52 protein-coding genes and 1 pseudogene are annotated in these 56,699 nt (G+C 68.0%); 17 read left to right on the forward strand and 36 right to left on the reverse strand.

Features of this window, described 5'->3' with window-relative positions; genetic code table 11:
• Positions 1–132 precede the first annotated feature (132 nt).
• Both zapE and ACPEES_RS10115 read right to left on the reverse strand, forming a co-directional pair.
• Positions 133–1,251 carry a cell division protein ZapE gene (zapE, locus tag ACPEES_RS10110; protein ID WP_435103351.1) on the reverse strand — a complete coding sequence of 373 codons (1,119 nt, stop codon included), beginning with the start codon at positions 1,249–1,251 and terminating at the stop codon, positions 133–135.
• Between the two features lie 80 nt (positions 1,252–1,331).
• Complete coding sequence (locus ACPEES_RS10115) at positions 1,332–1,853, reverse strand: putative metalloprotease CJM1_0395 family protein (protein ID WP_435103352.1); 522 nt, start codon at positions 1,851–1,853, stop codon at positions 1,332–1,334.
• 402 nt (positions 1,854–2,255) lie between these two features.
• Here ACPEES_RS10115 and ilvD point away from each other — a divergent pair, with 402 nt between their 5' ends.
• On the forward strand, positions 2,256–3,944 hold the full coding sequence (gene ilvD / locus ACPEES_RS10120) for a dihydroxy-acid dehydratase (protein WP_435103452.1): 1,689 nt from the start codon (positions 2,256–2,258) through the stop codon (positions 3,942–3,944).
• Between the two features lie 209 nt (positions 3,945–4,153).
• Here the strand turns inward: ilvD and ACPEES_RS10125 are convergent, their stop codons facing one another.
• Positions 4,154–4,741, reverse strand: a complete 588-nt coding sequence (locus ACPEES_RS10125; protein WP_435103353.1) for an SCO family protein — start codon at positions 4,739–4,741, stop codon at positions 4,154–4,156.
• A gap of 105 nt (positions 4,742–4,846) precedes the next feature.
• On the reverse strand, positions 4,847–5,662 hold the full coding sequence (locus tag ACPEES_RS10130) for a cytochrome c oxidase assembly protein (protein ID WP_435103354.1): 816 nt from the start codon (positions 5,660–5,662) through the stop codon (positions 4,847–4,849).
• Positions 5,663–5,795: 133 nt separating this feature from the next.
• On the opposite strand from ACPEES_RS10130, the gene ACPEES_RS10135 reads away from it, so the two are divergent.
• Positions 5,796–6,869 carry an AI-2E family transporter gene (locus tag ACPEES_RS10135; protein ID WP_435103355.1) on the forward strand — a complete coding sequence of 358 codons (1,074 nt, stop codon included), beginning with the start codon at positions 5,796–5,798 and terminating at the stop codon, positions 6,867–6,869.
• A 79-nt stretch (positions 6,870–6,948) separates the two neighbouring features.
• Here ACPEES_RS10135 and ACPEES_RS10140 read toward each other — a convergent pair whose 3' ends face one another.
• Both ACPEES_RS10140 and ACPEES_RS10145 read right to left on the reverse strand, forming a co-directional pair.
• On the reverse strand, positions 6,949–7,584 hold the full coding sequence (locus ACPEES_RS10140; RefSeq protein ID WP_435103356.1) for a peroxiredoxin: 636 nt from the start codon (positions 7,582–7,584) through the stop codon (positions 6,949–6,951).
• A 99-nt stretch (positions 7,585–7,683) separates the two neighbouring features.
• Positions 7,684–7,989 (reverse strand): hypothetical protein, encoded by a 306-nt coding sequence (locus ACPEES_RS10145; protein ID WP_435103357.1) that lies wholly within the window; start codon positions 7,987–7,989, stop codon positions 7,684–7,686.
• A 59-nt stretch (positions 7,990–8,048) separates the two neighbouring features.
• Here ACPEES_RS10145 and sohB point away from each other — a divergent pair, with 59 nt between their 5' ends.
• A complete protein-coding gene (sohB, locus tag ACPEES_RS10150; protein WP_435103358.1) occupies positions 8,049–9,050 on the forward strand; it encodes a protease SohB in 1,002 nt (333 codons plus the stop codon).
• Between the two features lie 347 nt (positions 9,051–9,397).
• Here sohB and ACPEES_RS10155 read toward each other — a convergent pair whose 3' ends face one another.
• From ACPEES_RS10155 to phaC, 3 genes are all read right to left on the reverse strand, one after another.
• Entirely contained in the window at positions 9,398–9,619 is a 222-nt protein-coding gene (locus ACPEES_RS10155; protein ID WP_435103359.1) for a DUF2835 domain-containing protein, read from the reverse strand.
• Positions 9,619–10,488, reverse strand: coding sequence for a DMT family transporter (locus tag ACPEES_RS10160; protein WP_435103360.1), 870 nt, complete (start codon positions 10,486–10,488; stop codon positions 9,619–9,621). Before ACPEES_RS10160 ends, ACPEES_RS10155 begins: the two co-directional genes overlap by 1 nt.
• 206 nt (positions 10,489–10,694) lie before the next feature.
• The gene (gene phaC / locus ACPEES_RS10165; RefSeq protein WP_435103361.1) at positions 10,695–12,491 is read right to left on the reverse strand and encodes a class I poly(R)-hydroxyalkanoic acid synthase; all 1,797 of its coding nucleotides are present in this window, start codon (positions 12,489–12,491) and stop codon (positions 10,695–10,697) included.
• An 80-nt stretch (positions 12,492–12,571) separates the two neighbouring features.
• Between phaC and ACPEES_RS10170 the strand changes: the two genes are divergently transcribed.
• On the forward strand, positions 12,572–13,342 hold the full coding sequence (locus ACPEES_RS10170; RefSeq protein ID WP_435103362.1) for a class I SAM-dependent methyltransferase: 771 nt from the start codon (positions 12,572–12,574) through the stop codon (positions 13,340–13,342).
• Between the two features lie 179 nt (positions 13,343–13,521).
• The gene (locus tag ACPEES_RS10175) at positions 13,522–14,658 is read left to right on the forward strand and encodes an RNA ligase (protein ID WP_435103363.1); all 1,137 of its coding nucleotides are present in this window, start codon (positions 13,522–13,524) and stop codon (positions 14,656–14,658) included.
• Positions 14,659–14,696: 38 nt separating this feature from the next.
• Here the strand turns inward: ACPEES_RS10175 and ACPEES_RS10180 are convergent, their stop codons facing one another.
• Together ACPEES_RS10180 and ACPEES_RS10185 are read right to left on the reverse strand one after the other, a co-directional pair.
• The gene (locus tag ACPEES_RS10180) at positions 14,697–15,176 is read right to left on the reverse strand and encodes an OsmC family protein (protein ID WP_435103364.1); all 480 of its coding nucleotides are present in this window, start codon (positions 15,174–15,176) and stop codon (positions 14,697–14,699) included.
• Between the two features lie 8 nt (positions 15,177–15,184).
• Positions 15,185–15,814 carry an RNA ligase partner protein gene (locus tag ACPEES_RS10185; RefSeq protein ID WP_435103365.1) on the reverse strand — a complete coding sequence of 210 codons (630 nt, stop codon included), beginning with the start codon at positions 15,812–15,814 and terminating at the stop codon, positions 15,185–15,187.
• 198 nt (positions 15,815–16,012) lie between these two features.
• Here ACPEES_RS10185 and ACPEES_RS10190 point away from each other — a divergent pair, with 198 nt between their 5' ends.
• Entirely contained in the window at positions 16,013–16,411 is a 399-nt protein-coding gene (locus ACPEES_RS10190; RefSeq protein WP_435103366.1) for a hypothetical protein, read from the forward strand.
• Here the strand turns inward: ACPEES_RS10190 and ACPEES_RS10195 are convergent.
• The 12 genes from ACPEES_RS10195 to ACPEES_RS10250 are packed head-to-tail and all read right to left on the reverse strand — an operon-like array spanning position 16,390 to position 26,626.
• Entirely contained in the window at positions 16,390–17,145 is a 756-nt protein-coding gene (locus tag ACPEES_RS10195) for a glycosyltransferase family 2 protein (protein WP_435103367.1), read from the reverse strand. The two genes, ACPEES_RS10190 and ACPEES_RS10195, sit on opposite strands and share 22 nt — an antisense overlap.
• A 40-nt stretch (positions 17,146–17,185) precedes the next feature.
• Complete coding sequence (gene fabG / locus ACPEES_RS10200) at positions 17,186–17,905, reverse strand: 3-oxoacyl-ACP reductase FabG (protein ID WP_435103368.1); 720 nt, start codon at positions 17,903–17,905, stop codon at positions 17,186–17,188.
• Positions 17,902–18,327, reverse strand: coding sequence for a hypothetical protein (locus ACPEES_RS10205; RefSeq protein ID WP_435103369.1), 426 nt, complete (start codon positions 18,325–18,327; stop codon positions 17,902–17,904). The genes fabG and ACPEES_RS10205 overlap by 4 nt, the downstream gene beginning before the upstream one ends.
• Positions 18,324–19,106, reverse strand: a complete 783-nt coding sequence (locus ACPEES_RS10210) for a beta-ketoacyl synthase chain length factor (RefSeq protein ID WP_435103370.1) — start codon at positions 19,104–19,106, stop codon at positions 18,324–18,326. The genes ACPEES_RS10205 and ACPEES_RS10210 overlap by 4 nt, the downstream gene beginning before the upstream one ends.
• A 2-nt stretch (positions 19,107–19,108) precedes the next feature.
• Complete coding sequence (locus ACPEES_RS10215; protein ID WP_435103453.1) at positions 19,109–20,278, reverse strand: beta-ketoacyl-ACP synthase; 1,170 nt, start codon at positions 20,276–20,278, stop codon at positions 19,109–19,111.
• A gap of 5 nt (positions 20,279–20,283) precedes the next feature.
• Complete coding sequence (locus tag ACPEES_RS10220) at positions 20,284–22,539, reverse strand: MMPL family transporter (protein ID WP_435103371.1); 2,256 nt, start codon at positions 22,537–22,539, stop codon at positions 20,284–20,286.
• A gap of 24 nt (positions 22,540–22,563) precedes the next feature.
• The gene (locus tag ACPEES_RS10225; protein ID WP_435103372.1) at positions 22,564–23,184 is read right to left on the reverse strand and encodes a LolA-related protein; all 621 of its coding nucleotides are present in this window, start codon (positions 23,182–23,184) and stop codon (positions 22,564–22,566) included.
• A complete protein-coding gene (locus ACPEES_RS10230) occupies positions 23,126–24,097 on the reverse strand; it encodes a lipid A biosynthesis acyltransferase (protein WP_435103373.1) in 972 nt (323 codons plus the stop codon). The genes ACPEES_RS10225 and ACPEES_RS10230 overlap by 59 nt, the downstream gene beginning before the upstream one ends.
• Entirely contained in the window at positions 24,088–24,396 is a 309-nt protein-coding gene (locus ACPEES_RS10235) for an ACP dehydratase (RefSeq protein WP_435103374.1), read from the reverse strand. Before ACPEES_RS10235 ends, ACPEES_RS10230 begins: the two co-directional genes overlap by 10 nt.
• Positions 24,393–25,739: an AMP-binding protein gene (locus ACPEES_RS10240; RefSeq protein ID WP_435103375.1), complete on the reverse strand. Its 1,347-nt coding sequence runs from the start codon at positions 25,737–25,739 to the stop codon at positions 24,393–24,395. The genes ACPEES_RS10235 and ACPEES_RS10240 overlap by 4 nt, the downstream gene beginning before the upstream one ends.
• Positions 25,736–26,353, reverse strand: coding sequence for a ketosynthase (locus ACPEES_RS10245; RefSeq protein WP_435103376.1), 618 nt, complete (start codon positions 26,351–26,353; stop codon positions 25,736–25,738). Before ACPEES_RS10245 ends, ACPEES_RS10240 begins: the two co-directional genes overlap by 4 nt.
• Positions 26,354–26,359: 6 nt before the next feature.
• A complete protein-coding gene (locus tag ACPEES_RS10250; RefSeq protein ID WP_435103377.1) occupies positions 26,360–26,626 on the reverse strand; it encodes a phosphopantetheine-binding protein in 267 nt (88 codons plus the stop codon).
• A gap of 193 nt (positions 26,627–26,819) precedes the next feature.
• On the opposite strand from ACPEES_RS10250, the gene ACPEES_RS10255 reads away from it, so the two are divergent.
• Positions 26,820–28,115, forward strand: coding sequence for an NAD(P)/FAD-dependent oxidoreductase (locus tag ACPEES_RS10255; RefSeq protein WP_435103378.1), 1,296 nt, complete (start codon positions 26,820–26,822; stop codon positions 28,113–28,115).
• A 96-nt stretch (positions 28,116–28,211) separates the two neighbouring features.
• Here ACPEES_RS10255 and ACPEES_RS10260 read toward each other — a convergent pair whose 3' ends face one another.
• The 5 genes from ACPEES_RS10260 to ACPEES_RS10280 all read right to left on the reverse strand — a co-directional run bounded on the left by ACPEES_RS10260 (position 28,212) and on the right by ACPEES_RS10280 (position 32,672).
• Positions 28,212–28,481, reverse strand: a complete 270-nt coding sequence (locus ACPEES_RS10260) for an RNA recognition motif domain-containing protein (RefSeq protein WP_435103379.1) — start codon at positions 28,479–28,481, stop codon at positions 28,212–28,214.
• Between the two features lie 424 nt (positions 28,482–28,905).
• Positions 28,906–29,394 (reverse strand): pantetheine-phosphate adenylyltransferase, encoded by a 489-nt coding sequence (coaD, locus tag ACPEES_RS10265; RefSeq protein WP_435103380.1) that lies wholly within the window; start codon positions 29,392–29,394, stop codon positions 28,906–28,908.
• 13 nt (positions 29,395–29,407) lie between these two features.
• On the reverse strand, positions 29,408–29,971 hold the full coding sequence (gene rsmD / locus ACPEES_RS10270; RefSeq protein WP_435103381.1) for a 16S rRNA (guanine(966)-N(2))-methyltransferase RsmD: 564 nt from the start codon (positions 29,969–29,971) through the stop codon (positions 29,408–29,410).
• Positions 29,955–31,295, reverse strand: coding sequence for a M16 family metallopeptidase (locus tag ACPEES_RS10275; RefSeq protein WP_435103382.1), 1,341 nt, complete (start codon positions 31,293–31,295; stop codon positions 29,955–29,957). Before ACPEES_RS10275 ends, rsmD begins: the two co-directional genes overlap by 17 nt.
• Before the next feature lie 3 nt (positions 31,296–31,298).
• Positions 31,299–32,672: a M16 family metallopeptidase gene (locus tag ACPEES_RS10280; RefSeq protein WP_435103383.1), complete on the reverse strand. Its 1,374-nt coding sequence runs from the start codon at positions 32,670–32,672 to the stop codon at positions 31,299–31,301.
• A gap of 77 nt (positions 32,673–32,749) precedes the next feature.
• Here ACPEES_RS10280 and ftsY point away from each other — a divergent pair, with 77 nt between their 5' ends.
• The 4 genes from ftsY to rpoH all read left to right on the forward strand — a co-directional run bounded on the left by ftsY (position 32,750) and on the right by rpoH (position 36,502).
• On the forward strand, positions 32,750–33,859 hold the full coding sequence (gene ftsY, locus ACPEES_RS10285; protein ID WP_435103384.1) for a signal recognition particle-docking protein FtsY: 1,110 nt from the start codon (positions 32,750–32,752) through the stop codon (positions 33,857–33,859).
• Positions 33,856–34,533, forward strand: a complete 678-nt coding sequence (gene ftsE / locus ACPEES_RS10290; protein WP_435103385.1) for a cell division ATP-binding protein FtsE — start codon at positions 33,856–33,858, stop codon at positions 34,531–34,533. Before ftsY ends, ftsE begins: the two co-directional genes overlap by 4 nt.
• Entirely contained in the window at positions 34,533–35,483 is a 951-nt protein-coding gene (ftsX, locus tag ACPEES_RS10295) for a permease-like cell division protein FtsX (RefSeq protein WP_435103386.1), read from the forward strand. Before ftsE ends, ftsX begins: the two co-directional genes overlap by 1 nt.
• Positions 35,484–35,629: 146 nt before the next feature.
• Positions 35,630–36,502, forward strand: coding sequence for an RNA polymerase sigma factor RpoH (gene rpoH, locus ACPEES_RS10300; RefSeq protein ID WP_435103454.1), 873 nt, complete (start codon positions 35,630–35,632; stop codon positions 36,500–36,502).
• A gap of 47 nt (positions 36,503–36,549) precedes the next feature.
• Here rpoH and ACPEES_RS10305 read toward each other — a convergent pair whose 3' ends face one another.
• On the reverse strand, positions 36,550–36,786 hold the full coding sequence (locus ACPEES_RS10305; RefSeq protein WP_435103387.1) for a hypothetical protein: 237 nt from the start codon (positions 36,784–36,786) through the stop codon (positions 36,550–36,552).
• A 441-nt stretch (positions 36,787–37,227) separates the two neighbouring features.
• Complete coding sequence (radC, locus tag ACPEES_RS10310; RefSeq protein ID WP_435103388.1) at positions 37,228–37,902, reverse strand: RadC family protein; 675 nt, start codon at positions 37,900–37,902, stop codon at positions 37,228–37,230.
• Between the two features lie 247 nt (positions 37,903–38,149).
• Between radC and coaBC the strand changes: the two genes are divergently transcribed.
• The 5 genes from coaBC (at position 38,150) to ACPEES_RS10335 (ending at position 43,853) form a co-directional block, all read left to right on the forward strand.
• Positions 38,150–39,358 carry a bifunctional phosphopantothenoylcysteine decarboxylase/phosphopantothenate--cysteine ligase CoaBC gene (gene coaBC, locus ACPEES_RS10315; protein ID WP_435103389.1) on the forward strand — a complete coding sequence of 403 codons (1,209 nt, stop codon included), beginning with the start codon at positions 38,150–38,152 and terminating at the stop codon, positions 39,356–39,358.
• Positions 39,345–39,800: a dUTP diphosphatase gene (gene dut / locus ACPEES_RS10320; protein ID WP_435103390.1), complete on the forward strand. Its 456-nt coding sequence runs from the start codon at positions 39,345–39,347 to the stop codon at positions 39,798–39,800. Before coaBC ends, dut begins: the two co-directional genes overlap by 14 nt.
• A 114-nt stretch (positions 39,801–39,914) precedes the next feature.
• A complete protein-coding gene (locus tag ACPEES_RS10325) occupies positions 39,915–42,380 on the forward strand; it encodes a phosphomannomutase/phosphoglucomutase (protein ID WP_435103391.1) in 2,466 nt (821 codons plus the stop codon).
• 18 nt (positions 42,381–42,398) lie between these two features.
• Positions 42,399–43,304 (forward strand): acetylglutamate kinase, encoded by a 906-nt coding sequence (argB, locus tag ACPEES_RS10330; protein ID WP_435103392.1) that lies wholly within the window; start codon positions 42,399–42,401, stop codon positions 43,302–43,304.
• Positions 43,305–43,307: 3 nt separating this feature from the next.
• The gene (locus ACPEES_RS10335; RefSeq protein ID WP_435103393.1) at positions 43,308–43,853 is read left to right on the forward strand and encodes a C40 family peptidase; all 546 of its coding nucleotides are present in this window, start codon (positions 43,308–43,310) and stop codon (positions 43,851–43,853) included.
• On the opposite strand, the gene ACPEES_RS10340 is transcribed toward ACPEES_RS10335, so the two are convergent.
• The 3 genes from ACPEES_RS10340 to pyrE form a co-directional block, all read right to left on the reverse strand.
• Positions 43,810–45,546, reverse strand: a complete 1,737-nt coding sequence (locus ACPEES_RS10340; RefSeq protein ID WP_435103394.1) for a potassium/proton antiporter — start codon at positions 45,544–45,546, stop codon at positions 43,810–43,812. The two genes, ACPEES_RS10335 and ACPEES_RS10340, sit on opposite strands and share 44 nt — an antisense overlap.
• Before the next feature lie 56 nt (positions 45,547–45,602).
• Positions 45,603–46,238: a DUF4124 domain-containing protein gene (locus ACPEES_RS10345; protein WP_435103395.1), complete on the reverse strand. Its 636-nt coding sequence runs from the start codon at positions 46,236–46,238 to the stop codon at positions 45,603–45,605.
• 246 nt (positions 46,239–46,484) lie between these two features.
• Positions 46,485–47,138, reverse strand: a complete 654-nt coding sequence (gene pyrE / locus ACPEES_RS10350) for an orotate phosphoribosyltransferase (RefSeq protein ID WP_435103396.1) — start codon at positions 47,136–47,138, stop codon at positions 46,485–46,487.
• A gap of 218 nt (positions 47,139–47,356) precedes the next feature.
• Between pyrE and ACPEES_RS10355 the strand changes: the two genes are divergently transcribed.
• Positions 47,357–51,646: a DEAD/DEAH box helicase gene (locus ACPEES_RS10355; protein ID WP_435103397.1), complete on the forward strand. Its 4,290-nt coding sequence runs from the start codon at positions 47,357–47,359 to the stop codon at positions 51,644–51,646.
• A gap of 269 nt (positions 51,647–51,915) precedes the next feature.
• Here ACPEES_RS10355 and ppc read toward each other — a convergent pair whose 3' ends face one another.
• From ppc to icd, 3 genes and pseudogenes are all read right to left on the reverse strand, one after another.
• A complete protein-coding gene (gene ppc, locus ACPEES_RS10360; protein ID WP_435103398.1) occupies positions 51,916–54,555 on the reverse strand; it encodes a phosphoenolpyruvate carboxylase in 2,640 nt (879 codons plus the stop codon).
• A gap of 222 nt (positions 54,556–54,777) precedes the next feature.
• On the reverse strand, positions 54,778–55,302 hold the full coding sequence (locus tag ACPEES_RS10365; RefSeq protein WP_435103455.1) for a CBS domain-containing protein: 525 nt from the start codon (positions 55,300–55,302) through the stop codon (positions 54,778–54,780).
• Positions 55,300–56,538: pseudogene (gene icd / locus ACPEES_RS10370) on the reverse strand (isocitrate dehydrogenase (NADP(+))); the annotation flags it as partial. The pseudogene icd and the gene ACPEES_RS10365, both read right to left, overlap by 3 nt.
• Positions 56,539–56,699: the final 161 nt, after the last annotated feature.

The raw sequence follows: 56,699 nt of genomic DNA on the forward strand, positions 1-56,699 counted from the left end.
GCCGGCGCGAACGCGTCTTGCCCCCGGGCCGCTGTGGTGCTCTGACGTATGACAATACTTCTGAGAAGATTAGTAACGATCCCCCCATCGGTCCCCATACGACTCGTTCTTTGTGCCTGCCCGACTTTCCCCTTACGGCCGATGAGCCAGCGCCAGGTATTCGCGTGACTGCATCTCGGTGAGGCGGCTTGCGGTCCGTTCGAACTCGAACCCGAGCCGGCGGCCCTGGTAGAGCGCATCCGGCTCGGCTTCCGCGGAGAGAATGAGCTTCACGGAGCGGTCATAGAACTCGTCCACCAGGTTGATGAACCGCCGCGCATCGTCCTCACTGTGGCGGTCGAATACGGGCACGTCGGAGACGACCACAGTGTGGAACTGGCGGGCGATCTCGATGTAGTCATTCTGGCTGCGCGGCCCACGGCAAATGGCATCGAAAGCGAACCACACCACGCCGTCGCCGACGCGTCGGACGGGAATCTCCCGCCCTTCGACGGCAAGCGTCGTCTCCACCTCCACCGACTCGCCATCGGGGCAGACGTGGCGGAAGTCGTCCTCAAGAACGGCATCGGCCGCCCCGTCCAGAGGCGTGTGGTAGATCTCCGCCTGCTCGAGAAAGCGCAGTCGGTAGTCCGTCCCGCCGTCGACGTTGAGCACCTCGGTATGCGCCTCCAGCAGCTCGATGGCCGGCACGAAACGCTCACGCTGGAGGCCATCCCAGTAGAGCTTCTGCGGTGGCGTGTTCGAGGTCGCTACCAGGGTCACGCCCCGGCGGAAAAGGCCATCGAGTAACCCAGCAAGGATCATGGCATCGGCGATGTCGGCGACGAAGAACTCGTCGAAGCACAGCACCCGGGTCTGCGCCGCCCACTCCGCGGCGATGATGTCGAGCGGATCCTCGCGTTCGCGCAGGCCTTTCAACCGCCCGTGGACCTCGCGCATGAATCGATGGAAATGCACGCGCCGCTTGTCCGGGAAAGGCAGGCACTCGTAGAAGATGTCCACCAGCCAGGTCTTGCCCCGGCCGACGCCGCCCCAGAGATACAGCCCGGTCACAGGCTCGCGGTTCGGCGGCTCGTCGCGCAGGCGACGCAGAACACCGCGCAACCATCCACCGTCGTCAGCCGGTGGCGGGGCCTCGATGAGTCGTTGGTAGACGGCTTCCAGCGCTGAGACAGCCCGTGCCTGGGCAGGATCGGAGACAATCTCCTCGCGCGCCAGCTCCTGACGATAGCGCTCCTCCGGGCTCGGCATGTGACCTCCGTGGTGACAGAGGCGCGGATTATCGCATGCCTGAGCGGTTGCGCGAGGAGTGTGGCGGATACGCCGGGCGATCAAGCAGTGATATCGACACGTCCGCCGCGGCGAACGAGCTCGGCGGGCCCCATCTCGGCGACCTCTGCATATTGGCCGGCGGGTCCGGGGTCACCCCCGGAACCACGCTCGCCACGCGGCAACAGTTCCTGGCGCTGTTCCCGGGCGAGCTCGACCCGCGCCTCCGCGGCACGAGCCGCCGCCGTGGACGCGATGCGGCGATCGGCCGCGGAGGGACTGGCAGGTGCGAGTGCGGCATCACGCACCTGCTGCATCTTGCGTAAGGTCTCCCGCGGGGAGGCTTCCGGCGAGAGATCCATCGGCACCTCGCCGGAGACCGCATAGCGCTGCCCGTCGGGTCCACGGCGCCAGTCATAGCTGATGGCACCGGCGTGCCCTCCCCCGGCAGCCTTGTGCGCACGCTCGTGAGCGCGGACCTCGCGATCCCGCCGGGCGAGCTCGCGTACCTGCTGCGCCGTCTCCCGGGTATTGCGCAACGCGCCGATCAGATCCGCGCCTGGTGTGGGACGTACTGCTGTCATACCGACGGTAAGATCATGTCCGGTTTGGAATTATGGCAAAGTCAGGGGCGCCTCGCACGTGTCACGGCCGCCACGCTTGGGACCATGGATGAGATCGCCTCGCCGCAACCGATTGCCTGGACCGCCGAGTTCTCGTAGTTTTGAGGGTTTACTGATTCTCTCAGAGGTACCGCGATGGGTGGGGCATGGAATTCGGCCAGGCCGACACGAGCGGCGGACGCGCTGCCCCATCGGCACACAAACCGGTGCCCGGAAGTGTCAGAGCCCGCCTGCAACCGCGTCGCTCCGGCGCGGGTCGACTCCCGGATCATTCCGGCTGCGGCGCTCTGACATGGCAACGCTCTGAGAAGATCAGGAATCAAGGCCGGAAAACGGCATACCGAAACTACCCAGCGAGGAGCGATCATGGCCGATAACCGCCGCAGCCGAGTCATCACGCAGGGGGTCGCACGCACGCCCAACCGGGCGATGCTGCGCGCCGTGGGCTTCACCGACGAGGATTTCGACAAGCCCATCGTCGGCGTCGGCAACGCCCACTCCACCATCACGCCCTGCAACCTCGGCATCGGTGCCCAGGCAGAGCGCGCCGAGGCGGCGCTCAAACAGGGCGGCGCCATGCCGGTCAAGTTCGGCACGATCACGATCTCCGACGGTATTTCCATGGGCACGGAGGGGATGAAATTCTCGCTGGTCTCCCGCGAGGTCATCGCCGACTCCATCGAGACGGTCTGCAACGGCCAGCGCCTGGACGGCATCTTCGCCACCGGCGGCTGCGACAAGAACATGCCCGGCGCGATGATCGCTCTGGCTCGGCTGAACATCCCGGGCATCTTCGTCTACGGCGGCACCATCAAGCCCGGCCACTACAAGGGCCGCGATCTCAACCTGGTGAGCGCCTTCGAGGCGGTGGGACAACATGCCGCCGGCAACCTCCCCGACGAAGAGCTGGTCGCCGTGGAGAAGCACGCCTGCCCGGGCGCCGGCTCCTGCGGCGGCATGTACACTGCCAACACCATGTCCAGCGCATTCGAGGCGATGGGCATGAGCCTGATGGGCTCATCCACCGTCGCCGCGGAGGACGACGAGGCCAGGGACGTCGCCGCACGCGCGGCGGATGTGCTGATCGACGCCATCCGTCACCAGCGCCTGCCCCGGGACATCATGACCCGCAAGGCCTTCGAGAACGCCTTCGCCCTGGTCATGGCGGTGGGCGGCTCCACCAATGCCGTCCTGCATCTGCTCGCCATCGCCCAGGCGGTGGAAGTGGAGTTCTCCATCGACGACGTGGAGGCCATCCGCCAGCGGGTCCCCGTGCTCTGCGACCTGAAACCCTCGGGCACCTACCTCGCCACCCAGTTCCACGAGGTGGGCGGCACACCGCAGGTCATGAAGATGCTGCTGGCCCACGGCCTGCTCCATGGCGACTGCCTGACCATCACCGGTGAGACCATCGAGGAGGTGCTCGCCGATGTGCCGGCCGAGCCGCCGGCCGGTCAGGCCATCATTCACGCCTTCGACGATCCCCTGTACCCCCAGGGGCATCTCGCGATCCTCCGCGGCAACCTTGCCAAGGAGGGCGCCGTCGCCAAGGTGACGGGCATCAAGAAGCGCCGGATCAGCGGCCCGGCGCGGGTATTCGACTCCGAGGAGGAAGCCATGGAGGCGATCCTCAGCGACAGGATTCAGGCCGGCGACGTGGTGGTGATCCGCTACGAGGGCCCGAAGGGCGGACCGGGCATGCGCGAAATGCTCGCGCCGACCTCCGCGATCATCGGCCGCGGCCTCGGCGACTCGGTGGGGCTGATCACCGACGGGCGATTCTCCGGCGGCACCTACGGCATGGTGGTCGGCCACGTCGCCCCGGAAGCGGCAGTGGGCGGCACGATCGGACTGGTCGAGGAAGGCGACACGATCACCATCGACGCCGACCGCAACCTACTCCAACTCGACATCGACGAGGAAGCCCTCGCCGAGCGGCGACGCGCCTGGAAACCCCGTCCACCGAACTACCGCCGCGGCGTGCTCGGCAAATACGCCAAGCTGGTGAGTTCGGCGTGCTACGGCGCGGTGACCGATCGGGATCTGTTCTGAGTAGCGGGTTTCGGGGTGCGCGTTTCGAGTTGCGCGTGGCGTGCCGTGGCGGCAGGAATGCAGCCGTGCGCCGATGGTCAGTAGACGAATAAACGCCACTAACGCGCCAAGAGCACGAGTTTCAAGTTAAAAGTTCCAAGTTGTTGGGGCAACGGCACCACGGTTGCCGGCCCCACACTTGGAACTTGCAACTTGAACCTTTCAACTCGTCACACCCCGATCATCTGCCGCAGATCGGCGACCACATCCTCCACCGGATCGCTGTCGCGCACCAGAAGCCGGGCCTTGCCGTTGCGGTTGAAGACGAATACAGCGGCGCTGTGGGAAACCAGGTAGTCACCGTTGTCGTCCGGCTCACCGTAGCCGTAGGTGACTCGGTAACGCTTGTTGAGACGCCGCAGCTGATCCTGCGTCCCCGTCAGGCCGACGAAATCCTCGCCGAAAGCGCTGGTGTACTCGCGCAGGCGTTCGGGGGTGTCACGCTCGGGGTCCACACTGACGAACAGTACACGCACCTGCTCGCGCTCGCCCTCGTCGAGCTCGCCGAGAATTCGACTCAACCGCGCGAGCGTCACCGGGCAGACGTCCGGGCAGAACGTGTAGCCGAAGAACAGCAGGTTGACGGTGCCGTCGTAGGCATCCGCCTGAACGCGCTCGCCGTTCTCGTCGCGCAGCTGGAACTCGAGCGGCGGCATCATCCCGGAAATATCCTTGGTCCGCCAGCTTTCATCCCCTGAGCACGCCGCCAGGGCCATGGCGCCCAGTAACGCCGCGATGACAACTCGAGTTGCCCGCATACTCACCTCTCAATCCTTTGCCAGGCGCCGATGGATCCCGGGAGCATACGGCCCCGGCGCCGGTCGACACTCAATGAAACAACGAAACCGTGAACGAGGCGATCACTACCCACCCTGCACGCCCGCGCGTGCGCCGGACGGCTTCGCCGGCTGAGTGGCGCCCTCGTGGCGCTGCCAGAACGCCAGCACGATCACCATGCCCACGACGCTCATCATGGCCGATGGAATCCAGGTGAGCGCGCCGCCGATGGTCTGATCGGTCTCCGCGCTGATCGGCCAGGGACGCCCGCAGACCTCGTAAATCTCGTAGATGCCCGGCCCGGAAATGACGATATAGGCACCGAGCAGGATCTGCGGAAACGCCACCGCCGCCAGCATGAGACAACGCTTGCCGAAGCCCAGGCTGTAATGCCCGGGGCCGGGGGCCCGGGGATCCAGCGCCAGCCACCAGAACAGCAGCCCATCGACCGCCATGCTCCAGTTCATCAGCGCATAGAGGTCACGACTCAGCATGGCGTCGAAGTGCACGGCGGGCATGAGCCAGAAATAGATCAGGCCCACGAACAGTGTCGCGGCCACCAGGGGATGCTGAATGCCCCGGTAGACGAGCTGCACCGGCCGACTCCGCCATACCGGACGCACGACACGATCGCGTAACGTGGCCGGGGTACCGGCAGCGAGTGCGGGCAGGGGGTTGGCGAGCACGATGAGCATGGCCGCCAGGTGGTGCAGGACCAGGTGCTGCAGGCGGTGGATGAAGAACACGTACTGCGCGTAATAGTCGTACTGGGTCTGGGTGACGGCGTACATCAGCCCCAGCCCCGTGAAGAAGGCTGCATTGCGCCAGAAGCCGCGCACCGCACCGCGCGCGAGACCACGAACGTAGAGCACGAGCGCGCCTGCCACGGTCAACGTGACCATCGGCTGCCATTCGTACGGCGTTATAAAGACGACGATCTCATTCAACGACGGCATGCAGGGGACGCGCGCTATCCTGAGCGAGTGACGATGATATCACCGCCTTCGAGGCCACACACACCGCGAGAGTTCCCCCATGGTCATGCCGGATCAAACGCGCGCACCACGCCGGGTCAGCTCCTGGGCAATCAACACCCTGGCTCTGCTAGCCGTGGTCTATGCCCTGTACATCGCACGCGGCCTGCTGCTGCCACTGGTGCTGGCAGCGATACTGGCGCTGCTGCTTGCCCCGGTGGTGATCTGGCTGCAGCGTCTCTACGTGCCACGTCCGCTCGCCGCTTTCCTGATGGTGGCGGGGCTCGCCGGTGCACTGGTTCTGGCTGTGACCCTGCTCGCGCAGCCGGCCGCGAACTGGGCCGGCAGAGCACCACAGCTCGCCCGCGAGCTGGAATGGGAGCTGTATCCGCTGACTCGCAGGGTCGAGGAAGTCTCTCAGGCCGTGCAACAGGTCGAGGCGATGGCCTCCGTCTCCGGACAGGCACCGGCGGACGACGAGGGTGCCGTGCGTGTACAGTCAATGAGTCTGACCACGATGCTCATGCGCCAGACGCGATCGTTCCTGATCGCGATGCTGGTGGTCTTCTTCCTGCTGTACTTCCTGCTGGCAAGCTCGGACCGGTTGTGGCGGAACACACTGCGGGCCCTCCCGAACTGGCGCAGCCGGCGCCGGCTGGTCGTGGTAACCCGCCGGCTGCAACGAGAGATCTCGCGCTACCTGCTTACCTTCACGGTCATCAACCTGACCCTCGGCGTGGTGGTCGCAGCGATGTGTTTCGCCTTCGGGGTACCGAATCCCCTGCTGTGGGGGGCTGTGGCAGGCGCGCTGAACTTCATCCCCTACCTTGGCCCGACGCTCGCCCTGGGCGTGCTGACCGTGGTCTCCCTACTGAGCGATGTCCAGGGACCGGCGTTCGCCGTGCCGATCGCGTTCGCAGTGCTCACGACCATAGAAGGGCAGTTCGTCACGCCCACGGTGATGGGCCGCAGCCTGGCGTTGAATCCCGTGTTCGTGTTCACGGGTCTGATCTTCTGGGGGTGGCTGTGGGGGACGATCGGCGCGCTGCTCGCCGTGCCGCTGATGGTCTCGATCAAGATAATCTGCGACAACGTCGAAGGCCTCCACGGCGCCGGCCGCATCCTCGGCCGATAATCCGCCGTCACGGCTACCTCAGAAAAAACGCCGGCCCGAGGGCCGGCGTGGATGAGCGCGTGTCCAGTCAGTGCGCCCGTTACTTGTTGGGCTGAGGGGTCAGCCGCAGGTAGGGGCGAAGCTCCTGCCAGCCCTTGGGGAACTGCGTCTGCGCATCCTCATTGGAGATGGTGGGCAGAATCACGCAGTCCTGGCCGTCGACCCAGTCCACCGGAGTCGCCACCTTGTGGTCGTCGGTAAGCTGGAGGGAGTCGATCACCCGCAGGATCTCACCGAAGTTGCGGCCGGTGGACGCCGGATAGGTGATGGTCGCGCGGATCTTGTGATTCGGGTCGATGATGAACACCGAACGCACGGTCGCCGAAGCGCTCGCGTTCGGGTGGATCATGTCGTAGAGCTCGGAGACCTTGCGATCCTCGTCGGCGATGATCGGAAAGTTCACCTCGGTGGACTGGGTATCGTTGATGTCCTCGATCCACTTCTTGTGGTCGTCAACGGAGTCCACCGACAGCGCGACCGCCTTGACGCCCCGCTTGTCGAACTCGTCCTTGAGCTTGGCCGTCCGGCCCAGCTCGGTGGTGCACACGGGTGTGAAATCAGCGGGATGGCTGTAAAGCACCACCCAGCTGCCCTGGCCCCACTCGTGGAAATTGATCTTGCCCGCCGAGGTCTCGGCTGTGAAGTCGGGGGCCGTGTCACCAATACGAAGCGCCATAACGAACCTCCATGGATGTCCGTGAAAAAAGCCGTTGATCCGGCTAACGGGAGCCGAATCTATCAATCCGCCCCTTATACCCTGAAAGAATGATTCGTTTTATTGTTGGTTCTTATGAGCATAAAGTAGTCGTTCATAGCCCGCACGCGTGAACACCAGCACATGCACGGTGGCCGGATAGACCAGACCCTGTGCACGCAGGCGCTCGATCCACTCGCCGTGCGTGGTGGCATCGAAGCGGTGGAAATCCTCCCCTTCCCGCAACCGGTCGCGCGCGCGCTTGAATGCTCGAAAAGCCGTCCCCTTGGGCACGCCGTTGAGGCGATCGATCTGGCGCAGGGTCAGCACCGGCTCACCGGCGACCGTTAGCGGCGTTATCATATCCCGGTCCCGCGTATGCGCCATGGCGCAAAATCCCTATACTGCTCCCGGGTACTGGCCGGCTGAGCGACGAGCGAGGCGCGATGGAATTTCTCAACGACTACGGACTGTTTCTCGCCAAGGCGGTGACCATTGTAATCGCGATCGCCGCCGTTGCCATGGTTCTCGCCACTCTCGCCGGACGCGGACGCGGGCCTCGGGGCGGGCGTGAAGCCCTCGAGGTCCGCCGTCTAAACGAACGCTACCGCGACATGGGCCGACGCATCGAGCGTACCCTGGCGCGTGGCCGCCGCGACCGACGTAGGCTTGCGCGGCGCGAGAAACACGACACCCCGCGTCGCGGTCGCGGCGAGGCCCGCCTGCCGCGGCTGTACGTACTGGACTTCGAGGGCGACCTTCGCGCCAGCGCCGTCGAAAGCCTGCGCGAGGAAGTCAGCGCGGTGCTGCGAAACGCCCGCTCGGACGACGAAGTCCTGGTCCGCCTGGAAAGCGGCGGCGGCACGGTGCCGAGCTACGGCCTCGCCGCCTCGCAGCTCGCAAGGTTGCGGGACAAGGGCATACGCGTGACGATCTGCGTTGATCGCGTCGCCGCAAGCGGCGGCTACCTCATGGCCGCCGTCGCCGATCACCTGGTTGCCGCGCCGTTCGCCGTGATTGGATCCATTGGCGTGGTCGCCCAGCTACCCAACCTGCACCGCCTGCTGAAACGCCACGATATCGACTACGAGCTGCACACCGCCGGCGAGCACAAGCGCACGCTCACGGTCTTCGGCGAAAATACCGATGCGGGCCGGGAGAAGTTCCGCGAGGAGCTGGACGCCGTCCACGACCTATTCAAACAGCACCTGGCGCGTTACCGGCCGGCTCTGGACCTCCCCAGGGTCGCCACCGGCGAATTCTGGCTCGGCAGCCGGGCCCGGGAGCTCGACCTGGTCGATGCCGTGGGCACCAGCGACGACCTGCTGCTGGAACGCGGCGAACGCATGGATCTCGTCCACCTGCGCTGGCGTCGCCACGAACCCCTCGGCCGCCGCCTGTCGCTGGTGCTGGAGTCGGTGTTGGCGCGGATTCGCACGAGTTACTAATCTTCTCAGAGGTATTGTCATGTGTCAGAGCGCCAGAGCGGTTCGGGGGGCAAGGCGCGCTCGCGCCAGCGTGGCCAGGTCACGTCAAGCGAGCGCAACGCCGCCACCGGGCCGCTCTGGCGCTCCCTTCGGGCCGGTCTGTGCGCCGATGGGACTGCGTTGCTCGCCGCTTATGTAGCCCGGCTACACCGCGCGCCTCGCGCCTTGCCCCATCGGCGCACAGTCCGGCTGACGCATGACAATACCTCTGAGAAGATTAGTAAAAGCTAAAAGTTGCAAGTTGAAAGTCGCGAGCGGCAGCGCGCTGGCCGCTCGGACCTTTCGACTTTCAACTTGAAACTTGCCGCTCACCCTACTCTGCGCAAGGCGATGAAGCGTCCGTCGTCCCCGTATTCCAGCTCGAAGCGACCGCGCACGCCGTCGTGGCCGGAATGGCGGTGAAGCACCCGCGCCGGAAAGCGCACGCGCCGGCCATCCTCGGCGGTGGCCAGAACATCGCGGGCGGCCCCCTGGTAGTAGGCAAGCCACTCGTCGCGACCGATCTGCAGACGCAGCCGCACCACCGGCATCAGGTGGCAGCCTCCGCCGCCCGACGTCGCGGCACGCCCACCGTCTCGGCGACCGCGACCAGGAGCACCAGTAATGCACCGATCATCGTCCGGCCCGGCGGTATCTCACCGAGCACCACGGCCGCGGCAACGATGCCATAGACCGGCTGAAGACAGGAGATCATGCCGGCGCTTTTCGCCGGCAGGTGCTGCATACTCGCGACGAACAGCGTGTGCGCGAACGCAGTGAACACCGCACCGAGCACGACGAGCAAACCCCAGTCCGATGCCGTCTCGGCCGGCCGCGCGAATGCACCCAGGCACAGCACGATGACCACGAGTTGCCAGGTCATCATCAACGACCCGGAGTAGCCGGTGAGATAGCGCCGGTAGAGAACGTTGCGCAGCGCGAACAGCAGCGCCGAGCCCAGCCCCCAGAGAGCGCCCGCGAGGTGCTCGGAAGCGAGCGAGAAATCCGGGACGACCAGCCCGACCCCGACCAGCGCGAGCACGGCCAGACCGAGATCGCGTGGGTGCCAGCCATCGGCGTTGAACAACGGCTCGATCAGCACCGCCATTACCGGCCACGTGAACATCGCCACCACGGCCACCGCGACAGTGGAAACCTGGATGGCCTGAAAGTAGGTACTCCAGTGCACGGCCATCAGCACCCCCAGCAGGATGACCAGCCAACGGTCGCGCCAGCCATTCAGGTGCCATCGCTCCCGCCGCCACGCAAGCCAGGCGATGAGCACCGCGCCGCCCACGAGCGAGCGCCACGTGATGATGCTCACGGCGGGCAGTGCCACGAGCTTGGCGAACAGCGGCACGAGACCGAGCAGCAACACGGACGCGTTGACCTGTATCAGGCTGCGGGCGACAGGGCTCATAACGATGTTCTCGACGGTAAGGGCGGACTGCCTGACAAAGCGTGCCTGTCATGACGACATCCTGCCAGGCGGGCTCGACGGCCGACCTTGCCTCACGGCGAGGTCACGCCAGACCGGGAGGCGCGAGACATGACTTCCGCGGCGACGAAAAACCGCCGGTTGCGGGCAGCCCGGCAACCGGCGGAGGGCGGGCGCTACGCGTGGACTTACCCGTGGCGTTCGCGTACGTAGCTGCCGGGGGCGTCCTCGATGGGCGTAAGGCGCCCGCCACCGGGCTGGCGTGCCGGCACCCGGCCGCCGGAGCGGTGATTCAGCCAGCGCACCCAGTCGCCCCACCAGGACCCCTCATGATACTCCGCGTTCTCCAGCCACCTGGCCGGGTCCGCGGGCATATTACGGTTGGTCCAGTAACAATACTTGTTCTTCTCCGGCGGATTGATGATGCCCGCGATGTGGCCCGAGCCGCCAAGGACGAACTTGGTCGAGCCTCCGAGCAGCCGCGCCCCCTGGTAGGTCGCCTGCCACGGCGCGATGTGGTCCTCCCTGGCGGAGATGAAATACGCCGGCGTCTTGACCGTGGACAGGTCGATGGGTACACCGCCCAGCTCGATGCCACCGGGCTCACGCAGCCGGTTCTCCAGGTACATGTTGCGCAGGTAAAAGGCATGCATGCGCGCGGGCATGTTCGTGCTGTCCTGATTCCAGTACAGCAAGTCGAAGGGAAACGGGTCCTCGCCCTGAAGATAATTGTTGACGAAGAACGACCAGATCAGATCGTTGGCGCGCAGGCTCGACATGGTCGCCGCCATCTGCGGACCCGGGAGGTAGCCGAGCTCGTTCATCTGCCGCTCGAGCTTGTCGAGCTGATCCTCGTCGATGAAGACCTCCAGCTCGCCCGGTTGCTCGAAGTCCAGCAGCGCGGTGAAGAAGCTCGCACTCTGCACGCGCTTGTCACCCTTGGCCTCGAGATAGGCGAGGGTGCTGCCGAGCAGGGTCCCGCCCAGGCAATAGCCGACCATGTTCATCTCGGACTCACCGGTGGCCTGCTCCACGGCATCCATGGCGGCCAGCACGCCCTCGCGCATGTAGTCCTCGAAGCTCTTGTCCGCGAGCGAGGCATCCGGATTACGCCAGGATATCGTGAACACGGTCTGCCCCTGCTCCACCAGGTAGCGGATCAGAGAGTTCTTCGGACGCATGTCCAGGATGTAGTACTTGTTGATCCACGGCGGCACGAACAGCACCGGCCGGCGCGCCACTTCCTCCGTGCTCGGGGCATACTGGATTACCTGGCAGAGCTCGGTCTGGGCGACGACCTTGCCCGGGGTGACCGCCAGATCCCGCCCCACCTCGAACGCCTCCGGGTCGGTCATGCTGATGTTGAGCTTGCCGTTGCCGCGCTCGAGGTCCTCGAGGAGATTGTTCAGACCGCGCAGCAGATTCTGCCCGCGGGTCTCGACGGTTTTCTGCAACACTTCCGGGTTGGTGGCGAGGAAGTTCGACGGTGACATCGCGTCGATGAACTGCCGGGTGTAGAAATCGATCTGCCGTTCGGTCTTGTCGTCGAGGCCTTCGACGTTCTTGACCGTGGTATGGACGTAGTCGGCGGTGAGCAGGTAAGACTGTTTGATGAAGTCGAACAGCGGGCTTTCCTCCCACGACTCGTGGCGAAAGCGCTTGTCCTTGGGGTGCGGGCGGCGTACCGGCTCCGTTTCCACGCCCATCATGCGTAGCGTGGCATTCTGCACGAGCGACATGTACTCGTGCCAGAAGGTGACCTGCGCCTGCGCCAGCGCCACCGGGTCGCTCATGAGCCGCGTGTACAGGTCCTGAAAGAGGCGGCTCATGTGCAGCGCATCGTCCATGCTCAACTGCGACGTACCTTCCTGGCGCGCGAGGAAGTCCTTGACCAGTTGCTGACTCTTGGCAGCGATTTCGGAGAGCGACTGCGCAAGCTCCTGGGGATCCACGTCCGTGGGCGTGGCCGAGCGATTCTCCGCCATGTCGTTATCCTCGCTGATGGCGACTGGTTACAAGCGGCTTGTCACTGTCGATCATACTGCAGAGCAACAAAGGCGACCAAATGCCCGCAACGAGCGCCATGACCATGCCTGCCTGCGTTCACGGCGTGATCCTCGACGGCGACCCACCACCCGACCGGGAGTGGCTCCCCCGCGAGCTGCCGAGACTGAGCTCGCCCCCCACCGAGGGGCTCTATCTGCACTGGGACGGCGCCGCGCTGGCGCTCTGCCGCGCCGGTGATCGCCATTCGCTGCACCTGACCGTGGATTTCCTCGACGCCGCCAGCCGTCGTCGCCATGCCCGCGCCACGGTCGCCCGCGAGCAGCTCGCCCGCGCCTGTGGGCTGCGCCGGCAAGCCGGCCGTACGATCGTCGACGCCACCGCGGGCCTCGGCCGCGACACGTTCCTCCTGGCCACCCTTGGGGCGCACGTCACGGCCGTGGAACGCTCACCGGTGATCACCGCGCTCCTCGGCGACGGGCTGCGTCGGGCCGCTTTGGCCCCGGAAACCTCCCCGGTGGTGGAGCGGATAACGCTGATCACCGGCGATGCTCGTTCTCTGCCGCCGGCGCTGCAGCCGGAGGTGGTCTATCTCGACCCCATGTACCAGGCGGCCGGACGCAAAGCGCTCGCCGGCAAGGAAATGCAGCTACTGCAGGCACTGCTCGGACCCGACGCCGACGCCGACACCCTGCTCGCCGCCGCCCTCGCCACGGCAGGGGAGCGCGTCGTCGTCAAACGCCACCGTCACGCGCCGCCGCTTGCCGGCCACCGGCCGCATCACTGCCTGGAGGGGCGCAGCACGCGCTTCGACGTCTACGTAACGTCGTGAACCGCAGGCCCACCGGGTTTCGCTCACCCCGCCCGACTGGTGACAGACCCGGAACCGCGTGCAATAGTCGATATGAGCTGCCGCCGGCGGCATGGGGAGCCGGGCGTGGCGCGTGGCCGGCGCGGCACGGTTCGGCCAGGCGGATCGGCATGCAATGGACACCGTAGGGGAGCATTGCGATGACGGCGCGCAAACGCCACCCCCAGGCGCCCCGCAGCCAGGCGTTCGACGAGGCCCTGACCGACGGAGCCGCCGAGCGCTTCAGCGTCGGCGGCGTCGAATGGGTCCGACTCGCCGAGGACTGGCACGGTCTGCCACGCGGGCTCGTGCGCGTCGCCGGGCGTGTGGTCCCGGACTACCCGCACATTGCCAGAATCTTCGCGCTGGGAGCAGGTATGAGGGCCAATATCGACGGGCCCTGCCATGTCGAGGAAAAGATCGATGGCTATAACGTGCGCATCTTTCCAGCCGGCAATCGTACCGCCGCCGTCACCCGAAGTGGCCGGCCGTGCCCGTTCACCATGGACCGGCTACCCGATCTTGTTCCCGACGGGGCACTGGAGCGTGTGTTCGACCACATGCCGGACGCGGTTGTCTGCGCCGAGATCGCCGGCCCGGGCAATCCCTACATGGACACCGCCTCGCCTCGGGGCGGCGACGACGTACGGCTGTTCGCATTCGACCTGCTGCGCCTCGACGGCGGCGCTTTCGCCCCCCTGCCCGAGCGCGACCGAGTGCTGCAGGCAGCGGGCGTGCCCCAGGCTCCACGGCTCGGCGTGTACGGACCCGACGACCTGCCCGCGCTCATCGACTGCGTCCGCCGGCTCGATCGTGAAGGTGCCGAGGGCATCGTGCTCAAGCCCGCCGGCGACGGCCTGCGGGTCAAGTACGTCTGCCCGGGGATCAATGTCACCGATGCCGCCTCCGAGGCGGCCATGGAGCTGGAGCTGCCCGGGGAGTTCTACACCCAGCGCCTCGTCCGGCTGGTCATGGCGTTGCGTGAGCTCGGCGAACGCGATCGCATCGCCGAGCTGGGCGAGCGCTTCGGCCGCGAGCTCGCCGTCGGATTCGACCGCGCCCTCACGGAAGTCGAGCGCAGCGGCGAGCTGGCGCGGCGTTACACCGTGCGTCTGCGCTCAGCCGAGAGCGTGGACGCACTGCTGGAGCACCTCAATCGCGGATCGCGCACCATCCGTGCTGTCGAGGAGGACCGTCACCACGATGGCCAACACTGGGTGCTGACCTTCCGCAAAGTGTTTCGACGCTCCACCTCCCGGCTGGCGAGCCTGCGCGGCGGCGACCCGGTCTTTGATTGACGCCCTTGTGTCCTATTCTAGTGTCCTGGAACAGGACACTAGCCCGCCACTTCGATCTCGGGCCGACAGCGCACCGGAAAATTCACCGAGCGCGCAATGAAACAGCGCGCATGCGCATCCTCGTGCAACGCCGCGGCACGCTCGCGGTCGGAATCCGGGCTCACGGTGACCCGGGGCGCGAGCACCACTTCCGTGAACGCAATGCCGCCATCGGCCACCTTTTCCATGGTGCCACCGGCGTCGTCGCGGTAGGCAGTGACGGTGACGCCGGCATCCGCGCACAGATGCAGGTACCAGAGCATGTGACAGGCGGACAGCGACGCCACCAGCAGATCCTCGGGGTTGTAGTGGGACGCATCCCCGAGGAAGGCCGGATCGGCGGAGCCGATCAACTCCGGCTTGCCGGGGCCGGCAATGGCGTATTCACGGCTGTAGGCGCGGTATTCACTCGTCCCCGTGCCGCAATTGCCCCGCCATTCGAGATCGATCCGGTAACTGTGCGCTCTACTGCCACTCATTATTCTCACTACCTCGCTGGTCGGTGTTTACCAGAGTTCTCCGCGCCCCCGCCATCGTCGCCGGCCAGGTGCACCATCAAGCCATACAAACGCTCGGCGGGCATCAGTCGCAGCCCCCCTTTCTCCGCCCATTGCATCAGGCCGTGATCCGCCGACGCCACCGCGGCATTGAGCTCGAGGGCCAGCAGGATCACGTCCAGGTCCTCGCTGGAGTCGAGCAGACCGGTTCGCAATGCTTCGCGGTAGCGATCCCGCAGCCAGCGGATGGTCCGGTCCACGCTGGTGGGCTGGACCTCGCGCACGGCCTTTTCGGCTACCCGCAGGCCGCGATCGATGCGCGCCCGGATGTCCTCGATGAGTTCGTAGAGGTATAACCCCGGCACCTGCAGATCGTGCCGGCGAGGGGCCTGCAACCGCACCACGAACTCCAGATCCGGTGGCAGCCGGTCGGCATCGGTGAAATGGGTCAGCTCATTCATCACCGACGGCGGCATATAGCAGGACAGCCTCGGTGACGCGGATCGTGCCAGCTCGACGAAGCGCGACAGCGCCGCGGTGGCGTCCGTACCGAAGGTGGCGGCCACATCGGGATTGGTAAACACGCTGGTGTCCAGCACTATGGCATCGACGCCGCTCACCACGACCTCCTACTAGCCGTTACGAACAATCTTCGCAGAGCCGGGCGCCGGCGTCAGCCCATGCCTACTCCCACCTCATCGCCGCGGCAGTGCATCAACGAGGCGCGGCTTGCCTGCTATCCTTGGTCGCCACGCGCCGTTAACCGGCGGCGCGCCGGGAAACCAACGCAGAACAATCAACCGACAAGGAGACTGTCAATGCGCAAGATGCGTGTGATCGTCATGGCCCTGCTGACAGGGATCGCCGTGGTCGCCCTCGGCGGCTGCCGCACCGCGCCCGTCCACAACGTGACAGAGGCCCCCGTTAACACCGGCAGCCAGGCGGCCAGCATGGCCGAGGTGCGCGAGGCCATTATCCAGGCAGGCACCAAGCTCGGCTGGCAGATGAATGCGGACTCCCCTGGCCACATCATCGCGACGCTGAATATCCGCAGTCACATGGCGCAGGTCGACGTGAATTACGACACCACGGACTACAGCATCGAGTACCGTGACAGCCGTAACCTCAAGTACGACGGCAACGAGATCCACAAGAACTACAACGGCTGGATCCAGAACCTGGACAACAACATCCGTCAGGAACTGCTGTTGCTCTGAACCTCCGGCCTCTCGACCTCCGGCCCGGGTGTGCGTGCCCGGGCCAGCCCCTGCAGATAGAACCCGTCACGCAACAGCCAGCCCGCCACCATCACGGTAATCCGGGTTATGTCCCTCACCGGCCGGAAGTGACTGCGGCGCGGACTGCTGCCGTAGACCGACGGCACGGCGACGAATCGCACCGGCACCCCCGCCCTGCCGGCGACGATCAGCGCCTCGCTTTCGAAGGTGAACCCATCGCGCGGGCGCCGGGCAAGCAGCCGTTCCACCAGCGCCCGGGGATAAAGGCGAAAGCCGCTCTGGGTATCCACCAGCGAAACGCCGGCGGCCCAGGCAATGAAAAAGTCGGCAACCCGGTTGGCACGCTGACGCCGGCGCGGTGCCCCATGGTTGCCGCGATCGCGTGCTCCGATGACCAGGGCACCCGGTTCGCGCCGGGCGACGCAGGCCAATCGGTCGATGTGGCGGGGGTCATGCTGCCCGTCGCCGTCGAGCGTGACCACCGCCGCGGCGTCGAGAGCCATCGCGCGCCGGAAACCGCGACGCAATGCGTTGCCCTTGCCCCGGTTGACCGGCTCGCGTAACACCTCCACCGGCAGCGCCTCGAGGACGTCCGAAGTGCCGTCGCAGGAGCCGTCATCGACGATCACCACCCGGTCGGCATGGGCGAGTGCGCGCTCGGCGAGCCCCCGGATCGTGGCCGCCTCGTTATAAGCGGGGATCACGGCGACCATGATTCCTGTCGCCTGTCGATCATTCCCGGCCACGCCCGCCCTAGCTCATACCGCCGTCGACGCCTATGACCTGCCCGGATACGTAGCTCGCCGACTCCGAGGCCAGAAATGCCACCACCGCCGCGACCTCCTCGGGACGGCCAGCGCGGCCGGCAGGCACCGCGTCGCGAAGATGCGCGGCATCGAAGCGCTCCCGGGTCATGTCGCTGTCGATGACGCCGGGAGCGACGACATTGGCGGTCACGCCCCGGCCGGCAAGCTCCCGGGAAAGCGAACGGGTGGCGCCGTGAAGGCCGGCCTTGGCCGCCGCGTAGTTTGCCTGCCCACGGTTACCGAGCACCGCCGCCACCGACGAGACGTTGATCACCCGCCCCCAGCGCCTACGGATCATGGGAAGCAGCAACGGCCGCGTCACGTGGAAAAAGCCGTCCAGGGAGACGGCTATCACCGAGCGCCACTGCTCGGTACGCATGCCGGCGAGCGGGGCATCATCGTGAATACCCGCGTTGTTGACCACCACCTGCACGGGGTCGTCGTAGTCGACCATCGCCTCGACCGCATTCGTCACGGCCTCTTCATCGGCCAGGTCGAAAGCCACCGGGGTGACCACGTCCTCACCGACCTCTGCCGCCAGGGCCTCGACCGCCGCGAGGTTGCGATTGGCGTGGGCGATCACCCGCATCCCCTCGCCGGCGAGCCGTCGCACCACCGCCGCACCGATGGCCCCGCTCGCCCCCGTGACCAAAGCTCGATGGCTCATGCCTCCTCCGGAAACGCTACCGCCACCCGACCGCTGACCGCCGGACCGGCGGCGTCCTGAAGCTCGAAATCGTAGACCACCGCATTAGCCTGACCGAGAACGCGGTTGCAACGGACTTCGCGAGCCCCGCCGGCAAGCCTCGAGCGTACCCAGCGAAGCGATCGCACGGACGCGATCACCCCCGGTCGTGCCGCGTCGCCACCACAGAGCACACCGTGAACCGCCGTGGCCTGGGCGGCGTATTCCACCGCATGCACGGCCCGCAAACGGCCGCCCTCGGTCGCAAGCGGATTGTCACCGCCCTCCCGGGCCCGGCAGACCACGTGCGCGTCCGACCAGGCCAGCACCGCCTCGAGCAGACACATGCCCGGACCATGGGGCAGGCAATCGCGGATGAATTGCCGGCCCTGCGCCCCGGTCACCCCGTCACCTCCACGGCGATACCGCTGGCCTGACACGGCAGCACCGTGCGCCCGCCCCCGGCGGCCAGGCACGCGAGCAGCGGCAGGATGCCGGCGGCGGCACTACTCTCGCGCAAGGCATCGAACGCCGCCACCCTGCATCCGCTTGGCGCGGCATCGACCTGCGAAACGCTGAGCCGCGGACCGTCCCCATCGCCGCAGAGCAGCAGTGCCGCCGCGAAAGGCACGCGGTTGGCACGTACCGTCGTCAGCGCCGGCGAGGCCGCTTCGTCATAAACCACCAGCAGGCAGCGCTCATGGCCGTCGGCAAGCACCAGCCCGAGCGCCTCCAGCAACCCCGCGGCGGCTGTCGTATCCCCCGCCGACAGGCTGGTGCTGCTGCCGTGGCAGCGCGCGGCGATGGACCAGTACCCGGCCGGTGCATTGTGCACCGAGTTATGGAATCGGTGCGGTGACACCCAGGGCTCGGGGGCGGCGAGGCTGCGACAGATGTGCTCCAGGGTCGCCATGTCCCCCTCCGCCGAGGCGAACACCGACGCCAGTTCGTCGTCCCCGGCTTGCGCCACTGGCAATGCCTCGTCCGCCGCGCGCACGGCGAGGTGCACGATCCCCGTCGCCCGCCGGGCTTCGGTGCGCGGCAGCACACTGGCCCGCGGTGCCTGCACCGCCGCTGGCGACCAGACCCGATCGCCGCGCAGCGCCGCAGCCGCCGCTTCCCAACCCTCAAGGCCGGGCATGGCCACGCCGACGCCGGCGACATGGACAGTCATGGGCGGCATGGTCATTCCTCCGGCCCCAGAACCAGCGTGCAGTTGTTGCCTCCGAATCCGAACGAGTTGCTCAAGGCTCGCCGAATCGGAATTTCCTGCCCCTCCGTGAGGAGATTCAGCGCCATCGCCGGATCCCGGGCTGCCGTGTTGAGCGTGCCCGGAGCCCAACCACGCTCAATGGCGAACGCTGTGATCAATGCCTCGACGACGCCGGCAGCCCCCAGGGTGTGCCCCGTCCAGCCCTTCGTGGAGCTGGCGGGTACCTCCCCGAGCTCGGCGGTAACGGCCACGTCCTCGACAGCGTCGTTGGTCCGGGTCGCGGTGCCGTGCAGATTGACGTAGTCCACGGCGTCCGGCGACAACCCGGCGCTGGCCAGCGCCCGGCGCATGGCAAGACGGGCTCCGACGGCCTGCGGGTGCGGCGTGGACATGTGGTGGGCATCGGCACTCTCACCATAGCCGTAGAGGCGAACCGCACCGGCCGCCTCCCGCTCGAGCAGCGCGAACCCGGCCGCCTCGCCGATACTGAGTCCGGCGCGATCCGCCGCGAACGGCCGGCAGGGCGTATCGGCGGTAAGCTGCAGCGAAGTGAAGCCTCGCAGCGTGGTCATGCACAGACTGTCGACGCCGGCGACCACGGCCGCATCGCACAGTCCCAGCCGCATGTGGCGACTGGCGGCAGCGAAAGCCCGGGCACTCGACGAACACGCGGTGGATATGGAAATCGCCGGTCCGGCTAGCTCGAGGCGCTCGCTCACGAACGTGGCCAGCGCCGAAAGACGATGAGTGGTAGCGTACGGATGCCCTATCGGCAGCGCTTCGTCCTCGCCAAGGCCACGGAACGCCCGCTCGGTCTCGAGGATGCCCGATGTGCTCGTCCCCGCGAACACGCCAATGCGGGCGGCCCCATATCGAGCTCGTGCCCGGGCCACGGCTTCCGTGAAGCCGTCGCGCGCCAGCGCCAGCTCGGCGAGCCTGTGATTGCGGCAGTCGAAGTGCCGCATCGCCGGCAGCAGGCTCACCGCATCGATACCTTCGACCTCCCCCACCGGCATGGGAAGCGCCCAGCGCTCCCGCCGCGTCAGCGGGCACCGGGATTCCGCCAGCGCGGCGCCCACGGCCGCACGTCCGGCACCGGCGGCAGTAGTCAGGGTGTATGCACTGATAGCCAACGGCTGCACCCCTGTCACGGCTGCGTTCCTCCTGCGCCCTTCTGACTCAGCCACGCCACGAGCCAGGCAGTGACCGCCCCGGCCACCACGGTCGTGCCGATATCGTGGAGCACCGGCGTATTCGCCGACGCCAAGGCCGCGAAGGCTATCACAGTCGAGAGCACGCAGACTGACGTGGTGACCGTGCCGGTGCGCCGATCGCCCGTGAACAGGCCATAATCCAGGGCGAGCCCGCCAACCAGTAACAAGCTCGCCAGGTGAAACAGGCTGAGTGCCGCGGATGACGCAGCAAGCCATATCAGCGCACCGGCAAGGCCGGAGACGGTGACCAGCGCCGTGCGCACCCGCGCCCGCCAGCCGGACAACCCCCAGACCAACACCACGGCGATGGCAACACCGCCAATGAGCGAGTAACGCACGACTTGACGCTGGTAGCGCGCCACCGCCGCCTCCACATCGGCCTTGAGATCGACTGCCTCCACCGTGGCGCCGGTTCCGGTCACCGCGCGCTGCACCTGTGCCAGGGTCTCGCTTTCCAGGGGCGCCCCCAGGCGCACGAGGGAATGCCAGCCACCCGAGCGCCGAAACAGCAGGCCCGAGAGCCACTGACCCACGGGGCCGTCACCGAGACTCGCCGGGGTAAGCGGTGGCCGCTGCCGACTCTCTGCGACTGCCTCGACGAACGGTGCGAACCCTTCAGCCCGCAACGGCAGCCCGTTCGCGGCCGCCGCCAGCCGGCGGCGCAAAACCTCCGGCGGCGGCAGTGCCGCCTGCCGCCGCCGTTGCGTGGCCCGGCTCGGCAGGATGCCGGCAACGCTGTGAAAGGCGATGCCGCCGGAATCGTTGAGCACCCCGGCGGCGGCCTCGGTGGCCCGCAGTGCCGTCTGCACCGCCTGCGCCCGCACCACCAGCAGGTGGCGACCGCCGGCGAGACCGATGGCCTCGCGCGCCGCGGCATCGCGATGGCGCAGCTCCGCGGGCAGCGGCGACAGTGCCCCGAGGTCGGGTTCCAACATCAGTCGCGGGACTGCCACCCCTGCGCCGGCGACGATGAGACACCCGAGCAGCCAGCCGAGCCAGGCCCCCGCCGGTGGGTGGGCCGACCACGCCGTCCAGGCACGCAATCCGCCGCCCTCGCCGGCGAACGCGGGCAGCACCAGCAAGCTGGTGCCCCCTGCGGCGATCAACCCGGCCACGGCGAAGACCGCAAGCTGACTCAGGCCGGAGAGCCCCGACAGCGCCAACGCAGCGAACCCGAGCGCCGTCGACACGAGCCCGAGCAGCAGCGGCCGACGAATGCGCCTGGCCGCCGCCCGGCCACCCCCGTAGCCCAGCAGGTGCACCGGGTAATCCGTGGTCAGGCCGAGCAGTGTCGCCCCGAAAGCGAGCGCGATGCCGTGGAGCGCGCCGAAAACCACATGCACTGCCACCATGCCTGCCAGCACGGCGCTGCCCACGGGGAGCAAGCAAAGCAGAACCCGGCGGGCCGGGCGCAATGCGGCAGCCAGCAACACGAGCACGCCAAGCCCCGCCAGGAGACTCACGCGCGTGGCTTCGCGGCGCACCGTATCGCGGGTTGCCACGGCAATCGCCGGCGCACCGGCGAGGGCGGCATCAAAGCCCTCCGTCGCGGCAGCCTCGCGCACGGCCGTGACCGAACGGGCCTGCGCGTCCAGATCGTACGGAGACGCCCGGGGTAACGCGAGTAGCACCCACCGGCCATCGGCTGTGCGCCACGCCTCGCCTGGCGCGCGATTCGCCGCGCCACCGAGCCAATCGGCGAGCAGGTGCGACCACGCGCCGGTGGGATCCGCGGCAAGGCGCTCGGCATCGGCGCCACCCGCCGGCGCCTGCAGGCGCTCGGTCACCTCGGCGAGCGCGACGCGCAGGCGCTCCTCGCTGAACGTCCCGGCGTCCACATGAGGACTCAATAGATAACGGTAAGGGAAAAGCCGGCGTGCCGCGGCGGCCAGATCCCCCGGACCGGCCGCCACCAGGCTGAATGCTCCCGACTTGCGTAACCGGTCGACGACGGCATCCACCGACGCGTCACGCCCGGTTGGCGAGCTGAGCACCGCGAGAATCGCCCCCGCAGGGCCTGCACCACGGGCTTCCCGACGGAGCAACGTGGCGGCGATGCTGTCATCCCGGGGCAGAAACGCGGTCACCCCCGCCTCGAGACGCCAATGCGTACCCAGATAGGCAAGGCCCAGGACAACGGCAAGACACCAGGCGAGCACGGCGAGACGGGCGGCAACATGGCGTGCCATCAACCGAGCTCCCGCTTCACGATCCTACACGCAGTCGTCGCGGTCACTGCCGGCGCGCTCCAGCTCCAGGATAGTCCGTTGGCCTTGCCGGGCCAGCGTGATGCGAACCAGTCGCGAACCATGCCCTGCAAGGGTGACCCGAACGACATCGCCGCTCGGGCCGGGATCCACGGTACCACCCGGTAGCTGGTCAGGCCGTTCGAGCTGGATCCGCCATGCATCGGTATCACCAGTGACTGCGACGTCGAACCCGACACGCAGCGCCGCCGTCTCACCGAGCGCCAGCGCCCGCAGCGCCTGCACGACAGCGGCCAGGCTGGGCGAGCGGGCAAGCGAGAACGTTCGTTCGTCATTGGCAGAATCGATGGTGACGGTGTCGCCATGCACCCGCACCACGGCCTCCCGGCCGTCGGGATGGTGGGTGCGCTTGAGAAAGCGCCCATCCCTGAATACAGTGAGCTCTCCGTGGAGTTTCACCGGCTCACTGAGCAGACCACTATCGCGGATCTCGCAGAACGCATGTGTCTGCGACGGCACCGTCAGCGCCAGACGGGCGACCACCGCGTCCAGGCTCACTCCGGCTCCACTAGCCGCGTCGGCCCACCACAGCAAGATCGTCACCACCATCAGCCGCCACGGGCGCATGGTCGAGCTCCTGCCAGAAATCGTAGAAATTGAACCAGTTGCAAGGCGATGTGCGGCAGTACGCCGCGAGGCGATCGGCATAGGTCTGCAGCCACCCGGCAACCGCGGCCTCGCGCTTCCCCCCTGCCGGCAGCCGGAGCTCGTGGCAGAGTACCTCGAAGTGCGCATCGTAGCGCCCCCAGCCACGATTGAGACCGAAGCACAGCACTACGGGCAGCCGCAGGGCGTGTGCGATGCGCAATGGCCCCTCGGGCAACGCGACCTCACCGTCGAGCAGGCGGCAGGTATGCTGCCGCGTGCCCGGCGGGGCCCGGTCGCCGAGCATGCCCAGGCTTTCACCGGCCGCCACTGCCTCCCCCGCCGCCAGTAGCCCGTCGATACCGCCGATGGGGATGACACGCGCCGCCTGCTCCGGATTGATCGCTGCCAGCACGCGGTCGGCATGTTGGTGCTGCTCGCGGTACATGAGCGGGCGCACGGCAAGGCTCGGGTGAGTATCGGCCAGTCCACGCAGCACCTCGAAACTCCCCAGATGCGCCCCGAGGAGCAGACACGGGCGTGAGCCCAGCAGATCCAGAGCATCGTCCCCGCATACCGGGCGAACGCGAATCCCTCGGCGGCGTCCGGCGAGCAGGAACACCCGGTCCAGCAACGTGCAGGCGAACCGCCAGTGATGGCGGTAAACATCCCGCCACGTGGGCGCACGGTCCAGCGCCCGTGCCAGGTAGGCCCGGGAGACGGCACGGCTGCGCGCAGAGACGAGTACGAAGTAGAGCGTTACCACATGGACCAGCGGATAGATGGCCGTGCGCCCGCACGCAAGGGCAAGACGCACGATCAGTGTGATGCTCCAGCGACTGCCGCGCCCCGGATTCACCGTCCAGTGCGGTGCGTCCTCGCGGTTCAGCCGCATGCCGGCCCCTCACCGTCGTCGGCCACTTCCAGCTCGCCGCGGGCCACCTCTTCGCCATCGGTGGCGGTTACGCGGAAACGCAGACGGGCAGTACCCTGCCGCAGGTGGACCTCGCAGCACCGCCCGGGCACCAGCGGCTGCAGCAGACGGGCGCTCGCCACCGCGACAACTTCGTGGCCCGCGGCCTCGGCGCAGTCGAGGACATGTTCGAGAATCACCACGGCGGGCACGATGGGCCGCCCCGGGAAATGGTCGGGCAGACATGGATGATCGGCAGGTACCACGAACGAGCCGGTCATGACACAGCCTCACCGAGATGGTCCCGATACATGGCCTCGAGGCTGGCACGGGTAATCTTGCCGGCGGCATTGCGGGGCAGTGCTTCGACACACACCAGCGGTCGCGGCACGAAAGCCGGGTCCACCTCATCGCGCAGACACGCCCGTAACTCTACCGCTTCCCTGCCGGGCGCCACCACGAAAGCGACCAGACGACGCACCTCGCCGTTGCCGCTTTCGGCGGGAACGTGGACGACCGCATCCTCGACGCCCGGCAGCGCGAGCAGACGTGCCGTGATGTCACCAAGGGAGCCACGTTTGCCGGCGACGTTGACGAGATCGCTCTCGCGGCCTTCGAGGGTGAAACACCCGTCCCGGTGAACGCGCACGCGATCGGCGAGACGCACGATCTCCGCAAGGTATGGGGCGGTCACGTCAGCACGGCCGCCCGTACTCGCGCGCACGCGCACGCCGCGACACGGCTGCCAGACCGACTCCTGTGCCGTCCGGCGAGTAGCCACGGCGCCCGCCTCGGTACAGCCGAAGAGCTCGTAGACGGGAGCCTCGAGCACCGACTCGGCATGCGCGGCAAGGGAACTGTCGAGCGGCGCGGTGGCCGATAGCACGAACGCCGGCGACGCAACGGCCTGGCCACTGCGCAACAGCGCACGCAGGTGCACCGGCGTGGTCACGAGCACGGCGGGCGCATCACCGGCTGCCAGCGCGGCGGCGATATCCGCCGGAAACAACGGCCGCGTCGCCTGCAACAGCCCCCCGGCACGCAGCGGCAGCATGATCGACGCCTCAAGACCGAAAACATGCTGGCCCGGCACGGTGGCCACCACCCGCATGCCCGCCTCGAATGGCAGACGTTCGCCGAGCATATCGCCGACGTCGGCGAATGCCGCCCAGCGCTTGTCGTGCTCCGTCGGGCAGCCGGTGGACCCGGATGTGAATACCCGGGCGGCAACGCGATCACCGGGAAACACCGGCACGGACCCCGCCGGGGGCGCCGGAGAGAGCCGATCGATGCGCACCGGTGTGGCCGTCTCGAAACCATCGCCGTCGGCTACGAAGCAGGCGCGCGGATAGGTCCTGCGAAGCCGACGAACGGTCTCCGCAGCGTGATCGTGGGGCATGAGACAGGGCACATCCGCGTGCAGCGCCGCCAGCAGCGACACCGCGACGTTGAGCCGGTCATCCGTCAGGGCGACCAGGGCATCGGCTGTACCCGCCACCGCAGCGAGGGCGCGGGCATGCGCGTCCATCTCCGCGAGCGTGAGCGCCTCCCCGGCAGCGGTGACGGCCACCGGGACCTCCGGCCGCCGGTCACCAAAGAACGGCAGTGGCCGCGCGACCGTCACGAGCCGTCCCCCAGACGGCGCCAGTCGGTGCTCAGCATGCGCGTCCACAACGTGCCCGGGCGGTCCGGCACACCGAAGCGGTGACACCGCCAGGCGAACTCCAGCGCGAACACCCCGGCGACGATGGCGTAGTTGACACCGTTGGTCATCAGCGACCAAAGCGACGGCGGCGCGAACAGCGCGAGCGCCAGCGCCTCGATGGCGAGCAGGCCCAGCACGAGTGCCCAGACGGTGGTGAGCCGCCGGGCATACGTGGCCTTCGACGGACGCCGGTCACCCATGACGTCCTGAACGAAAGCCTGGATCAACGGGCGCCGCCCCGGCATAAGCGAGCGCGCGAACAACCACGCAAGCCCGAGGGGGATCAACACCGGCGGCAGGTAGAGCGCAAGCGGCACGGCAACCGCAAGATCCAGCGCGGCGGCGGCGGACAGCCCGAGCATCACAGCCCAAAAGCCCGCTCCCCCCGGCCAACCGGCCTGGCGCACCCTCTCGGATAACCCGAAGACCGCGACCAGCCCGACGAGGCTCAACTGTGGATACCCCGCGGACACCACGGCATGGGACCAGGCCGGATAAGCCAGCACCATGGCGGCCGCTAGCACTCCGCGCATGGCCGGCTACTGCACCCGATGCGTCTCGATGTGCGCCGCCAGCGACCGGATCGACGCGAAAATCCGGGCGTTGTCCGGATCGTCCGAACGCAACTGAAACCCGTATCGCCGCGAGATCTCCACCGCGAGCTCCAGCGCGTCGATGGAATCCAGTCCCACGCCTTCGCCGAACAGCGGCGTCTCCGGCCCTACGGCCTCATGATCGACGTCTACATTCAAGGCCTCGGCGATGAGGTCAGCGACCTCACGCTCCATTTGCGTCAATTCGCCCATAACGAAAGCTCGTTGGAATAAGGTATGCGCTCTCGAGGCAACATCGGCCACCTGTGCCGCCACAGCTCGCTACGCCCCCGCGCGTGGCGGACGATTCTACAATAGCGCGCCACGGGCACAACCGGCGCGCTTTGACCGCGGTCGCCACGGGCCGCAGTGGCCATGCCATTCCATCGTGTCAACGGAGGGCACCATGAACACGGAGACGGCGCAGTGGGACGCCATCGTCATCGGCGGCGGACCGGCCGGGAGCGCCACCGCCACCGAGCTCGCCAGGTACGGCTGGCGGGTGTTGCTGCTGGAGATGGCGCGCCACCCGCGCTTTCACATCGGCGAATCCCTGCTGCCGTTGAGCCAGCCGCTATTCGAACGGCTCGGCGTCGCCGAGGCCGTCGCCCGTATTGGTCTGCGCAAGAACGGTGCGACATTCGTCTCCCCCTGGCATGAAGGCGAGCAACGCTATTACTTCGACCAGGCCATCGATCGGCGTTACACCAGCGCATGGCAGGTACGCCGTGCAGAGCTCGACGCCCTGCTGTTCGACAACGCAGCGACCCGCGGCGTCGACGCACGCAGCGGCTGGACGGTCACCGACGTGGCGTTCCGCACCGGCGGCGGCGCCCTGGTGCAGGTGCGCGACCCGGACGGCGCCTGCCACCAGCTCGCCTGCCGCCAGCTCGTCGACGCCAGCGGTCGTCACAGCCTGCTCGCCCGCCGGGGTGACGGGGTACGACGCAACCGCCTGCACAACAGTGCCGCTGTCTATGCCCACTTCCGCGGTGCCCGTCTGGACACCGGTCGCGATAGCGGCAATATCCGGGTCTACTGGTTCGAGCAGGGATGGCTTTGGTTCATCCCGTTCCGCGACGGTGACGTGAGCGTCGGCGCGGTATGCTGGCCGGCCCACCTCAAGCGCCGGCGCACCGACCTCGACGGATTCCTGGACGAGACCATCGAGCGCTGCCCGGATCTCGCCGCGCGCCTGTGCGACGCCGAGCGCATCCGCGGCGCGGAGGCCACCGGCAACTTCGCCTATCGCGCCCCGAAGCTAATGGGCCGGGACTGGATACGCGTGGGTGACGCCTATGCGTTCGTCGATCCGGTTTTCTCCAGCGGCGTGCACCTGGCATTGAGCGGTGCGTTCTCCGCCGCCGAGGTGATACACGCGCGCCTGGCGGGGCGACGCCTTCGGGCCGCCCGGGCCGCGTGGCGCTACCTCCGCCAGCTCCACTGCGGACTCGCCCGGTTCTCCTGGTTCATCTATCGCTTCAATCAGCCGGCGTTGCGCGAGATGTTCATGGCGCCGAGCGACGCGGTGCGCATGCGCGAGGGCGTCACGTCAGTACTCGCCGGCGACGTCCACGGCACCACCCCGATCGCCCGACCGCTGTGGGCGTTCCGGATTTGCTATTACGGCTTCTATCTTCGCGGATGGCGCGCCAACCGCCAGGCACGGCAGCAACGGCGTGAAGCCATGGGTCTTGGGTGAGGCATTCTGAATACACGACGCCCGCGCGGGTTACCCCAGCGCGGGCGTCGGCGTGGGCCGTTTAGGGCACCGGCGGTCGCCGGCTGACCCCTGGCTTTAGAAGCGGCGCGGGCCGCGGGAGGGCTTGCGGTCCTCCGCCTCGTTGATGCGCAGGGTGCGGCCACCCATCTCGGTGCCATTCAGCGCCTCGATGGCAGCATCCGCCTCGGACGGACCCATCCGCACGAAGCCGAAGCCCCGCGGCCGACCGGTCTCGCGGTCGGTAATCAGCCGCACCTCGTTCACCTCGCCGTAAGCGGCGAACAGGTCACGAACCTCGTCCTCGGAGGCGCTGAAGGGCAGGTTGCCCACATAGATCGATTTCATCGTAAACACACTCATCCATACACTGCCGGCCTGGCTAAGGACGCGGCAGATCAAACATCACGTCTTGGAGGCAGGAGATCGCTCCGGAGGGAGAAAGCCCCTGCCGCGGAGCGTTGCATCGGCGGCGTCGCGGCTGCGCGACGGAAGCGGAGATCCGGAACCGAGGGCAGTCGGCGTCGCTTTGCGAACGCACCGGGTTCGACATTACGGTTTTCAACAGGGGTTTGCAATCACAAATTTGTGACAGCGACAGACGGCGGGCGCCGCACCAGTGTCCTGATTCGGCATTTCGCTGTCTTTCTGCGCGTCATGGCGCTGCTGTCGCCAGACGGTGACGGGAAGGCGTGGCGGCCCCCACGTCGAGCGGCACCAACACCGCGACAGCGGCGCCATGACGCGCCCAACGAAATGCCGATTCAGGACACTACCCGCGCAGGCGCTCGGCGAGCGCCGCCTGCACCCGCGGGTGCACGAACCGGGTCACGTCGCCGCCGAGCGCAGCCACCTCCCGCACCAGACTGGAGGAGATGTAGGCATACTGCTCCGCCGGCGTGAGGAACATGGTCTCGACACCGGGGACGAGCTGGCGGTTCATGCTGGCGAGCTGGAACTCGTGCTCGAAGTCCGACACCGCCCGCAAGCCACGCAGGATGACCTGGGCGCGGCAGGCAGTGACGAAATCCGCCAGCAGCGTCTCGAACGGGCGCACCTCCACATTGGGTAGATGGCCGACCACCGCCGCAGCGAGGCTCACGCGTTCCTCGAGCGTGAATGCCGGCCGCTTGCTCGCACTGGGATAGCCGGCGACGCCGACGATGATCCGGTCGAACAGCCGGGAAGCGCGCTCCACGAGGTCGCCGTGGCCGTTGGTGATGGGATCGAATGTCCCGGGATAGACCGCTACCACGCCCATGACGGGGCTCCTCTCACTGGCGCCGGTAGAGCCGGTAGGCGACTCCTCCGGCAACGCCTTCGCGAACCGGGGCCCAGCGCTCGGGCAGTGGCGGCAACGCACGGTGACTGTCCGCCTCCACGTACACCAGCGCGTCGGTGGCGAGCCAACCGCCCGCCTCGAGCCCCGTACAGACCGGCCCGATGATAGCCGACCTGAAGGGTGGATCAAGAAATACCAGGTCGTAAGGCTGTGACTGACCAGCAAGAAAACGCCGGGCATCGGCGTTGAGCACACGTATCCGCCCGTCGGCATCCAGCGCGCGCACGTTCTCGCGCAGCGCCGCGACAACCCGCGCGGACCGCTCCACGAGGACGACTTCGCGGGCGCCCCGGGAGGCCGCCTCCAGGCCCAGGGCACCACTGCCGGCGAACAGGTCGAGGCATCGAGCCCCGGCCACGTCCGCCTGAAGCCAGTTGAACAACGTCTCTCGCACCCGCTCGCCGGTGGGGCGCAGGCCACCGGCGGCGGGAAAGGCGAGCCGGCGGCCGCCCCACTCACCGGCGATGATGCGCAGGCGATTACGAGTCGCCGCCATCACTCCCTCCGGCGCCGATGATCTCAGCCGGCCCAACGAGAACGGTAATCTGACGACCGGGATCGATCACCGCCCCGAACACGTCGCCAACGCGCTCGGCGGAGACGGCGCCGATATCGTCGCGGAATCGCTGCAGGTAGTCCGGCGGCAGGTCGTAGAACGCAATCATGGCGATGTAGCTGACCAGGTCGCGATTGCTGTCGAAATTCAGCGGAAAGCTACCGGTGATATTACGCCGCGCGAGCTCGAGACGCTCCGGTGCCGGCGCCTTGTCGTGGAATTGCTGAAGCGTCTCGCGCAGCACCGTCAGCGCCTCGTCGAGGGCCGAGTTGCGCACTTCGGTGTCCATCTGGAACCAGCCGCCCGCCGCCGCCGCGGAGAGGCCGCTCGACGAGTTGTAGGACAGCCCCCGTTCGTCGCGCATGCGCTCGGTGAGAATGGAGACCATCCCGCCACCGCCAAGGGCATGGTTGGCGAGATACAGCGGCACCCAGCGCTCGTCGCCGCGGGCGACGGCGGGCTGGCCGATGATCACGTGGGTCTGGGTGGAGTCGAAAGGCACGCGCACCGTGCGGCTACTATCGAGCTCGGGCGTCGGCGGCAACGCCGGCGCCGCCTCGCCGGCGGGGCGAGCGGATGCGAGCTCACGGGCGAGCGCCTCCGCGCGATCGCGGTCGAGGTCGCCGACGATGGCGATGGTGGCGTTGGCGGCACCGTAGTAGCGCTCGTGGAAGGCGCGGACGTCGGCGCGCTCGATGGCGGCCAGACCCTCGCGCGTGCCCGCCGGTGGCGATGCGTAAGGATGATCACCGAACAGCGCCCGCATGAACGCACGCCCCGCGCGATCGCCCGGGTCCTGCTTGGCGTAGCGCAGCGACACCTGCATCTGCTCGCGCACACGCTCGAAGGCCGTCTGTTCGAAGGCCGGTGCCGCCAGCACACCGGCGAGATGCCCCACCGCGGCATCCAGGTTCTCCCCCCGACTCAAGCTGCGTAGATGGACCCACGCCATGTCGCGGGCGCTACCGGTGGACACGCGTGCCCCCACCTGCTCGAAGCGCCGGGCGATCTCACCGGCACTGGCGGCGTCAGTGCCCTCGAGCAGGAGGTTGTTGGTGAGCCCCGCGAGCCCCGGGCTGTCGCCGTCGCGGGCCGCACCGGCGTCGAAGACCACGCGCACGTCCACGATGGGCAACTCCCGCGCGGGCACGAACGCCACCCGCGTCCCCCCCTCGGTCTGCCAGTGCTGGACGTCCGGCACCGCCATGGCCGCCGACGGAACGATTAGCGCGACGAGGACCGCCGCAATCAACAGGCGTCGCATGGATTATCGCTCCTCACTCTTGTCACTATCGACCCCGTCCTGTTCGCCGGGACGGAGAATGCCCACGGTCAGGCGTTCCGGGGTGAGATACGCGCGCGCAACGCGCTGGATGTCGGCAGCGGTCACTGCGCGAATGCCGTCCTCGTAGCCCTTGAGCCACTCCCAGCCAATGCCGGTGGTCTCCAGGCGACCGATGCGCATCGCCTGGTAGAACATGGAGTCGAGCTGAAAGAGGTGGTCGGCGAGGAGCTGATTGCGCGCCCGCGCCAGCGCCTCGTCGCTCACCGGCTCCTCGCGCAGCGCCGCGACCTCCTCACGCAGCGCCCGCTCCAGGGCCTCCGGGGCCGTACCGCTGGTGGGCGAGCCCTCCAGAGTGAACCGGGTCTCGAGGCGGCTGGTCGACGAATAGCCGGCACTCACTCCGGCGGCGATCTCGCGGTCTCGCACCAGCCGCTGGGGCAGGCGCGCGCCGTCGCCGCCGTCGAGCACCGTGGCAAGCACCTCCAGCGCGTAGACGTCGGCGGCGTACCCGGCCGTGGCCGCGGAGGGGACCTGGTAGCCGACGATCACGTGAGGAACATCGGCGCGATCGTCACGTGCCTCGAACCGGCGCTCACCGGGCGCCGACAGAGTGGGTTCGTGACGCGGCGCCGGCGCCTCGCCGCCGGGCACCGGGCCGAAATGCTCGCGGGCAAGGTCGAAGACGTGCTGCGGATCCACGTCGCCGACCACCACCAGCGTGGCATTCGCGGGCGTATACCAGCGCTCGTACCACGTGGCGAGGTCATCCAGGCGCAAGCTTTGCAGGTCCGCGGGCCAGCCGATGATCGGCTGCCGGTAGGGGCTCACCGGATAGGCGATGGTGTTGAAGCGCTCGCCAAAGGCCGACAGGGGTTGATCCTCGATGCGCAGCCGGCGCTCCTCGATGACCACCTGCAACTCTTTGGCGAAGGCGCCCTCGTCCAGCCGCAGCCGGTGCATGCGCTCGGCCTCCAGGCGGAAGGAGGTCTCCAGGCGGTCAGCGGAGAGCTGCTGGAAGTAGGCAGTGTAGTCACGCCCGGTAAAGGCGTTCTCACGCCCGCCCTCGCGGGCGACGATGCGCGAGAACTCACCCGGCGCCAGCGACTCGGTGCCCTTGAACATCATGTGCTCGAGCACGTGGGAAACACCGGTGATGGGCGAGTGCTCGTAGCTCGAGCCCACTCGGTACCAGATCTGCGAGACCACCACCGGCGCACGATGGTCCTCGCGCACGATCACCTGCAAGCCGTTGTCGAGCCGTGTCTCGCTCACTGGCCACTGCTGGGCGGCCGCAAGGGGTGCGGTGGCGAGCCAGGCGAATGCCGCGAGCGCGCCTAGCCAATATCGTCGTGTCATGGTTGTCGCTGCCAAGGCCTCGAAAAGGAGTGGTAGGATACCAACCCGTTTGTACCCACCGAGCGTCGTGAGGTTCCATGTTCGGGTTCGGCCGCCGCAAGAAGGGCAAGCAGCAACCGTCTGACGGGCACGAAAGCACCGACGCGACCGAGTCGCCGGCAACCGATGCAACCGTACAGACCGGCGGGACGGCAAGCGCCCCGTCGACCACGGGGGATCCCCCCGGGCCGGCACGCGCCGGGCGCGATAAGCCCGGCGGCGGCTGGCTCAAGCGCCTGCGCGCGGGTCTGCGGAAAACCGGTGACGGCCTCTCCAGCCTGTTCCTCGGGCGCAAGAGCATCGACGACGACCTCCTCGAAGAGCTGGAAACCCAGCTGCTGATGGCCGACGTCGGCGTGGAGGCGACCCAGAGGATCATCGACGACCTGACCGCACGCCTGCGCCGCAAGGAACTCGCCGACGCCGCGGCACTCCATCGCGCGCTGCGCGAGGACATGCTCGCCATACTCGAGCCGGTGAGCACCCCGCTCACCGTGGACGGCGCCCGGGCACCGTTCGTCGTGCTCACCGTCGGCGTCAACGGCGTCGGCAAAACCACCACGATCGGCAAGCTCGCCGCCCAGTGGCGCGATGACGGGCACTCGGTACTCCTCGCCGCCGGCGATACCTTCCGTGCTGCCGCCGTGGAACAACTCAAGGTCTGGGGCGAGCGTACCGGCATCCCGGTGATCAGTCAGCCCACCGGCGCGGACGCCGCCTCGGTGGTCTACGACGCGCACGAGGCCGCCCGCGCCCGCGGCGCGGACGTCCTGATCGCCGATACCGCCGGGCGGCTGCACACTCAGAGCAACCTCATGGAGGAGCTCAAGAAGATCCGCCGGGTACTCGGCAAGCAGGACGACTCCGCCCCCCACGAGGTATTGCTGGTGGTGGACGCGGGCACGGGTCAGAACGCCCTCTCCCAGGCCAGACAGTTCCACGAGGCAGTAGGGGTCACCGGCGTCATCATCACCAAGCTCGACGGCACCGCCAAGGGCGGCGTGGTGCTGGCCATGGCGCAGCAGCTCGGCCTGCCCATCCGCTACATCGGCGTCGGCGAGCAGGCCGAGGACCTGCGGCCGTTCCGCGCCGAGGAGTTCGTCGACGCCCTGCTCGCCACCACACCGGAGGCCGACGAGCGGGCATGATCCGCCTGGAGGGCGTCACCAAGCGCTATCCGGGCGGGCGCGAGGCACTCGGCCACGTCAGCCTCCACGTCCGCCCCGGAGAGCTGGCATTCGTCACCGGCCGTAGCGGCGCGGGCAAAAGCACCCTGCTGCGCCTCATCCCGCTTCTGGAGCGCCCCACGCGGGGCAGCGTGACAGTGGGCGGCGCGAATCTCGGCCAGCTAGCACGGCGACGCATCCCGCACCTGCGTCGCGGCATCGGCATGATCTTTCAGGACCACCGCCTGCTTCACGACCGCACCGTGTTCGACAATGTGGCCCTGCCATTGGTCATTGCGGGGGTACCCCGCCGTGAGATGGCCCGACGGGTGCGCGCCGCGCTCGACAAGGTGGATCTGCTACGCCTCGAACGCGCGCACCCTGTCACGCTTTCGGGCGGTGAACAGCAGCGCGTGGGTATCGCGCGGGCGGTGGTCAGCCGCCCCCCGGTACTGCTCGCCGATGAGCCTACGGGCAACCTCGACCCCACGCTCTCGGCGGAGATCATGACGCTGTTCCGACGCTTCAGCGAGCTCGGCGTAACGACCCTGATCGCCACTCACGACGTGGACCTGGTCGACCGCCTCGGCCACCGCCGCATTCACCTGGCCGATGGCCGCGTGGCCGGCGACGAGCCTGCACGGAGCGCTTCCTGATGGCTGCCCGCGGCGAACGACGCTCGTGGCGTACGCGGCTGGGCATCTGGGGCGAGCACCATGCCCGGGCCCTGGTCGGTGCACTGGGGCGTTTCCGGGCCAGCCTGGCACCCGGGCTGATGACCGCAGCGGTCATCGGTATTTCCCTCGCCCTGCCCGCCGCGTTCCTGCTGCTAATGGACAACGCCGAAGCCATCGCCGGCGACTGGCAGGGACGTACGCGTATGTCGGTATTCCTCGACAAGGATCTCGACGACAGTGCCGCGCAACGTCTTGCCGAGGCGGTGCGCGGCCGCGGTGACGTCGCCGGCGTGCACCTCATGCCCCCGGAGGAGGCCCTCGCCGAGTTCCGGGCGCACACGCGACTCGACCGCGCCCTAGCGCTTCTCGAGGACAACCCGCTGCCGGCGGTACTCCTGGTGGAGCCGGCACGGGGACTGCCCCCGGCTGACATCGAAGCGCTGGCAACCGCCCTGAAGGACCGCCCTGAGAGCGCCGAGGTGCGCCTGGACCGCGAGTGGGTACAGCGCCTCCACGCCATCCTGATGCTGCTGCAACGGGCAGTATGGCTGCTCACCGGCCTGCTCGGTGTCGCGGTGGTGTTGGTGATCGGCAACACGATTCGCCTGGACATTGAAAACCGCCGCGAGGAAATCGCCATCACGAAGCTGATCGGAGCCACCGACGGGTTCGTCCGGCGGCCATTCCTTTACGCCGGTCTGTGGTATGGCCTGACAGGAGGCGTGATCGCCAGTGCCCTGGTGGAAGGCGCCTACCTGCTGCTCTCCGGGCCTGCCAACGCGCTCGCGACAAGTTACGGCAGCCCGTTCCGGCTGGCCGGCCTGGACGCCGCGGGCCTCGCCACGCTCATCGGTTGCGGCATGCTGCTCGGCCTGCTCGGCTCATGGCTCGCCGTGGGGCGACATCTGGCCGCCATCGAACCGCGTTGATCGGCTGGCCCTTGAAAACGTCCACAGCAGACATATAGTCCGAAAGGGAACTTTCTAAGGGTGGTCGGCATCCAACGCTACAGACCATCCCGTGTGCGTCGAACGACGCCCACGCATCCGGCTTCGACAAGGGGGAAGCCATGGAGATGACCAAGGCCATTGCCCGTACCGACCTCAACAGCCTGCCGCTGCATGCAGGCAGTGAGGATCATTACATTCAGGCGGTAAACCGCGTTCCGACGCTGAGCGCGGAAGAGGAGCACGACCTCGCCGTCCGCTATCGCGACGACAACGACCTCGACGCAGCTCGCTGGCTGGTCATGTCACACCTGCGCTTCGTCGTGCACGTAGCGCGCGGCTATACCGGATACGGCCTGCCGCTCGCCGACCTCATCCAGGAAGGCAACATCGGCCTGATGAAGGCAGTCAAGCGCTTCGACCCGGACGTGGGCGTGCGCCTGGTCTCCTTCGCAGTGCACTGGATCCGCGCCGAAATCCACGAGTTCATTCTGCGTAACTGGCGGATCGTCAAGGTCGCGACCACCAAGGCGCAACGCAAGCTCTTCTTCAACCTGCGTGGATCGAAGAAGCGCCTCGGGTGGATGAACCGCGCGGAAGTGAACGCCGTCGCCAAGGACCTCGGCGTCAAACCCGAGACGGTGCTGGAGATGGAATCCCGCCTTTCAGGCCAGGATGTCGGCTTCGACCCGCCGGAGAACAGTGACGACGAGGACAACACCCCGCGCGCACCGGCGGCCTACCTCCAGCACGCCGGTGTGGATCCGGCCATGGAAATCGAAGGCAATGACTGGACGAGCCATCAGCAGGATGCGTTGCACGAAGCCCTGGCGGGGCTCGACGAACGCAGCCGCGACATCATCGCCCGGCGCTGGCTGAACGACGCCAAGGCGACGCTGCAGACACTCGCCGACGAATACGGCGTCTCCGCCGAGCGTATCCGCCAGCTCGAGAAGAACGCCCTGAAGAAACTGCGGGGCGCGATGGCCGAAGCGGCCTGACGCCACCAGGATCGCCGGCCACGCCCGCGAGGGGCGCGGCCGGCGTTTCAATCACCGGTAAACGACTCGCCCCACGGCCAGGCACCGGAAAGGCGTTGCTGGAGCTCGCCGTCGTCCAGCGCCTCCAGCTCCCGCTCGGCCTCCAGCCAGGTCTCCGAGTCCAGCGGTGCCTGCATCGCGGCCCCGCCGCCACTCGCCATGAACAGAATCACATGGACCCCGTAGGACTCTCGCCCCACCACGGCGGTCCACTGCCGGCCGTTGTCGTCGGTAAGTGTGCGCATGGGCGGAGTATGAAGCGGCAAGCGGGTAGAGAAAAGGCGGTGGTCTGATACAGGGGCCGAGTCCTCGTTTCGGTTCCGCGTTCCGGGCGGGGCTCAGGGCGTGGGTCGTAGGGTGGGTGAAGCGCAGCGGACCCCACCATCCGGGACCGGGTCGACGACGTTGGGCTGCGCTGACGCCCCTTCCAGGTAACCGACGCCACGACATGGGGTGCGGACACGCCCCAATGCCCGCCTGAGGCGGCGGGGTATCAGGAGCCGGGAGTGTATGCGGCCAGGGACGGCCGCATCCAAGCGTACAAGGACGTATTCACAGCGTCTCCCGGCTCCTGACACCCCGCCGCCTTACGGCACGGCACCCGAGCGTGAAACACCGAGCCACGGCGGCCCCAGGGCCAATAGCGCGAGGACTCCGGCGAGCGTCGCGAGATCTGCCATCGACGCCTACAACAACCCACGCTCGGCGAAGCTCACCGGTTCGCCGTCGCCGATGACGAAATGATCGAGCAGACGCACGTCCACCAGCAGCAGCGCATCACGCAACCGTCGGGTGATCTGCTCATCGGCCTTGCTCGGCTCGGCGACGCCGGAGGGGTGATTGTGCGCGATGATGACCGCCGCCGCGTTGTGGGAAAGCGCCCTGCGGACCACTTCCCTCGGGTGCACCTGGGCCGCGTCGATGGTGCCCTGGAACAGCTCCTCGAACGCGATCACCCGGTGGCGATTGTCCAGGAAGAGCGCCGCGAACACCTCCGCCGGCCGGTCACGGAGCTGTGCAGTGAGAAAGCGTCGGGTGTCGGCCGGGCTGGTGAGCGCATCGCCACGCTCCAAGCGCTCGTGCAGGTGCCGGCGCGCCATCTCCAGCACCGCCTGGAGCTGCGCATACTTTGCCGGCCCCAACCCTGGATGGGCGCTGAACGCGCGGCGGTCGGCGTCGAGCAGACCTCGCAGACCGCCGAACGCGGCGACCAGCTCGCGGGCGAGATCCACGGCGGTACGCCCCTGCCGCCCCGTGCGCAGGAAAATGGCGAGAAGCTCGGCGTCCGAGAGCGCGCCGGCACCGCGCTCGAGGAGCTTTTCCCGCGGCCGCTCCGCCGCGGGCCAGTCGGTAATCCGCATACCTCCTCCCTGAGGCGTTTGTCTCAAACGCCATAGTGTACCGCTTCGCGACCGCCTTTCCAGCCACGACCCGCCTCGGGTACGCTTGCCATGTCCCGACCACGATGGCCGCTAGTACCGAGCGCGTGTTGTCCGCCACCACCACTGCGGCGTTGCATCGTGATGCAGGGCGAATCGGCGCACGAGGCAACGCATGACGACCAGCGCCCGATTCCGGAGACCACTGCGGCATTCACCCGGAGCGCCCATGCCGAAACTCGCCGGATGCCACATCCTGCTCGGAGTCACCGGCGGCATCGCCGCCTACAAGAGCCCCGACCTGGTCCGACGCCTGCGCGATGCGGGCGCCGAGGTACGCGTGGCGCTCACCGCCGCCGCCATGGAGTTCGTCCGGCCGCTGACGTTCCAGGCGGTCTCCGGCAACCCGGTACACCACGATCTGCTCGACCCGAACGCCGAAGCGGCCATGGGCCACATCGAGCTGGCACGCTGGGCCGATCACATCCTGGTGGCCCCGGCGAGCGCGGACTTCATGGCACGCCTCACCCACGGTTTCGCCGACGACCTGCTCGCCACCCTGTGCCTGGCCTCGGATGCGCCGATCACACTGGCACCGGCCATGAACCGGCTCATGTGGGCCAACCCGGCGACCCGGGCCAACCGGGCCACGCTCGCCGAGCGGGGCGTGCGCTTCATCGGCCCCGGCGAAGGCGACCAGGCCTGCGGTGAGACCGGCGCGGGACGCATGAGCGAGCCCTCGGACATCGTCGCCGCCCTGGCGGGCTCCGGTGATGACCGCCTCGCCGGCCAGCGCATACTCATCACCGCCGGGCCCACCCGCGAGGCCATCGACCCGGTACGCTACCTCAGCAACCGCAGCACCGGCGCGATGGGCTTCGCCATCGCCGCCGCCGCCGCGGCCCGAGGCGGCGAGGTCACGGTGGTGGCCGGCCCGTGCCCGGCAGCCACCCCCGCCGGCGTCACCCGCATCGACGTGGAAACGGCCGTCGAGATGCATGAGGCGGTAATAGCCCGCGCCGGCGACAGTGACCTTTTCATTGCAGCAGCCGCCGTGGCCGACTACCGCGCCGCGGAAGCAGCACCCGAGAAGCTCAAAAAGCGCGACGACGAAGGCGGCCTCACCCTGACACTGGTGCGCAATCCCGATATCCTCCGCGAGGTCGCCGCCCTCCGCTCGCGACGGCCGTTCGTCGTGGGATTCGCCGCGGAGACGGAACGCCTGGCCGAGCACGCCCGGGACAAACGCCGGCGCAAAGGCGCCGACCTGATTGCCGCGAACTGGGTGGGCCGGCCCGACAGCGGCTTCGAGAGCGAGCGCAACGCCCTGGAAGTCTTCTGGGAGGACGGCCACACGAGTCTCGCGAGCGCGCCCAAGCGCGAGCTTGCCGATGCCCTCATGGAACTGATCACCGAGCAATATCATGCAAAGCGTTGAACTGCGCATTCTCGACCCGCGCCTGGAGAACGAATGGCCACTACCCGGCTATGCCACCGACGGCTCCGCCGGCCTCGACCTGCGCGCCTGCCTCGACGACACGGTCACGCTGCCCCCCGGGGAGACGACGCTGATCCCCAGCGGCATCGCGGTACACATCGGCGACAGCCGCTACGCCGCGGTCGTGCTGCCGCGCTCCGGCCTTGGCCACAAGCACGGCATCGTGCTCGGCAACCTCGTGGGACTGATCGACTCCGACTACCAGGGCCAGATCTACATCTCCTGCTGGAACCGCAGCGGGGAAGCGTTCACCGTCGAGCCGGGCGAACGCATCGCGCAACTCGTGTTCCTCCCCGTCGAGCGCCCGCAATTCCACATCGTCGACGCTTTCGAATCGAGCGCTCGCGGCGAGGGCGGCTTCGGCCATTCCGGACGGCACTGACCGTGACTGCACCGATCGGGGATCGCCGCGACCGGCATGCCGCGCACACGAACGCAACCACAATGATTCACCCCGCCACCATCCGGGGCCGGAAGTGAAGGTGGAGAGACGACTATGCGGCTGACTCGCAAGGGAAGCGAACACCGGGGCCGGACGCCGCCGCTCGCGCGGATACTGGTTCTGCTCGGGGCTCTCGCGCTCCTCGTCGCCGCCGCCATCACGGCTGTGCCGGCCTGGCTGGGCCCGCAGGCCGAAGCCCAGGCGCGCGCCGGCGCCCAGTCCGCGGCACGACTCGGTGCAGAGCGGCTCGCCGAACGCGTCGACGAACGCCTGTCGCTCATCGCCCGCATGCCTGACGCGGCTGCATTGCAGGCTGCCTTCCCCGAAGCCGTCCGTATCCGATCGATCCCCCCCGATGGGCTAACGCCAGCACCGCGGGCTGAACCGCCCGTCGGCTACGCGCTGGTGAAACAGGCCTCGCGGGCGCTCGAAGACGGCACGGCGAGCGCCGAGGTCCACCTTCCCGGCGGGCCGGATGCCCAGCTCAACCTGATCGCGCCACGGCAGGATGGCGCCTGGCTGGTCACGCTGCCGACATCGGTGCTCGGCGAATGGCTCGGCTCGGCCACCCCCGGGCACACCCGATCCCTGGAGCGTGGTGGAACCACACTCGCCAGCCACGGTCGCGCGGACGGCCCCGGGGCGACGTCCCCCGTCGCCGGCACCGGCTGGCAGTTGCGGATACAGGCGCCGCAACCGCAAGTGCCGCTGCGCGACGCCACCATGTTAATTGCCGGTCTGAGCGTGCTCGGCGTCGCTCTCGTGGGGGCCGGACTGTGGCTGCGCCAGCGCACCCCGCAACCACTACCCGCTGACGCGTCATCCGAGACCACGACACCCCCTGGCGCCGAGGCGCCGCCCGCGGCCGTCGATATCACACCCGCTGATGGCGAAGGGTTGCTGGTGGAGGAGCCTCCGCTGGACGAGCCTCCGCTGGAGCAGCCGGCGGAAGAGGACGCCCCCCCGGCAAGCGGACCACGCGATCTGCCACCGCTGGAGTTCGTCGACCCCAACGGGGCCGATGCGGACGCCACGGCAGCCGAAACCGTCACCGAGGAGACGCTCACGCTGGAGGACGACGATGGACTGGAGATCGTCGACGAGCCCGAGAGCCGGGAGCCGGCAGCGAAACGGCACAGCGTCGACCCGTCCATCCTCCGCGCCTACGACATCCGCGGCATCGTTGGCGAGACGCTCACCGCCGCGACCTTGGAACGGCTCGGCCGAGCTTTCGGCCATACTGCCGCCGAGCAGGGACACGACAGCGTGGTGGTTGCCTGTGACGGCCGCCACTCGAGCCCGGAGCTTGCGAGCGCACTGATAGAAGGCATCACCGGCACCGGCTGCGATGTCATCGACATCGGCGAGGCGCCCACGCCGTTGCTGTACTTCGCCACCCACCTGCTGGGCACAGGCGCCGGCGCCGTCGTCACCGCGAGCCACAATCCGCCGGCCTACAACGGCCTCAAGGCGGTTCTCGGCGGTGAAGCCCTGTCAACGGACGCGATTCAGGCGCTCGGGGCACGCGCCGAGCGCGACGAACCCGCCGATGGCGGCGGCAGCGTCTCACGCCGGGACGTCGTCCTCGACTATATCGATGCCGTGGCCTCCGATATCACCCTCCACCGCCCACTGCGCGTCGCCATCGACTGCGGCAACGGCGTCGCCGGCGCCGTCGCGCCGGCTCTCTTCCGTGCCCTCGGCAATGAAGTCGTCGAGCTCTTCTGCGATGTGGACGGGGATTTCCCCAACCATCACCCGGACCCGAGCGTGCCCGACAATCTCGCGGCACTGGTCGAGCGCGTACGAGCCGGCGAAGCCGACGTGGGCCTTGCCTTCGACGGTGACGGCGACCGCCTCGGCGTGGTGGACAGCGAGGGCAACATCATCTGGCCCGACCGCCTGCTCATGCTCTTCGCCCAGGACGTGCTCGCCCGGTTGCCGGGCTCGGATATCATCTTCGACGTCAAGTGCACGCGCCACCTCGCCGAAATCATCACCGTCAACGCCGGCGTGCCGGTGATGTGGCGCACGGGCCACTCGCTGATCAAGCGCCGCCGCGCCGAGACCAACGCGCCGCTCGCCGGGGAGATGAGCGGCCACATCGTCTTCGGCGACCGCTGGTTCGGCGTCGACGACGCCCTGTACGCCGGCGCACGCCTGCTGGAGCTGCTTTCGTTCGAGGGCGGTCGTACGAGTGCCGACGTCTTCGCCGCCCTCCCCGAAGGCCACAGCACACCGGAGATCCGCGTAAACCTCGCCGCCGAGGGAGAATCCACGGCGATCATGGAACGGCTGCTCGCCCAGGTGGACGAGCTGCCCGAGGCCGCCCGGGTAACCACCCTGGACGGCCTGCGCATCGATTATCCCGACGGCTGGGGCCTGGTGCGCGCCTCCAACACCCAACCGAGCCTGGTGCTGCGCTTCGAAGGGGACGACGCCGACGCGCTGGAGCGCGTTCGCGCGCACTTCCGCGATCAGCTCGCCGCCGCCGCGCCCGGGCTCGAGCTACCGTTCTGACCAGGAGAGCCACCCGCGATGCCCGTACAACCCACACCCCCAACCCAGGTCGCCCACGTGCTCACCGAGGCACTGCCGTACATCCGCCGCTTCCACGGCCGCACCATCGTGGTGAAATACGGTGGCAACGCCATGGTCGACGAGGCGCTCAAGCAGAGCTTTGCCCGCGATGTCGTGCTGATGAAGCTGGTGGGCTTCAACCCGGTGGTGGTGCACGGCGGCGGACCGCAGATCGGCCGGCTGCTCGATCGCATCGGCAAGAAGACGGAATTCGTCGAAGGCATGCGGGTGACCGACGCCGAGACCATGGACGTGGTGGAAATGGTGCTCGGCGGGCTGGTGAACAAGGAGATCGTCAGCCTCATCAACCGCCATGGCGGCCGCGCCGTCGGCCTCACCGGCAAGGACGGCGGTTTCATACGCGCCCGCAAGCTCCAGGTGCAGCGCCCGGGCGAAGCGGAACGCGAGCCCGAGATCATCGACATCGGCCACGTGGGCGAGGTCGACGCCATCGACCCGGCGCTCGTCGACATGCTCGACAGCGGCGATTTCATTCCGGTAATCGCGCCCATCGGCGTCGGCGACGATGGCCACGCCTACAACATCAACGCCGACCTCGTCGCCGGCAAACTCGCCGAGACCCTCGAGGCCGAGAAGCTGATCCTCATGACCAATACGCCCGGCATCCTCGATGACGCGGGCACGCTGCTCACCGGGCTCGATGCCAAACGCGTGGAAGCGCTGATCGCCGACGGCACCATTCACGGCGGCATGCTGCCGAAAGTCCGCTGCGCCCTGGACGCCGTCAGCGGCGGCGTCGGCGCGGCCACCATCGTCGACGGACGTGTGGAGCACGCGGTGCTGCTGGAGCTGTTCACCGACTCGGGCGTGGGTACGCTCATCCAGGGCCCACGAGGCGAGTGACTCATGCCAGCCCGCGCCGTCCGTCACCGCCACACGCTGCTCGCCGTCGTGCTGGGCAGCGCCCTGGGCGGCTGCGCGGGGACACCCCCGGGGACGACCGAGCGGCCGGCCCACGCGGCATCCCCCGGCACCCCCGCGGGCATTCGCACAGCGCTTGAAGAACAACTGGAGGCCTGGCGCGGGACGCCCTACGAGTGGGGCGGCATGAGCCGGGATGGTATCGACTGCTCCGGCTTCGTCTACCGCACCTATCGCGACCGCCTGGGCATCGAGGTACCCCGCACCACCGCCGCCCAGACCCGCGTCGGCGCCCGGGTGGCCCGCAGCGCCCTGCGCCCCGGCGATCTGGTTTTCTTCCGCACCGGTGCCGGCAAGCGCCACGTGGGCATCGCCCTCGGCGACGGTTCGTTCATCCACGCCTCCACCCGCGTTGGTGTGACCGTCTCCCACCTGGACAACCGCTACTGGCGCCGGCACTACTACCGCGCCGTCCGGCCGGCGGCACTCAACGGGAATGGGCGCGCGGCAGACGCACGCCCACGCGAGTGATCCAGGGCCCCTCCATATCCCGAACCGTTAGCATGACGCCACCGATGCGCAGGCTGTCACCCTCGGATGCAGTGTGACGCAGCCGCCGCCGCACGAAACCGCCGACGGTCTCGGTTGCGGCCGTGTCGATGTCGACAGCGGGCAGGTACATGCTCGCGAACGCCGCCATGGGCGCATCCGCATCCACGGTGAATTCACCGAAGTACGCCTGCTCAGCCGCCTCGTGGGTGGCGGCAACGGTATCCAGCCAGTGCTGGAAACGCTCTTCGAGATGACGGTCCCCCACCGGCAGGAGCAGGTAAAGCAAGTCGCCGGACTGCAGCGGCAGATCGGGCGTCAATGTGACCGCCTCGCCGCGACGGAGCACGCTGAGCAACCTCACCCCCGCCGGCACCTCGAGCTCCTCGACACCACCGTTGACGGCGGGGCAACCGGCAGGCAGCACGCAAGTGACCAGCTCGTGACCGGCTGGCTCGGCCACGTCCACCCGTTCGATCTCCGGATGGCGCTTGGGCAGCAGCAACCGCAACCAGCGCGCCACCGGCGCCACCGCCCAGCCCTGGAGGAGCAGCGACACCAGAACGATGAAGAACACCCGGTTGAACAGCGTCTCGGCCTGCTCCACGTCCGCGAGCAGCGGGAACAGCGCCAACACGATGGGCACGGCGCCGCGCAGCCCGGTCCAGCTCATGAACGCGATCTGGCGCACGTCGAAGCGGAAGGGCAGCAGGCTCGCCACCACCGCCAGCGGGCGCGCCACGAAAATGAGCACCGCCGCCAGAACCAGTGCCTCGAATGCCACCGGCAGAAGCTCGGACGGTGTAACGAGCAGTCCCAGAAGCAGAAACAGGCCGATCTGGCACAGCCAGGCCATGCCGTCATGAAACCGTCGGATGCCGCCGCGCGCCGCCTGCGCGCGGTTGCCCAGCACCAATCCGCCCAGGTAGGCGGCCAGAAAGCCGCTGCCCCCGGCGACGGCCGTGACGCCGTAGATGAACAGCCCCCCGGCCAGCGCGAGCAACGGGTAGAGACTGGCCGCAAAGCGCAGGCGGTTCACCACCGCGGTGAGCAGATAGCCCCCGCCCACCCCCAGCACGCCACCGAGCACCACCTGGCGAAAGAACATGGACGCCAGGGCGGCGGGCTCCGCGCCTCCGCCGGGCGCCAGCAGCAGAGTCATCGCCAGAGTCAGGAAGATCGCCAGCGGGTCGTTGACGCCGGACTCGATCTCCAGGGTATTGCGCACCCGCGAGTGCACGGCGATACCGCGGGCACGCAGCAGATAGAACACCGCCGCGGCATCGGTGGAGCTCACCATGGCGGCGAGCAACGCGGAGACACCCCACCCGAGATCGAACAGGTAGACACCGGCAACGGCGGTTACCGCGGCGGTGATGAGCACACCCACGGTGGCGAGCGTGAGACCGGGCCACAAGCCCGTTCGGAAGCTGGCGATCGGTGTATGCAGGCCGCCGTCGAAGAGGATCACGGCAAGGGCGGCCGTCGCCAGGAGATGGGCGACGGCAACGTCATCGAAATCGATGCCGCCGAGGCCGTCCTCCCCGGCGAGCATCCCCACCCCGAGAAAGACCACCAGCAGGGGCACACCACTGCGCTCGGCAGGTACCGTGGCGAGAATGCTAAGGGTAAGCAGCGCGCCCGTCAGCAGGATGAACGAGTCGGTAAAGAACACGCATCACTCCCCGCCGCAGGAGCGCTTACGCGTTGCCGGGGAAGCCCGTGACGACGCTACTCCGCGGCCTTGTTCTTGAGTTCGCGAAAACGCTCGATGTCGCGTCCGAAGCGTGCGCGGATCTCCGCCTGCTCGCGACGCTGGCGCTCTATGAACGCGCGCTGCGAGCGCACCTGCTCCTCGATCGACTCGATCTCGCCGTAGACCTTTTTAGCGTCACCCCTGCCGTTACGCTCCATGGCCGCGGCACGCTCCACCAGGCGTTCGTGCCGCTTCGTCAGGCTCTCCACACGATCCCGCGCGATCTTTATCTGCCCGTCGATGGCGGCAATGCGCTCCTCCCGCGCCCGCTTCATCGCCGCGACGCTCTCGAACGTCTGCAGAAGAATGCGGTCGTGCTCGCGCTGCTCGGCCTCTTTGCGGGCTTCGGCGGCTGCCCGCGCCTTCGCCTCGGCACGCTCGCGCAGTTCCTCGCGCGTCGGCGGCGGCTCGATGCGGTCGACGGTCATGCCGCGCTCGGATTTCACCTCCCGCTCGCGACGTTTGCCCATCTCCTCCGGCGGGATGGAGTCGCTGTAATGCACCCGACCCTTGTCATCCACCCACTTGTAGAGCTCCGCCGAACCCGTGCCCGGCAGCGCGAGCAGCCATGCGGTCAGCACGACGGTCGCGGTGACGATCCCGTGCCTCATTCCCTATGCCCCCGTCGCTGAATCCCCGCGCCCATCATGCCACGAAGACGCCTGCCGGCTAAGGGCCGTAACACCTAGATCGTGCACAGCTCGCTATCCACGTGAGCCCGGCGGCCAACGTGCCGGGTAAACACGCATCGCGGAACCACCCGGTCACTTGGCCGCCCCCGCACACCCCCGACGACGCTCCCCATAAAGGGCCCGTTCGCGATGCGTCGCGGAACGGCGGGAAGCGCCCGCCCGAGCTCAGCCGGCCGGCCCAACCCCGTAAGCGTCCCGATAGGCGCGCACCGCCTCCAGGCGCTCGGCCGTCGCACCGCTGTCGGCGAGGAAATCCACCAGGGTGTCCAGACCGGCGATGGCGATTACCGGCACGCCGTGGCGCGCGGCCACCTCCTGAGCGGCGGAGCGCTCCCCGCTGCCGCGTTCCTGACGGTCGAGCGCAATCACCACGCCCGCGAGGCTGGCACCGGCTTGTTCGATCAAGGCCACGCTCTCACTGACGGATGTGCCGGCGGTGATCACATCGTCGACCACCAGTACCCGTCCGGCCAGCGGCGCGCCCACGATGTTGCCGCCCTCACCGTGATCCTTCGCCTCCTTGCGGTTAAACGCGTAGGGGATGTCGCGGCCATGGACATCGGCGAGCGCCACCGCCGTGGTCGCCGCCAGCGGAATCCCCTTGTACGCCGGCCCGAAAAGCAGATCGAACGCCAGGCCCGAATCCTCGATGGCCCGGGCGTAGTAACGGCCGAGCCGCGCCAGCGCCGCCCCGGTGTCGAACAGTCCGGCGTTGAAGAAATACGGGCTGCGACGGCCCGATTTCAGGGTGAACTCGCCGAAGCGCAGCACCTCGCGCTCGAGGGCGAACTGGAGAAACTCACGCTGGTACTCCTGCATGGGGCGCCTACTCACTCGATGGTGGGTCGTTCAGGGATCATTCCGGCGCCAAGGATATAGCGCCGGACGGTGATTCCCAACCGCATCCCATCATGCCGATCCCTCCGCATCGCCGGACCGCGACCACGTTTCGCCCTGTGAACCCGAGGGCGCTTCGCGTCGGGGATCATTGGCGTACACTTGAACTCAACTCGCAGTGATCACCTGTATACGTCACCATGCCGCTCAATGCCTTCCATCCCGCCGTCGACGATTGGTTCCGCGGCGAGCTGGGCGAGCCAACGGAGATCCAGCGCCAGGCCTGGCCTGTTATCCGGGGCGGCCGCGATACGCTGATCGCCGCCCCCACCGGCGCGGGAAAGACCCTGGCGGCCTTTCTGGCCGCCATCGATACCCTGGTCCGCGACGGCCTCGACACCGGCCTCGCCGACGAGACCCGTGTACTCTACGTTTCGCCACTGCGGGCATTGTCCAACGACATCCAGCACAACCTGCAAACCCCGCTCGCCGGTATCGCAACGGCCCTGGAAGCCCGCGGCGAATCCCCGGTAAACATACGCGCTTGGGTGCGAACCGGCGATACGCCCGCGGCGGAACGCGAACGCATGCGCCAGCGCCCGCCGCACATCATGGTCACCACGCCGGAATCGCTCTACATCCTGCTCACCGCAGAATCCGGCCGGCGGATACTCGCCAGCGTACGCACCGTCATCGTCGACGAGATCCACGCCCTCGCCGGGAACAAGCGCGGCGCCCACCTCGCACTATCGCTGCAACGGCTGGCACGCCTGACCCGGCAATCGCCCCAGCACGTCGGGCTGTCGGCCACCCAGAAGCCCATAGACGACATCGCCGCCTTCCTCAGCGGCGATCACGGGCGCTGCGAGATCGTCGATACCGGTCACGTGCGCCGGCGCGACCTCGCCGTGGAGGTGCCGGATTCGCCCCTCGCCGCAGTCATGGCCAACGAAGTATGGGAGGAGATCTACGACCGCCTCGCCGAGCACGTTCGCGCACACCGGACCACGCTGATCTTCGTCAACACGCGGCGGCTCGCCGAGCGTGCGGCCCGCCACCTGGCCGAACGCGTGGGCGACGACGCCGTTACCGCCCACCACGGCAGCCTCGCCCGTGAGCACCGCCTGGCAGCGGAACAGCGTCTCAAGCACGGCGAGCTGCGCGCGCTGGTCGCCACCGCCTCGCTGGAGCTCGGCATCGACATCGGCGATGTGGACCTGGTCTGTCAGCTCGGCTCACCCCGGAGCATCGGTACCGTGCTCCAGCGCGTCGGGCGCTCCGGCCACGGCCTCGCCCGGGTGCCCAAGGGCCGGCTCTTCCCGCTGTCCAGGGACGACCTGGTCGAGTGCACGGCACTGCTCGACAGCGTGCAACGCGGCGAGCTCGACCGCATCCACATCCCGACGGCACCACTGGACGTTCTCGCCCAGCAAATCGTCGCCGAGACCGCCGCAGCCGGCGAATGCGACGAAGCCACGCTGTTCGGGACGTTCACCGGGGCGTGGTCGTATCGTGACCTCTCGCGAGAAACCTTCGCGGACGTGGTGGCGATGCTTGCCCGCGGCTTCACAACCCGGCGAGGACGTCGCGGTGCCTACCTCCATCGCGATGCCGTCAATGGGCGATTGCGCCCGCGGCGAGGCGCACGCCTGGTCGCGCTCACCAACGGTGGCGCCATCCCCGATCAGTTCGACTACGACGTGCTGCTCCAGCCCGACGGGCTGCGCGTGGGTTCGGTGAACGAGGACTTCGCCTTCGAGAGCATGCCCGGTGACATATTCCAGCTCGGCAACACGGCGTACCGGATTCTCAAGGTGGAATCCGGTCGGGTGCTGGTCGAGGACGCCCTGGGCGCGCCGCCGAACCTGCCGTTCTGGTTCGGGGAGGCACCGGCACGCAGTGAGGAACTTTCCACCGCGGTATCCCGCCTGCGCGAGGACATCGACCGTGTCCTCGCCGACACCGGCGATGACCCCGACGCCGCGCGCGAATGGCTAATGAGCCACCACGGCCTGGCGGCGGCCGCGGCACGACAGCTCGCCGACTACCTCGCCCTGGGACGGGCGGCGCTGGGCGTGGTGCCCGGTCAGCAGCAGCTCGCCGTGGAGCGGTTTTTCGACGAGGCCGGTGACATGCACCTCGTCATCCACTCGCCCTACGGCTCGCGGGTCAACCGCGCCTGGGGGTTGGCGCTGCGCAAACGTTTCTGCCGGCGCTTCAATTTCGAGCTCCAGGCCGCCGCGCTCGAGGACAGCATCGTCCTCTCCCTGGGCCCGACCCACAGTTTTCCTCTCGACGAGGTCACCGGCTACCTCACCAGCACCAGTGCCCGTGACACGCTCACCCAGGCGCTACTGGACGCGCCATTGTTCGCCACGCGCTGGCGCTGGACGGCCACCATTTCGCTCGCCGTCAAACGCAGCCACAGCGGCCGCCGGCGACCGGCGCAACTCCAGCGTCAGGATGCAGAGGACCTGCTCTCGGTAGTCTTCCCTGACCAGCTCGCCTGCGCCGAGAATCTCGCCGGCGCTCGCGAGATCCCGGACCATCCGCTCGTCACCCAGACGCTCCACGACTGCCTGGCCGAGAGCATGGACACCGACGGGCTGGTGGCATTGCTCGCCCGGCTCGAACGCGGCGAGATCACCGTCACCGCGCGGGATCTCAGCACCCCCTCGCCGCTCGCCGAGGAAGTGATCAACGCCCGCCCCTATGCCTTCCTGGATGACGCCGCCCAGGAGGAACGGCGCACGCTGAGCATCACCAGCGGTGCTACACCGGGTACCCCCGACGCTTGGGCACGACCGGACGCCGCCGCGGTCGCGCGGGTGTGCGCCGAGGTCTGGCCGCACCCCCGGGACGCCGACGAGCTCCACGACGCCCTCGTCACCTATGGGTTCCTCACCGCCGCCGAAGGCGCGGCGGGGGAATGGCGGGCGCTCGTGGACGAGCTGACCCGCCACCACCGGGCCGCCGAGATCGCCATTCCGGGCGGCGAGGTGCTATGGGTAGCGGCGGAACGTCTCGCAGAGCTGCACGCGTTATACCCGGGGTTACAGCCAACGCCCGGCATCCAGGCCACCAGCGACGAACCGGCGGACGCGGAGGTAGCACTGGTCGAGCTGTTACGATCCCGCCTCGAAGGTCTCGGCCCCGTGACCGCCGATCGGCTCTCCGCCCCCCTCGGCATCGATGACACGCGCGTGGCCGCGGCGCTCGCACGGCTCGAAACCGAGGGTTTCGCCGTTCAGGGACAATTCACCGCCGACGCTGAAGCCACCGAGTGGTGCGAACGGGGTCTGCTCGCCCGGATACAACGCTACAGTGTGCAGCGCCGGCGCGCGCGTGCCGAACCCGTCACGCCGCTGCGCTACCTGCGCTTTCTCATCGCCTGGCACGGCCTCCCCGACCGCCGTGAAGGGGTGGAAGCCCTCGCCGGCGCCCTGGAGCAGCTCGAGGGCTTCCCGGTAGCGGCGCAGGCCTGGGAAAGCGACGTATTGCCCGCCCGCGTGGCCGAGTACACCGGCGCACAGCTCGATCAGCTCCTGACCGCCGGGCGATTCACCTGGCTGCGCCTGAGCCGGTCACGTGCCGGCGCCGACGACGGGCGCCGGCAGGCCACACCCGTACGCCATACCCCCATTACCCTGATAGAGCGTACGAACCTGCCCCACTGGCGGACGGTGACCGGACCGCCGCTAACCGACGACCATGAGCTCAGCAGCGGCGCGGCACACGTGCTGGAGGCACTCGCCGAGCGCGGTGCGTCGTTCTTCGCCGACCTGGTCGCCGCCACGGGCATGCTGCGCACCCAGGTGGAAGAAGCACTGGCCGAGCTGGTGGCCTGCGGGCTCGTCACCGCGGATACCTTCGACGGCCTGCGCGCGCTCATCGCCCCCAGTCACAAACGACCGTCGTTCGCACCACGGCGGCGCAAGCGGCGGAACACCGCCCCAGGGGTGGATGCCGCCGGCCGATGGGCGTCGCTGCAAACGACGGCACCGGCCCCCGGCGAGCACCGACGCATGACCGACCTGGCCACCCTGGAACATATCGCCTGGGTGCTGCTGCAACGCTACGGTGTGGTTTTCCGTCGTGTGCTCGACCGCGAGCAGGCCCTGCCGCCCTGGCGGGAGCTGCTTTACGTCTTCCGCTTGCTGGAGGCACGCGGCGAGGTGCATGGTGGCCGTTTCGTGGACCAGTTCGCCGGCGAGCAGTTCGCCCACCCGGAGGCCGTGGGGGCGCTGGCGCGCCACCGCCACGCCGAGCCGGACGATACCCTCGTCGCCATCTCCGCGGCGGACCCCCTCAACCTGATCGGTATCATCACTCCCGGACCTCGCGTGCCGGCCGCCCCCAGCAACCGCATCCTCCTGCGGAGCGGCGCCCCGGTGGCGGTGCAGATCAGCGGCGAGCTGCGCTACCTGGAGACCATGAGCCCCGAGGCGCAGTGGGACGCCCGCACGCGACTGGTGCGCCGGGCGGGGTAGAGGAGCGGCAAGCGACAAGCGGCAAGCGAGATGTATGAAAGGCCAGCGGTCGTGAAGGCCTGAAGACAAAGGCGCAAAGGTTTACCAATCGTCTCAGAGGTATTGCGAATTCCTTGTGCACCGCTCGTTGCCTGAGCGATTACCGCGAAAGGCGGTCGCTCGGCGACAAGGCCGACGTCGCAGGTTCCGAGCCGCGAACGGCAACGGCACCGCGAGCGCCGGCCCGCCACTTTCAACGTTGAACTTGCAACTTTCCGCTAGCACCGGCGTCACCCGGTATTGCGCATGCCCGCAGCGATGCCGTTGATGCAGACCATCAGCGGCTTCAGCAGCTCGTCCTCGCGGCCGCTGCGCACCCGGTTCAGCAGCTCCACCTGCACCAGGTTGAGCGGATCCACGTAGGGGTTGCGCACCGCCACCGAGCGTTGCACTACCGGGAAATCGTCCAGCGGTCGTTCGTGGCCGGTCACCGCGAGCACTGCTTCCAGGGTGCGGGCGTACTGGCCCCGCAGCGACTCGCCGAGGCCACACAGCTCCTGCGGAACGAGGCGGGCGTCGTACCAGGCGGCGACCTGGGGGTCGGCCTTGGCCATCACCATCTCGACCATATCCAGGAACGCACGGAAGAACGGCCAATCCCGGTACATACGCTGCAGCGTCTCGCCATCGCTATCCAGCTCGCCCTGCAGCGCCTCGCCCACGCCGAGCCAGGCCGGCAGCAGCAGCCGGGTCTGCGTCCAGGAGAAAATCCACGGGATCGCACGCAGGCTTTCAACGCCCTTGGTCGGCTTGCGCCGGGCCGGGCGACTGCCGATGGTGAGCTGACCGATCTCGTGTTCCGGGGTGGCATGGCGGAAATAGTCGATGAACTCGGGGGTTTCCCGCACCAGCCCGCGATAGCTTCGCTTGGCGGTCTCGGCGAGGCGGTCCATGAGTTCGCGCCACTCCGGCTCCGGCGATGCCGGCGGGCGCAGGGACGCTTCCAGCACGGCGGTGGTGTAGAGCTCCAGGTTCCGCTGGGCGATGCCCGGCAGACCGAACTTGGCCTGAATCACCTCGCCCTGCTCGGTCACCCGCAGCCTGCCCTGCACGCTGCCCGGGGGCTGGGAGAGAATGGCAGCGTGGGTCGGCCCGCCGCCGCGGCCGATGGAACCACCACGGCCATGGAAGAGCGTGAGCTGGATACCCTGCCGCCGCGCCATGGCGACCAGGCGCTCCTGTGTCTGGTACAGCGCCCAAGCCGCGGTGAGATGACCGGCGTCCTTGCCGGAGTCGGAATAGCCGATCATCACTTCCTGGTGTCCCTGTATGCGCTCGCGATACCACGGGATCTCGAGCAGACGCTCCATCGCCGCCTCGGCGCCGTGCAGGTCGTCCAGGGTCTCGAACAGAGGCACCACGCGCAGGTAGTGCCGTACACCGGCCTCCTTCTGGAGCAGCTCGACGGCGAGAATGTCCGATGGCTGCGCTGCCATGGAGATCACGTAGGCACCGAGGGAATCCGGCCCCAGCTCCGCCATCACCTCGAAGGTCTCGAGCACCTCGCGGACGTCGTCGTCGGCCTGGAAATTCCGCGGAATGAGCGGACGACGGTTGTCCAGCTCGCGCACCAGGAAATCCTGACGCTCACGCTCGCTCCACTCGCTGTAGCTACCCAGTCCGAGCTCGCGGGTAATGGCATCGAGCACCTCGTTGTGCCGGCCCGCCTCCTGGCGCACATCGACACGCATGAGGGTGAGGCCGAACACCGACAGCCGCCGGATGAGATCCAGCAGCCGGCCTTCGGCCACCACACCGGCACCGCAGTGCTGCAGGGAGTGATAGCACTGCAACAACGGCTCGCGCAGCTCGGCAGCTTCCAGATAGATCGGTTCGTCCGGCGGAAGCCGGTCGGAAAGGCGTGCGTCCAGCCAGTCCAGCGTGTTGTGCAGGCGCTGGCGAACATCCTTGAGAACCTGGCGATACGGTTCCCACGCACCCTGGGCGGCGGCGTCGACGGTTTCGTCGGCGCACTGCAACGACAGCTCCGTGATGAGCTCGCCCACCTCGCGCTCGTAGAGCTGGGCGGCCATCCAGCGGTTGAGCAGGCAAACCTCACGTGTAACCTCGGCGGTCACCCGGGGATTGCCGTCACGGTCGCCACCCATCCACGAGCCGAAACGGATCGGCGCCGTATCCAGGGGCAAATGCCGCCCCGTTCGCCTGTAGAGCTGGCGGTCGAGACGACGCAGATAGCGGGGAATGACGTCCCACAGGGTCTGCTCGATCACCGCCAACCCCCAGCGCGCCTCGTCCTGGGGAGTGGGGCGCTGGCGGCGGATCTCGTCGGTATACCAGGCGCCGGTGATCTCGCGGCGCAGCGCCTGGTGCACCTCTTCGATCTCCTCCGGTGTGGGGTCGAGGCGATCCTGGTGATCGAGCAGGTTCGCGATGCGGTTGTACTTCTGCAGCATGGTGCGCCGGCTCACCTCCGTGGGGTGCGCGGTGAGCACCAGCTCGATGGAAAGCTCGCCGACGGCGCGGTAAAGGGTCTCGCCGTCGACCTCGGCGCCCAGGCGCGCAAAGCTCTCCTCCAGTGAGCCGCGCAGCGGCGAGGAATCCGGATCCCGCAACCAGGCACGGCTGCGGCGTACGCGGTGGTGCTGCTCGGCGATGTTGGCAAGATTGAGGAACTGCGAGAACGCCCGCACCACGGGCATGATCAACTCGTCGGGTAGCTCGGCGAGCGTTCGCTCGAGCTCGGCGGCGGCGTCGCCGTCACCCGCGCGAGCCTCCTTGGCAAGGCGGCGCACTTCCTCGACGACGTGATAGACGTCCTCACCGGCCTGCTCGTAGAGCGTACTGCCGAGCAGGCCGCCGAGCTGGCGGATATCCTCGCGCAGAGGCGCGTCGGTTCGCGATTCGGGCATGTAGGCGACTCCTCCTATCGCCGACGCGCTCGCGTCAGCGTTCGCGAATGTCGACAGAATGTAGCGCAATTACAGGCAGGCTTTCATCTGTCCCCAATGCCACCAACGCTTTGTATACCAAGTATCGACTCTCGGGGGGGCATCCATGTAGTTTTGCTACGCACCCCCCCCCAAAAAAAGCGCCCACCGCAGTGCGATAGGCGCTGGTTCGGTCAGACGCCGTTACTCGGGCAGGCCGAACTGCTCCACGGCGGCGAAGATGTCCGTATCGGAGATGATGCCCACCGGGCGGCCATCGTCCTGGACCACGACCACGCGGCGGATGTTCTCCTTGCTCATCTTCTCCGCGCACTCCTGCAGGCTCATCTCCGCCGGCACGGTCACGAGCGGCTTGCTCGCCACGGTGGTGACCTTCACGTCGGCGGGGCGGCGGCCGGCGGAGACGATGCGGGCGAGCACGTCACGCTGGGTCATGATGCCCCAGGCACCGTCCTCACCGGGCTCGCAGATCACCGAGCTGATGCGCTGCTCGCGCATCAGGTGCATGGCATCCTCCACCGAGGTGTCGGCGGCGACGGAGACGGGCTCCGGATTCATCATCTCGCGCACGCTCTGCGGGGTGCGGCCGGAGGCGATCATCTCCTCCAGCGGCGACGCCACACGGCGCAGCTCGCGGACCTTGCGGTCGTGCTCGATGGCCGCCTCGCGCTCCTGCTGGTACTTGGCGAGATCGATACGCCCCTGCATCTGCTCGATGATGGCGTCGGCGAACTGGCTCGTCTTGACCTCGGTGGCGCCCTCGATCTGGCGGGCGAAGTCGTAGGTAACGATGCCCGTGGTGACCACCTTCTGGTAGGCGGCACGGATCAGGTCGGCCGCCTCGGTCCAGCCGATGTAGTCGAGCATCATCACGCCGGAGAACAGCAGCGAGCCCGGGTTGACCTTGTCCTGGTTCGCGTACTTCGGCGCCGTGCCGTGGGTAGCCTCGAACACGGCGACGTGATCGGACATGTTCGCCCCCGGCGCGATGCCCACACCGCCCACCTCCGCGGCGATGGCGTCGGAGAGGTAGTCGCCGTTCAGATTCATGGTGGCGAGCACGTCGAACTCATTGGGCCGCAGCAGCATCAGCTGAAAGATGATGTCGGCGATGCGGTCCTTGATGACGATCTTGCCCTCGGGGCGCTTGCCACCGTAGGTGGAGTAGAGCTCCTCCTCGGTGATGGTGACATCGCCGAACTCCTCCTTGGCGACCTCGTAGCCCCACTGGCGGAAGGCGCCCTCCGTGAACTTCATGATGTTGCCCTTGTGGACAAGGGTCACGCTTTCACGGTTGTTGTCGACGGCGTACTGGATCGCCTTGCGCACCAGGCGCTTGGAGCCGAAGGGGCTGATGGGCTTCACGCCCAGGCCGGCGTCGTCGAAAAAGGTCTCGCCCATCTCTTCCTTGAGGAAGCGGGTGACCTTCTGATTCTCCTCGCTGCCGGACTGGTACTCGATGCCTGCGTAGACGTCCTCGGTGTTCTCGCGGAAGACCACCACGTCCACATCCTCGGGCTTGCGCAGCGGCGAGGGCACGCCGTCGTAGTGACGCACCGGGCGCACGCAGGCGTAGAGGTCGAGCTTCTGGCGCAGCGCCACGTTGAGCGAGCGGAAGCCACCGCCCACCGGCGTGGTCAGAGGGCCCTTGATGGAGACGATGAGGTCCTGCAGCGCGGCCTGGGTCTCTTCCGGGAAGTAGTCACCATCGTAGAGGCCGGCAGCCTTCTCGCCCATGTAGAGCTCGGCCCAGTGGACCTTGCGCCTGCCGCCATAGGCCTGCTCCACGGCCGCATCCCACACGCGCATGCTCGCACGGGTGATGTCAGGACCGATGCCGTCGCCTTCCACATAGCCGAGAACGGGGTTGTCCGGCACGGAGAGCTTGCCGTCGACGACCTTGAGCTTCTCGCCCGAGTCCGGGTACTGGATGTGCTGGGTCATGGAAACCTCCCTCGAGAGATGGGCCGCGCCGGCTTCTGGCCAGTGCCCCGCAGGGCCGCGCGCCCGGGGTGAATCGGTTGGTGTCGTTAAGAGGCCGCCCGCTCGCGCGTCCGGGGACACCGCGGACCGGTGTGGACGAGTCGGGCCGTCGCCGCGCTCCT

Source organism: Arhodomonas sp. AD133, assembly GCF_051195215.1.
In the GTDB taxonomy this organism is placed as follows: Bacteria; Pseudomonadota; Gammaproteobacteria; order Nitrococcales; family Nitrococcaceae; genus Arhodomonas.

Coding starts and splice junctions, on each gene's coding strand:
- zapE (WP_435103351.1), bottom strand. CDS start 1,251: ATGCCGAGCCCGGAGGAGCGCTATCGTCAGGAGCTGGCGCGCGAGGAG.
- ACPEES_RS10115 (WP_435103352.1), bottom strand. CDS start 1,853: ATGACAGCAGTACGTCCCACACCAGGCGCGGATCTGATCGGCGCGTTG.
- ACPEES_RS10125 (WP_435103353.1), bottom strand. CDS start 4,741: ATGCGGGCAACTCGAGTTGTCATCGCGGCGTTACTGGGCGCCATGGCC.
- ACPEES_RS10130 (WP_435103354.1), bottom strand. CDS start 5,662: ATGGTCACGTTGACCGTGGCAGGCGCGCTCGTGCTCTACGTTCGTGGT.
- ACPEES_RS10135 (WP_435103355.1), top strand. CDS start 5,796: ATGGTCATGCCGGATCAAACGCGCGCACCACGCCGGGTCAGCTCCTGG.
- ACPEES_RS10140 (WP_435103356.1), bottom strand. CDS start 7,584: ATGGCGCTTCGTATTGGTGACACGGCCCCCGACTTCACAGCCGAGACC.
- ACPEES_RS10145 (WP_435103357.1), bottom strand. CDS start 7,989: ATGGCGCATACGCGGGACCGGGATATGATAACGCCGCTAACGGTCGCC.
- sohB (WP_435103358.1), top strand. CDS start 8,049: ATGGAATTTCTCAACGACTACGGACTGTTTCTCGCCAAGGCGGTGACC.
- ACPEES_RS10155 (WP_435103359.1), bottom strand. CDS start 9,619: ATGCCGGTGGTGCGGCTGCGTCTGCAGATCGGTCGCGACGAGTGGCTT.
- ACPEES_RS10160 (WP_435103360.1), bottom strand. CDS start 10,488: ATGAGCCCTGTCGCCCGCAGCCTGATACAGGTCAACGCGTCCGTGTTG.
- phaC (WP_435103361.1), bottom strand. CDS start 12,491: ATGGCGGAGAATCGCTCGGCCACGCCCACGGACGTGGATCCCCAGGAG.
- ACPEES_RS10170 (WP_435103362.1), top strand. CDS start 12,572: ATGCCCGCAACGAGCGCCATGACCATGCCTGCCTGCGTTCACGGCGTG.
- ACPEES_RS10175 (WP_435103363.1), top strand. CDS start 13,522: ATGACGGCGCGCAAACGCCACCCCCAGGCGCCCCGCAGCCAGGCGTTC.
- ACPEES_RS10180 (WP_435103364.1), bottom strand. CDS start 15,176: ATGAGTGGCAGTAGAGCGCACAGTTACCGGATCGATCTCGAATGGCGG.
- ACPEES_RS10190 (WP_435103366.1), top strand. CDS start 16,013: ATGCGCAAGATGCGTGTGATCGTCATGGCCCTGCTGACAGGGATCGCC.
- ACPEES_RS10195 (WP_435103367.1), bottom strand. CDS start 17,145: ATGGTCGCCGTGATCCCCGCTTATAACGAGGCGGCCACGATCCGGGGG.
- fabG (WP_435103368.1), bottom strand. CDS start 17,905: ATGAGCCATCGAGCTTTGGTCACGGGGGCGAGCGGGGCCATCGGTGCG.
- ACPEES_RS10210 (WP_435103370.1), bottom strand. CDS start 19,106: ATGCCGCCCATGACTGTCCATGTCGCCGGCGTCGGCGTGGCCATGCCC.
- ACPEES_RS10220 (WP_435103371.1), bottom strand. CDS start 22,539: ATGGCACGCCATGTTGCCGCCCGTCTCGCCGTGCTCGCCTGGTGTCTT.
- ACPEES_RS10225 (WP_435103372.1), bottom strand. CDS start 23,184: ATGCGCCCGTGGCGGCTGATGGTGGTGACGATCTTGCTGTGGTGGGCC.
- ACPEES_RS10230 (WP_435103373.1), bottom strand. CDS start 24,097: ATGCGGCTGAACCGCGAGGACGCACCGCACTGGACGGTGAATCCGGGG.
- ACPEES_RS10235 (WP_435103374.1), bottom strand. CDS start 24,396: ATGACCGGCTCGTTCGTGGTACCTGCCGATCATCCATGTCTGCCCGAC.
- ACPEES_RS10245 (WP_435103376.1), bottom strand. CDS start 26,353: ATGCGCGGAGTGCTAGCGGCCGCCATGGTGCTGGCTTATCCGGCCTGG.
- ACPEES_RS10250 (WP_435103377.1), bottom strand. CDS start 26,626: ATGGGCGAATTGACGCAAATGGAGCGTGAGGTCGCTGACCTCATCGCC.
- ACPEES_RS10255 (WP_435103378.1), top strand. CDS start 26,820: ATGAACACGGAGACGGCGCAGTGGGACGCCATCGTCATCGGCGGCGGA.
- ACPEES_RS10260 (WP_435103379.1), bottom strand. CDS start 28,481: ATGAAATCGATCTATGTGGGCAACCTGCCCTTCAGCGCCTCCGAGGAC.
- coaD (WP_435103380.1), bottom strand. CDS start 29,394: ATGGGCGTGGTAGCGGTCTATCCCGGGACATTCGATCCCATCACCAAC.
- rsmD (WP_435103381.1), bottom strand. CDS start 29,971: ATGGCGGCGACTCGTAATCGCCTGCGCATCATCGCCGGTGAGTGGGGC.
- ACPEES_RS10275 (WP_435103382.1), bottom strand. CDS start 31,295: ATGCGACGCCTGTTGATTGCGGCGGTCCTCGTCGCGCTAATCGTTCCG.
- ACPEES_RS10280 (WP_435103383.1), bottom strand. CDS start 32,672: ATGACACGACGATATTGGCTAGGCGCGCTCGCGGCATTCGCCTGGCTC.
- ftsY (WP_435103384.1), top strand. CDS start 32,750: ATGTTCGGGTTCGGCCGCCGCAAGAAGGGCAAGCAGCAACCGTCTGAC.
- ftsE (WP_435103385.1), top strand. CDS start 33,856: ATGATCCGCCTGGAGGGCGTCACCAAGCGCTATCCGGGCGGGCGCGAG.
- ftsX (WP_435103386.1), top strand. CDS start 34,533: ATGGCTGCCCGCGGCGAACGACGCTCGTGGCGTACGCGGCTGGGCATC.
- rpoH (WP_435103454.1), top strand. CDS start 35,630: ATGACCAAGGCCATTGCCCGTACCGACCTCAACAGCCTGCCGCTGCAT.
- ACPEES_RS10305 (WP_435103387.1), bottom strand. CDS start 36,786: ATGCGCACACTTACCGACGACAACGGCCGGCAGTGGACCGCCGTGGTG.
- radC (WP_435103388.1), bottom strand. CDS start 37,902: ATGCGGATTACCGACTGGCCCGCGGCGGAGCGGCCGCGGGAAAAGCTC.
- coaBC (WP_435103389.1), top strand. CDS start 38,150: ATGCCGAAACTCGCCGGATGCCACATCCTGCTCGGAGTCACCGGCGGC.
- dut (WP_435103390.1), top strand. CDS start 39,345: ATGCAAAGCGTTGAACTGCGCATTCTCGACCCGCGCCTGGAGAACGAA.
- ACPEES_RS10325 (WP_435103391.1), top strand. CDS start 39,915: ATGCGGCTGACTCGCAAGGGAAGCGAACACCGGGGCCGGACGCCGCCG.
- argB (WP_435103392.1), top strand. CDS start 42,399: ATGCCCGTACAACCCACACCCCCAACCCAGGTCGCCCACGTGCTCACC.
- ACPEES_RS10335 (WP_435103393.1), top strand. CDS start 43,308: ATGCCAGCCCGCGCCGTCCGTCACCGCCACACGCTGCTCGCCGTCGTG.
- ACPEES_RS10345 (WP_435103395.1), bottom strand. CDS start 46,238: ATGAGGCACGGGATCGTCACCGCGACCGTCGTGCTGACCGCATGGCTG.
- pyrE (WP_435103396.1), bottom strand. CDS start 47,138: ATGCAGGAGTACCAGCGTGAGTTTCTCCAGTTCGCCCTCGAGCGCGAG.
- ACPEES_RS10355 (WP_435103397.1), top strand. CDS start 47,357: ATGCCGCTCAATGCCTTCCATCCCGCCGTCGACGATTGGTTCCGCGGC.
- ppc (WP_435103398.1), bottom strand. CDS start 54,555: ATGCCCGAATCGCGAACCGACGCGCCTCTGCGCGAGGATATCCGCCAG.
- ACPEES_RS10365 (WP_435103455.1), bottom strand. CDS start 55,302: ATGCAGGGGCGTATCGATCTCGCCAAGTACCAGCAGGAGCGCGAGGCG.